The 55820-nt window shown below is 72.3% G+C and carries 48 protein-coding genes and 2 pseudogenes (2 of these 50 only partly in view); 29 read left to right on the top strand and 21 right to left on the bottom strand.

The window, feature by feature from the left end; translation table 11 throughout:
- Together QE401_RS03745 and QE401_RS03740 are read right to left on the bottom strand one after the other, a co-directional pair.
- Positions 1–612, bottom strand: the 5' portion of a protein-coding gene (locus QE401_RS03745; protein WP_307136924.1) for a polysaccharide deacetylase family protein. Its footprint begins 294 nt before the window's first position; only the first 612 of its 906 coding nucleotides appear in the window; the start codon lies at positions 610–612; its stop codon lies beyond the left edge, outside the window.
- Positions 609–1400 (bottom strand): SDR family NAD(P)-dependent oxidoreductase, encoded by a 792-nt coding sequence (locus QE401_RS03740; protein ID WP_307136923.1) that lies wholly within the window; start codon positions 1398–1400, stop codon positions 609–611. Before QE401_RS03740 ends, QE401_RS03745 begins: the two co-directional genes overlap by 4 nt.
- Positions 1401–1601: 201 nt before the next feature.
- On the opposite strand from QE401_RS03740, the gene QE401_RS03735 reads away from it, so the two are divergent.
- Positions 1602–2669, top strand: a complete 1068-nt coding sequence (locus tag QE401_RS03735; RefSeq protein ID WP_307136922.1) for an extracellular catalytic domain type 1 short-chain-length polyhydroxyalkanoate depolymerase — start codon at positions 1602–1604, stop codon at positions 2667–2669.
- 69 nt (positions 2670–2738) lie between these two features.
- On the opposite strand, the gene QE401_RS03730 is transcribed toward QE401_RS03735, so the two are convergent.
- Together QE401_RS03730 and QE401_RS03725 are read right to left on the bottom strand one after the other, a co-directional pair.
- Positions 2739–3902, bottom strand: coding sequence for a M20 aminoacylase family protein (locus QE401_RS03730; protein ID WP_307136921.1), 1164 nt, complete (start codon positions 3900–3902; stop codon positions 2739–2741).
- Positions 3903–3981: 79 nt separating this feature from the next.
- Entirely contained in the window at positions 3982–5565 is a 1584-nt protein-coding gene (locus QE401_RS03725; protein ID WP_307136920.1) for an ABC transporter substrate-binding protein, read from the bottom strand.
- A 172-nt stretch (positions 5566–5737) separates the two neighbouring features.
- Between QE401_RS03725 and QE401_RS03720 the strand changes: the two genes are divergently transcribed.
- The 5 genes from QE401_RS03720 (at position 5738) to QE401_RS03700 (ending at position 11071) form a co-directional block, all read left to right on the top strand.
- Entirely contained in the window at positions 5738–6943 is a 1206-nt protein-coding gene (locus QE401_RS03720) for an SGNH/GDSL hydrolase family protein (protein WP_307136919.1), read from the top strand.
- A gap of 84 nt (positions 6944–7027) precedes the next feature.
- Positions 7028–7645, top strand: a complete 618-nt coding sequence (locus QE401_RS03715; RefSeq protein WP_307136918.1) for a flavin reductase family protein — start codon at positions 7028–7030, stop codon at positions 7643–7645.
- Between the two features lie 147 nt (positions 7646–7792).
- A complete protein-coding gene (locus QE401_RS03710; RefSeq protein ID WP_307136917.1) occupies positions 7793–8452 on the top strand; it encodes an SGNH/GDSL hydrolase family protein in 660 nt (219 codons plus the stop codon).
- A gap of 68 nt (positions 8453–8520) precedes the next feature.
- On the top strand, positions 8521–9939 hold the full coding sequence (locus QE401_RS03705; protein ID WP_307136916.1) for an MBOAT family O-acyltransferase: 1419 nt from the start codon (positions 8521–8523) through the stop codon (positions 9937–9939).
- 7 nt (positions 9940–9946) lie between these two features.
- Positions 9947–11071, top strand: coding sequence for an alginate O-acetyltransferase AlgX-related protein (locus tag QE401_RS03700; protein WP_307136915.1), 1125 nt, complete (start codon positions 9947–9949; stop codon positions 11069–11071).
- A 36-nt stretch (positions 11072–11107) separates the two neighbouring features.
- On the opposite strand, the gene QE401_RS03695 is transcribed toward QE401_RS03700, so the two are convergent.
- Both QE401_RS03695 and QE401_RS03690 read right to left on the bottom strand, forming a co-directional pair.
- The gene (locus QE401_RS03695; protein ID WP_307136914.1) at positions 11108–12763 is read right to left on the bottom strand and encodes an alpha-amylase family glycosyl hydrolase; all 1656 of its coding nucleotides are present in this window, start codon (positions 12761–12763) and stop codon (positions 11108–11110) included.
- Between the two features lie 243 nt (positions 12764–13006).
- Positions 13007–13696, bottom strand: coding sequence for a CBS domain-containing protein (locus tag QE401_RS03690; protein WP_307136913.1), 690 nt, complete (start codon positions 13694–13696; stop codon positions 13007–13009).
- A gap of 233 nt (positions 13697–13929) precedes the next feature.
- Here QE401_RS03690 and QE401_RS03685 point away from each other — a divergent pair, with 233 nt between their 5' ends.
- A complete protein-coding gene (locus QE401_RS03685) occupies positions 13930–16128 on the top strand; it encodes an amylo-alpha-1,6-glucosidase (RefSeq protein WP_307136912.1) in 2199 nt (732 codons plus the stop codon).
- Positions 16129–16132: 4 nt separating this feature from the next.
- On the opposite strand, the gene QE401_RS03680 is transcribed toward QE401_RS03685, so the two are convergent.
- The 3 genes from QE401_RS03680 to QE401_RS03670 form a co-directional block, all read right to left on the bottom strand.
- Entirely contained in the window at positions 16133–17842 is a 1710-nt protein-coding gene (locus QE401_RS03680; RefSeq protein WP_307136911.1) for a putative bifunctional diguanylate cyclase/phosphodiesterase, read from the bottom strand.
- Between the two features lie 123 nt (positions 17843–17965).
- Positions 17966–18907: a 1-phosphofructokinase family hexose kinase gene (locus QE401_RS03675; RefSeq protein WP_307136910.1), complete on the bottom strand. Its 942-nt coding sequence runs from the start codon at positions 18905–18907 to the stop codon at positions 17966–17968.
- Between the two features lie 56 nt (positions 18908–18963).
- Positions 18964–19467 (bottom strand): cupin domain-containing protein, encoded by a 504-nt coding sequence (locus tag QE401_RS03670; RefSeq protein ID WP_307136909.1) that lies wholly within the window; start codon positions 19465–19467, stop codon positions 18964–18966.
- A gap of 201 nt (positions 19468–19668) precedes the next feature.
- Here QE401_RS03670 and QE401_RS03665 point away from each other — a divergent pair.
- From QE401_RS03665 to QE401_RS03635, 7 genes and pseudogenes are all read left to right on the top strand, one after another.
- Positions 19669–19968, top strand: a pseudogene (locus QE401_RS03665) (sulfatase-like hydrolase/transferase); the annotation flags it as partial.
- A 193-nt stretch (positions 19969–20161) separates the two neighbouring features.
- A complete protein-coding gene (locus tag QE401_RS03660; RefSeq protein WP_307136908.1) occupies positions 20162–21187 on the top strand; it encodes a sulfatase-like hydrolase/transferase in 1026 nt (341 codons plus the stop codon).
- Positions 21184–22821 (top strand): ABC transporter substrate-binding protein, encoded by a 1638-nt coding sequence (locus QE401_RS03655; RefSeq protein WP_307136907.1) that lies wholly within the window; start codon positions 21184–21186, stop codon positions 22819–22821. The genes QE401_RS03660 and QE401_RS03655 overlap by 4 nt, the downstream gene beginning before the upstream one ends.
- A 2-nt stretch (positions 22822–22823) precedes the next feature.
- On the top strand, positions 22824–23819 hold the full coding sequence (locus tag QE401_RS03650) for an ABC transporter ATP-binding protein (RefSeq protein ID WP_307136906.1): 996 nt from the start codon (positions 22824–22826) through the stop codon (positions 23817–23819).
- Complete coding sequence (locus tag QE401_RS03645) at positions 23816–24817, top strand: ABC transporter ATP-binding protein (protein ID WP_307136905.1); 1002 nt, start codon at positions 23816–23818, stop codon at positions 24815–24817. Before QE401_RS03650 ends, QE401_RS03645 begins: the two co-directional genes overlap by 4 nt.
- Before the next feature lie 3 nt (positions 24818–24820).
- A complete protein-coding gene (locus QE401_RS03640) occupies positions 24821–25753 on the top strand; it encodes an ABC transporter permease (RefSeq protein WP_271138663.1) in 933 nt (310 codons plus the stop codon).
- Between the two features lies 1 nt (position 25754).
- Entirely contained in the window at positions 25755–26645 is an 891-nt protein-coding gene (locus QE401_RS03635) for an ABC transporter permease (protein ID WP_040613864.1), read from the top strand.
- A gap of 64 nt (positions 26646–26709) precedes the next feature.
- Here QE401_RS03635 and QE401_RS03630 read toward each other — a convergent pair whose 3' ends face one another.
- The 7 genes and pseudogenes from QE401_RS03630 to QE401_RS03600 form a co-directional block, all read right to left on the bottom strand.
- Positions 26710–27660: an ABC transporter substrate-binding protein gene (locus QE401_RS03630; protein WP_307136904.1), complete on the bottom strand. Its 951-nt coding sequence runs from the start codon at positions 27658–27660 to the stop codon at positions 26710–26712.
- Entirely contained in the window at positions 27657–28757 is a 1101-nt protein-coding gene (locus tag QE401_RS03625) for an LLM class flavin-dependent oxidoreductase (RefSeq protein WP_307136903.1), read from the bottom strand. The genes QE401_RS03630 and QE401_RS03625 overlap by 4 nt, the downstream gene beginning before the upstream one ends.
- 10 nt (positions 28758–28767) lie before the next feature.
- On the bottom strand, positions 28768–29265 hold the full coding sequence (locus QE401_RS03620; protein WP_307136902.1) for an acyl-CoA dehydrogenase family protein: 498 nt from the start codon (positions 29263–29265) through the stop codon (positions 28768–28770).
- Positions 29266–29338: 73 nt separating this feature from the next.
- A pseudogene (locus tag QE401_RS03615) lies at positions 29339–29917 on the bottom strand (acyl-CoA dehydrogenase family protein); the annotation flags it as partial.
- Positions 29914–30642, bottom strand: a complete 729-nt coding sequence (locus tag QE401_RS03610) for an ABC transporter ATP-binding protein (RefSeq protein ID WP_307136901.1) — start codon at positions 30640–30642, stop codon at positions 29914–29916. The pseudogene QE401_RS03615 and the gene QE401_RS03610, both read right to left, overlap by 4 nt.
- A gap of 5 nt (positions 30643–30647) precedes the next feature.
- Positions 30648–31490, bottom strand: a complete 843-nt coding sequence (locus QE401_RS03605; RefSeq protein WP_307136900.1) for an ABC transporter permease subunit — start codon at positions 31488–31490, stop codon at positions 30648–30650.
- Between the two features lie 263 nt (positions 31491–31753).
- The gene (locus QE401_RS03600; protein WP_307136899.1) at positions 31754–32242 is read right to left on the bottom strand and encodes an Lrp/AsnC family transcriptional regulator; all 489 of its coding nucleotides are present in this window, start codon (positions 32240–32242) and stop codon (positions 31754–31756) included.
- 141 nt (positions 32243–32383) lie between these two features.
- Between QE401_RS03600 and QE401_RS03595 the strand changes: the two genes are divergently transcribed.
- Positions 32384–32515 (top strand): hypothetical protein, encoded by a 132-nt coding sequence (locus QE401_RS03595; protein WP_307136898.1) that lies wholly within the window; start codon positions 32384–32386, stop codon positions 32513–32515.
- Between the two features lie 110 nt (positions 32516–32625).
- Positions 32626–35046 carry a recombinase gene (locus QE401_RS03590; protein ID WP_307136897.1) on the top strand — a complete coding sequence of 807 codons (2421 nt, stop codon included), beginning with the start codon at positions 32626–32628 and terminating at the stop codon, positions 35044–35046.
- Between the two features lie 127 nt (positions 35047–35173).
- Here QE401_RS03590 and QE401_RS03585 read toward each other — a convergent pair whose 3' ends face one another.
- From QE401_RS03585 to QE401_RS03575, 3 genes are read right to left on the bottom strand one after another with little or no spacing between them, the layout of a single operon-like run.
- Positions 35174–37078 carry an ATP-dependent helicase gene (locus tag QE401_RS03585; protein ID WP_307136896.1) on the bottom strand — a complete coding sequence of 635 codons (1905 nt, stop codon included), beginning with the start codon at positions 37076–37078 and terminating at the stop codon, positions 35174–35176.
- A complete protein-coding gene (locus QE401_RS03580; protein WP_307136895.1) occupies positions 37075–37518 on the bottom strand; it encodes a SprT family zinc-dependent metalloprotease in 444 nt (147 codons plus the stop codon). Before QE401_RS03580 ends, QE401_RS03585 begins: the two co-directional genes overlap by 4 nt.
- Positions 37515–38237 carry a DUF7168 domain-containing protein gene (locus QE401_RS03575; protein WP_307136894.1) on the bottom strand — a complete coding sequence of 241 codons (723 nt, stop codon included), beginning with the start codon at positions 38235–38237 and terminating at the stop codon, positions 37515–37517. Before QE401_RS03575 ends, QE401_RS03580 begins: the two co-directional genes overlap by 4 nt.
- Positions 38238–38502: 265 nt before the next feature.
- On the opposite strand from QE401_RS03575, the gene QE401_RS03570 reads away from it, so the two are divergent.
- A complete protein-coding gene (locus tag QE401_RS03570; RefSeq protein WP_307136893.1) occupies positions 38503–39660 on the top strand; it encodes an AAA family ATPase in 1158 nt (385 codons plus the stop codon).
- Positions 39657–40751: a ParB/RepB/Spo0J family partition protein gene (locus QE401_RS03565; protein WP_307136891.1), complete on the top strand. Its 1095-nt coding sequence runs from the start codon at positions 39657–39659 to the stop codon at positions 40749–40751. Before QE401_RS03570 ends, QE401_RS03565 begins: the two co-directional genes overlap by 4 nt.
- Positions 40752–40924: 173 nt before the next feature.
- Here QE401_RS03565 and QE401_RS03560 read toward each other — a convergent pair whose 3' ends face one another.
- Positions 40925–41959 (bottom strand): replication protein RepA, encoded by a 1035-nt coding sequence (locus QE401_RS03560; RefSeq protein ID WP_307136890.1) that lies wholly within the window; start codon positions 41957–41959, stop codon positions 40925–40927.
- Between the two features lie 420 nt (positions 41960–42379).
- On the opposite strand from QE401_RS03560, the gene QE401_RS03555 reads away from it, so the two are divergent.
- From QE401_RS03555 to rpoD, 3 genes are all read left to right on the top strand, one after another.
- On the top strand, positions 42380–42661 hold the full coding sequence (locus tag QE401_RS03555) for a CopG family ribbon-helix-helix protein (RefSeq protein ID WP_307136889.1): 282 nt from the start codon (positions 42380–42382) through the stop codon (positions 42659–42661).
- Positions 42662–42672: 11 nt separating this feature from the next.
- On the top strand, positions 42673–42963 hold the full coding sequence (locus QE401_RS03550; RefSeq protein ID WP_307136888.1) for a type II toxin-antitoxin system RelE/ParE family toxin: 291 nt from the start codon (positions 42673–42675) through the stop codon (positions 42961–42963).
- 328 nt (positions 42964–43291) lie between these two features.
- Positions 43292–45133 carry an RNA polymerase sigma factor RpoD gene (gene rpoD / locus QE401_RS03545; RefSeq protein ID WP_307136887.1) on the top strand — a complete coding sequence of 614 codons (1842 nt, stop codon included), beginning with the start codon at positions 43292–43294 and terminating at the stop codon, positions 45131–45133.
- Between the two features lie 175 nt (positions 45134–45308).
- Here rpoD and QE401_RS03540 read toward each other — a convergent pair whose 3' ends face one another.
- Positions 45309–46064 carry a 2-keto-4-pentenoate hydratase gene (locus tag QE401_RS03540; RefSeq protein WP_307136886.1) on the bottom strand — a complete coding sequence of 252 codons (756 nt, stop codon included), beginning with the start codon at positions 46062–46064 and terminating at the stop codon, positions 45309–45311.
- Positions 46065–46185: 121 nt separating this feature from the next.
- On the opposite strand from QE401_RS03540, the gene QE401_RS03535 reads away from it, so the two are divergent.
- The 8 genes in view from QE401_RS03535 to QE401_RS03500 are tightly spaced (at most 26 nt apart) and all read left to right on the top strand, a layout consistent with a single transcriptional unit that may run on beyond the window.
- Positions 46186–46713: a chemotaxis protein CheW gene (locus QE401_RS03535; protein ID WP_307136885.1), complete on the top strand. Its 528-nt coding sequence runs from the start codon at positions 46186–46188 to the stop codon at positions 46711–46713.
- Complete coding sequence (locus tag QE401_RS03530) at positions 46710–48164, top strand: CheR family methyltransferase (protein WP_307136884.1); 1455 nt, start codon at positions 46710–46712, stop codon at positions 48162–48164. Before QE401_RS03535 ends, QE401_RS03530 begins: the two co-directional genes overlap by 4 nt.
- Entirely contained in the window at positions 48164–48826 is a 663-nt protein-coding gene (locus QE401_RS03525; RefSeq protein ID WP_307136883.1) for a chemotaxis protein CheW, read from the top strand. The genes QE401_RS03530 and QE401_RS03525 overlap by 1 nt, the downstream gene beginning before the upstream one ends.
- A gap of 4 nt (positions 48827–48830) precedes the next feature.
- Complete coding sequence (locus QE401_RS03520) at positions 48831–50498, top strand: methyl-accepting chemotaxis protein (RefSeq protein WP_307136882.1); 1668 nt, start codon at positions 48831–48833, stop codon at positions 50496–50498.
- Positions 50499–50516: 18 nt separating this feature from the next.
- Positions 50517–52784, top strand: coding sequence for a hybrid sensor histidine kinase/response regulator (locus QE401_RS03515; protein WP_307136881.1), 2268 nt, complete (start codon positions 50517–50519; stop codon positions 52782–52784).
- Between the two features lie 26 nt (positions 52785–52810).
- A complete protein-coding gene (gene cheB, locus QE401_RS03510) occupies positions 52811–53848 on the top strand; it encodes a chemotaxis-specific protein-glutamate methyltransferase CheB (protein ID WP_373461416.1) in 1038 nt (345 codons plus the stop codon).
- Positions 53845–55584, top strand: a complete 1740-nt coding sequence (locus QE401_RS03505; RefSeq protein ID WP_307136879.1) for a response regulator — start codon at positions 53845–53847, stop codon at positions 55582–55584. The genes cheB and QE401_RS03505 overlap by 4 nt, the downstream gene beginning before the upstream one ends.
- A 5-nt stretch (positions 55585–55589) precedes the next feature.
- Positions 55590–55820 carry the 5' end (the start) of a response regulator gene (locus QE401_RS03500; protein WP_307136878.1) on the top strand. Its footprint extends 1653 nt past the window's final position, so only the first 231 of its 1884 coding nucleotides appear in the window; it begins with the start codon at positions 55590–55592; its stop codon lies off the right edge, out of view.

Below are 55820 nucleotides of genomic sequence, written 5' to 3'. Positions count from 1 at the left end.
CGCGCCGCGATCGGCCGGCAGGGCGGAGAATTTGTAGAAGACCGCGTCGTCCAGCGCCCATTGCACCGGCAGCTCGACCACGCCTTCCACCTCATAGGGGTGGTCGAAGCCCATCAGCGAGCTGTCCCACAGGCCGTGGCGGCGCAGCTCGGCCAGCATGGGTTCGGTCATCTCCCAGGCGGGGGAGCGGAAGAGGCGCGGGCGCTGGCCGGTCTGGCGCCGGAACAGCGCGATCGAGGCGTCGAGGGCCTCGGCGAACTCGGCCTCGCTGCTCTGCCCGACGATCTCGTGGAACCAGCCATGCAGGCCGATCTCATGGCCGCGCGCCAGCAGGCCGGGCAGCAGGTCGGGATTGGCCTCGGCCACCGCGCCGGGGACGAAGAAGCTGCCGCGCACGCCGTAGCGGTCCAGCAGGTCGAGCATGCGCGGCAGGCCCTGGCGCAGGCCGAAGCGGCGGATCTCCAGCTGGCCCAGCCGACGCGCATCGCCCGGCTGCCGCTGGCCCCAGAGATAGGGCGCGTCCGAATCGACATCGACGCTGAAGCAGAAGGCGCTGCGCTTCCCCTCCGGCCAGACATAATCCGGCCGGGGGGCGAAGAGGGGCGTGCTCACAGCGCCGACTTCTTGTCCTGATAGACCGCCAGGCTGCCGATGGAATTGCCGCCATCGACGCTGAGCGTGGCGCCGGTGACATAGGCGGCGGCCGGGCTCGCCAGGTAGAACAGGGCGTTGGCGATGTCCTCGGCCGAGGTGCCGCGGCCGAGCGGGATATTGGCCGTGGTGGTCGCGACATGCGCGTCGGTCAGCGGGCTGGCGCTGCTGCCGGGAGCGAAGCCGGGCTCCAGCGCGTTCACGCGGATGCCGTATTCGGCCAGCTCGATGGCGAAGCCCTTGGTCAGCCGGTCCAGCGCCGTCTTGGAGACGCAATAGGGCGCGACCGAGCGGCGCATCTTGCGCGAGGCGCCGGAGGAGATGTTGACCACATTACCCTTCACGCCCTTCGCCACCATCTGCCGCGCCAGGGCGCGGGTCAGGATGAAGGGCGCGCGCAGATTGATGTCCATGATGCGGTCCCATTCGGCCGCGTCGATGTCGAGCAGGAAGCCGCTCGGGTAGATGCCGGCATTGTTGACCAGCACATCGGCCGCGCCCCAGCGGGTGCCGATCTGCTCCGCCAGCGCCTCGATCGCCGCGGCGTCGCGCAGATCGGCGGGTTGGGCGAAGCCGCCCTCGCCCAGCGCGGTCGCGGCGGCGAGCGCCTCGAGCGCCGTGGCATTGGCGTCGGTCAGGCAGAGGATGGCGCCGGCCTCGGCGAAGCTCTGCACGATCCAGCGGCCGATCACGCCGCAGGCCCCGGTGACCACGACACGCTTGCCGCGCAGCTGCTGAGCGAAATCCATCCTGCCATTCCTCCTGCCGAAACCGGCTTTCCTGCTATCCGAGGATGCGGGGGCTGCAAACCCTCCCCCGGCGGTTACCTTTTCTCCATGCGCGCCGAGGGCAAGGCTGCCGCCCGAAATCCCCTGTGACCTTTGCTGCGCCGCAGCGTTATGATGTTGCGGCGCAGCATGAGATGGTCTGCGCGATGGAAAGGGCCTGCCTTGGCTGACATCCTGAACGGGCTGGACGAGATGATCCGGCTGCGCCAGCGCTGGTCACGGCTGATGGGTGGCGAGGCGGCCGAGCTGCCCCCGCTGCCCGACCACCTGACCGAGCTGACGGATTTCGGCAGCAATCCCGGCCAGCTGCGCCTGCTGGAATACCGCCCCGCCGGGCTGCCGCAGGGCGCGCCGCTGGTGGTGGCGCTGCATGGCTGCACCCAGGATGCCGCCGGCTATGAGCGCGGCTGCGGCTGGTCCGCCATGGCGGAGCGGCTGGGCTTCGCGCTGCTGCTGCCGGAGCAGCGGCGGGAGAACAACAGCCATCTCTGCTTCAACTGGTTCGAGCTGGCCGATGTGACGCGCGGCGCGGGCGAGGTCGCCTCGATCCAGCAGGGGGTGGAGGCGATGCTGCAGCGCCACGCGCTGGACCGGCGGCGCGTCTACATCACCGGCCTGTCGGCGGGGGGCGCCATGAGTGTCGCCATGCTGGCGGCCTATCCGGAGGTGTTCGCCGGCGGGGCGGTGCTGGCCGGGCTGCCCTATGGCGCGGCGCGCAGCGCGGGCCAGGCGCTGGACGCCATGTTCCACCCGGCCAGCCGCCCGGCGGAGGAGCGGGCGGCGGCGGTGCGGGCGGCCTCGCCGCATCGCGGGGCCTGGCCGGTGCTGTCGGTCTGGCAGGGGCTGGCGGATGAGACGGTGGCCCCGGGCAATGCCGATGAGCTGGTGAAGCAATGGGCGGCGCTGCACGGGCTGGATCCGACCCAGCCGGATGAGCTGGCGCAGGAGGAGGTGTTCACCCGCCGCCGCTGGCGCGACGCGGCGGGCCGGCTGGCGCTGGAGTCGCATGCGGTGCCGGGGCTGGCGCATGGCGTGCCGCTGGATGCGGCGCGGCTGGGCGAGGCCGGGCCGCATCTGCTGGATGTCGGCCTGTCCTCCACCCATGCCATCCTGGAATTCTGGGGCCTGGAGGCGCCGCGCGACCGCGCCTTCGAGGTGAATGCGCAGGGCGAGGCGCAGGAGGTCTCCCCCTGGCGCCGCGCGCTGCGCCTGGCCGGGCTGCATCGGTAACGCAGGGCGGGGTCCGGGGGACCCTGTCCCCCCGGCGGGGTCCAGGGGCAGCGCCCCTGGATCCTTTGATTACTCCTTGGTCCCCAGCGCCTTCCGCGCCACCTGCACATAGAGCGCCGCGCCGTAGGGGATGGCCTCGTCATTGAAGTTGTAATGCGGGTTGTGCGCCGAGGCGCCCGGCCCGTTGCCGACATGGATATAGGCGCCGGGCACCTTCTCCAGCATGAAGGAGAAATCCTCCGAGCCCATCACCGGCTCGCGGTTGCGGTTCACCTTGTCCTCGCCCACGAGTTCGGCGGCGGCATCGGCCAGCGCGGTGGTGGCGCTCGGATCGTTGATGGTGGGCGCGAAGATCAGGCGGAAATCCAGCTCCGCCGTGGCGCCGAAGCCGGCGGCGATGCCCTCGGCCACGCGCTTCAGCCCTTCCTCGATCTGCTGCGCCACCTCCTTGCTGAAGAAGCGGGCGGTGCCGGACAGCGTCGCGCTTTGCGGGATGACGTTGTAGGCGTCGCCGCCGGTCACCTTGGTGACGCTGACCACCGCGGTCTCGCGCGGGGAGATGTTGCGCGAGACGATGGATTGCAGCGCGGCGGCGATATGGCAGGCGGTCAGCACCGGATCGATGCTGACTTCCGGCCGCGCGCCATGCGAGCCCTTGCCGTGCACGGTGATGTCGAAGAAGGCGCCGCCGGCCATGAAGGGCCCCGCGCCGATGGCGTATTGCCCGACATCGAGGCCGGTCGCGTTGTGCATGCCGAACAGCGTGTCGCAGGGGAAACGCTCCAGCAGCCCGTCCTCCAGCATGGCGAGCGCCCCGCCGACCCCTTCCTCGCCGGGCTGGAAGATCAGGTTCACGGTGCCGTCGAAATCGCGGGTCTCCGCCAGGCAGCGGGCGGCGCCCAGCAGCATGGCGGTGTGGCCGTCATGGCCGCAGGCATGCATCTTGCCCGACACGGTCGAGGCATAGGGCAGCCCCGTCATCTCCTGCATCGGCAGCGCGTCCATATCGGCGCGCAGGCCGACCGCGCGGTTGCCCGGCCGGCCGCGCACCACGCCGACGACGCCGGTGCGGCCGATGCCGCGATGCACCTCGATGCCCCAGCTTTCCAGCTTCTCGGCGACGATGGCGGCGGTGCGGTGCTCCTCCAGCCCCAGCTCCGGATGGGCGTGCAGATCCTGGCGCAGCGCGGTCAGCTCGTCATGGTAGCGGCGGATATGGTCGAGGGTGCTCATCGGTCTCGCATTCTCCAGTCGGGCGGGGGCGGGCGGGCCCGCCCCCCTTCGCGTCCTTGGCCGGCCAGTTAAGGGCGGTTCAGGCGCGGCGGATACCCCAGAAGACGAACATGCCGTCCGGCACCTGGGTCAGGCTGCGGCGATAGGCGGTCTTGTAGAAATACTGGCCGGTCGGGATGAAGGGCACTTCCTGCATCGCCACCTTCTGCAGCTCGGCCGCGATGCGCTGCTGGGCCGGCACGTCGGGCGCCTCCAGCCAGGCGTCGCGCAGCTCCTCGATGCGGGGGATGTCGGGCCAGCCGAAGAAGCCGCGCTCGCCATTGCAGCGCAGCACCTGGGTGACCACCGGGTTGATCATGTCGAGCCCGGCCCAGGTGGTGTTGAAGATGTTCCAGCCGCCCTGGTCGGGCGGCGCCTTGCTGGCGCGGCGCTGCACCAGCGTGCCCCAGTCGGACACCGCCGGCTCCACATTCATCCCCAGCCGCCGCAGCGTGTCGAGGCAGACCTCGCCGATGCCGGCCAGCGCCGCCTGGTCGGTCGGGATCATCAGCACCACACGCTCGCCCTTGTAGCCGGCCTCGACCAGGGCCCGCTTCAGCGTCTCGATGTCGCGACGGTTGGTGATGGGGCCGAGATCGGCCTCGCTCGCCATCGGCGTGCCGGGGGTGAAGAGGCCGACGCCGCTGCGGCGGAGCTGCGGGTCGGTGCCCGCCGCCGCCATCATGCAATCCTCCTGCGACATCGCCTCCATCACCACCCGCCGCACCGCCGCCTTGTCGAAGGGCGCGTGCAGATGGTTGAAGATGCCGGTGCCGATGGTGCCGAGCGGGGTGCCCAGCTGCGTCGCGATGTTGCGGCTGCGCTCCAGCACCGGCAGCAGGTCGTTGGGCGGGTTCTCCCACCAATCGACCTCGCCATTGGTCAGCGCCGCGGCGGCGGTCGCCGGGTCCGGCATGACATGCCATTCGACGCGGTCGAACTGCACCTGCTTGGGCCCCGAGGCCCAGGAGACGGCGCCGCCCTCGCGCGGGCGGTAGCGGTCGAATTTCTCATAGACGACGCGGGCGCCGACCACCCGCTCATCCGCCTTCCAGCGGAAGGGGCCGGAGCCGATGATCTCCGGGATCGGCCGCGTCGCCTCGGTGGCCGCCAGGCGCTCGGGCATGATGAACAGGGCGGAGGGGCCGATCTTGGCCAGGGTGTCCAGCATGGCGCCATAGGGGCGCTTCAGGCGGATGACGAAGCTGCGGTCATCCGGCGCGCTCATCTCGTCGAGGCGCGCCAGCAGCGCCTGGCCCAGCGCGTCGCGCTGCGCCCAGCGGCGGATGGAGGCGATGCAGTCGCGGCCGCGCACCGGCTCGCCATCATGGAAGACTAGGCCTTCGCGCAGGCGGAAGGTCCAGCGCTTGCCATCCTCCTCGACCGTGTGGCCCTCCACCATCTGCGGCTGCGCCCGCAGGTCGGAATCGAGGGCGTAGAGCTGGTCCCAGATCATCAGCCCATGGGTGCGGGTGATGTAGGCCGTGGTCATCACCGGGTCGGTGACGGTGAGGTCGGTCTGCGGCACGTATTTCAGCACCCGCGCGGCGGCGGGCTGCGCGAGCGAGGGCCGGGGCAGCATCGTGGCGGCGGCGGTGCCGGCCAGGAAGGAACGGCGAAGCATCGGGGCCTGTCTCCTCGAAGGGAACCAGGACTGGCGCGGGGCGTCTCGGCGCGCCCCTCGGCTGCAGCAAACACCGCGGCGGCGGCGGCGGCAAGCCGGCAGCGCGGGCGGCGCCGGCCCCGCTGCCGCCGGTTTGGCTTGACCGCGGGCCGCGACGCCGCAAAGTCGCCGCATGACCGCGCCCGACGCCCCGACGCCCGTGACCGACGCCCCCTCCCCCGCCGCCGCCACGGCCGCCGCCGCGCCGGCCGCGGAGGCCAGGCCGCGCATCGCCGTCATCGGCACCTCGAACAGCGTCGCCGCCGGCGGCTGGGCCCGGGTGCTGCAGCAGGCGGAGACGCTGCAGGCCGCCAACTACTCGCTGGGCTTCTGCTCCTCCGACCTGTTCGCCTTCCGGCAGGAGGAGATCGATTTTTCTGGCCTCGACCTGTGCCTGATCGATTTCGCCTGCAATGACGGCACGCTGCTGGCCAGCGGCGCGCATGGCGCGCGGCAGGTGGAGGCGGCGCTGACCGCCATGGTCTCGCGCATCACCCGCGAGGGCTGCCTGCCGGTGCTGGTGCTGCTGCCGGTCGAGTCCTTCCGCCCCGATGGCCGGCGCATCGCCGCCCTGTACCGCAGCCTCGCCGAGAAATACGCCCTGCCCTTCTTCGACGGCTATGCCTGGCTGGAGCGGCTGGCGGTCGACCCCGGTATGCAGGGGGTGCGGCTGTTCAAGGACAATATGCATCTGGACAACCCGGTCTCGGTGCAGCTCGGCCAGATGCTGTCGGACCTGCTGCCCGCCCTGGCGCGGCAGCGCGACCTCTCGGCCGGGACGCGCAGCCTGGCGGGGTTCGAGTATCGCTACATCCCGGCCGGCCCGGCCATCCGGCGGGAGTTCCGCCGCACCCGGCGGCAGACGGCGCTGATCGGCGTCGACCTGGTGGAGATCGACCGTGAGACGGGGGCGGATTTCCACCTGCCCGCCGGCTGGGAGGCGACCGGGATGGTGGCCGATTTCGGCCATAGCCACGCGCTGCTGACCGTCTCCGGCAGCCGCAGCGTGCGGCTGCATGTGGCCTCCAAGCATGATGGCGCGCCGGGCGACAAGCTGGTGCTGGGCATCTGGCCGCTGCCGCAGCCGGTGCCGGAGATGGGCGGCTTCCTGCGGCTGACCGTGGGCCGCGGCCGGCACTGGGACGTCACCACCGACCACAGCGTGGGCCCGCTGGCCGAGGATGCGGCGCCGCGCCTGGCGCTGGCCGGGCTGGTGGCGCGCCGGCGCGAGGCGAAGCTGCCCTGGCGCCGGCTGCTGCCGGCGGCGCTGGACCTGGCCGCGCGCATCCCGGAGGCGCGCATGGCCGCGGCCCGCCGGCTGCTGAGCGGCGAGGCCTGACGCCGCCCGGCCCGGGCCGCTCCCCCCTCGACAAGCGGCGGCGGCGCTGGCTTGCTGGCGCCTGAAACGCCCCAGGGGAAAGCCATGGACCAGGACACCTATTTCTACGACCCGCGCCAGGGCCATGGCCTGCCGCATGACCCGTTCAAGGCGATGCTGGCGCCGCGGCCGATCGGCTGGATCACCAGCATCGACGGGCAGGGCCGGGTCAACCTGGCGCCCTACTCCTTCTTCAACGGCTTCCACGGCAACCCGCCGATCGTCGGCTTCGCCAGCGAGGGCCGCAAGGACAGCGTGCTGAATGTCGAGGAGACGGGCGAATTCGTCTGCAACCTCGTCTCCCGCGAGCTGGCCGAGGCGATGAACGAGACCTGCGCGCCGCTGCCGCATGGCCAGAACGAGATGGAGCGCGCCGGGCTGGAAGCCGCGCCCTCCACCCTGGTGCGGCCGCCGCGGGTGGCGCGCGCCCCTGCCGCCTTCGAATGCAAGCTGACCCAGGTGGTGCGGCTGAAGAACATCGACGGCCAGGACCTGCCCGGCTGGCTGCTGCTCGGCCAGGTGATCGGCGTGCATATCCGTCGCGAATTCCTGCGCGACGGGCGGTTCGACACGCTGGCGGCGCGGCCCGTGGCGCGCTGCGGCTATCGCGGAGACTATGCCGAGGTGACCAGCCTGTTCGAGATGCTGCGCCCCACCGCCTGAGGGCGGCGCAGAAAGAGACGCTCCAGCACGGAAAAGCTGACGCTTGGCAAACAAACGCGGCTTTTTGAGCCAACCCGGAACGGTTACACTCGTTGCCCAGGGGGGCGGCGGACGCCCCTGCCCTCTCCACAGCGCATAGGTTTTCCGATGCAGTCCTTGCTCGCCGGCCTCTCCCTGCTGATCCTGGGCGACAGCCATTTCGCCTCGCAGGGCTATCTGATCACGACGCTGCAGGACCAGCTGGTGCAGCAGGGCGCGCGCGTCGCCACCTTCGCCGCCTGCGGCTCCCCCGCCAGCGTCTTCCTCAGCGCCCGCGTCGCCTCCTGCGGCACGGCGCAGCGCATCCAGTCCGGCCCGGTCGAGACCCATCGCGGCCCCGATGCCCGCACCACCCCGCTGCCGCAGCTGGTGCAGCAATACCGCCCGAACCTGATCATCGTCGCCATGGGCGACACCATGGCGGGCTATGTGCGGCGCGAGCTGCCGGCCGACAGCGTGCGGGAGGAGGTGACGGCGCTGACCGACCAGATCCGCGCCATGAACCTGCCCTGCGTCTGGATCGGCCCGAGCTGGGGCACCGAGGGCGGGCCCTTCATGAAGACCTATGCGCGGGTGCAGCAGATGTCGCAGCTGCTCTCGACCATCGTCGCGCCCTGCACCTATGTCGATTCGACCAAGCTGTCGCAGCCCGGCCAGTGGCCGACCTTCGACGGCCAGCACTACACGGTGGATGGCTACCGCGCCTATGGCCAGGCGCTGGCCACGACGCTGGCCCAGCTGCCGCAGCTGCGCGAGATCCGCCGCTGATCCGCGGCTGAGGCAACCGGGACGAGGGGGGTGGCGATGCAGCCTGCGCGCGGCGGGGTGAGGCAGGCATGATCTTCGCCTCCTTCGAGTTCCTTTGCCTGTTCCTGCCGCTGTTCTTCGCGGTCTATTTCGCCACCCCCACAGGCTGGCGCAACGCACCGGTGCTGGTGCTCTCCTGGGCCTTCTACGCTTGGTGGCGCATCGACTTCCTGGCGCTGCTGCTCGGCGTCACGCTGTTCACCTTCTTCACCGCCCGGGCGATGGAGCGCGTCGGCGCCCAGACGCTGCGCGGCAAGCGGCTGATGCAGTTCGGCCTGGTCGGCAATCTCGCCGTGCTGGGCTGGTTCAAATACGCCAATTTCGGCGTCGACAGCCTGAACGCGGTGCTGGACGGCATCGGCCTCGGCCGCATCGGCTGGGCCGAGATCGTGCTGCCGATCGGCCTCTCCTTCTACGTGCTGCAATCGGTCAGCTACCTGGTCGATGTGCGGCGCGGCACGGTGCCGGTCAGCCACAGCTTCCTGCGCTACGCCACCTACAAGGCGATCTTCTCCCAGCTCATCGCCGGCCCGATCGTGCGCTATGCCGAGATCGCCGACGATCTGAAGCACCGCACCCATTCCCTGGCGCAGTTCGGCATGGGCGCGCGGCGCTTCATGATCGGCTTCGCCATGAAGGTGATCATCGCCGACACGCTGAGCCCGATGGTGGATGCCATCTTCCGGCTGGAGGCGCCGACCCTGGCCGATGCCTGGGCGGGCGCCATCGCCTACACGCTGCAGCTCTATTTCGACTTCGCCGGCTATTCGGCGATGGCGATCGGGCTGGCGCTGATGATCGGCTTCCGCTTCCCGGAAAACTTCGACAATCCCTATCTCGCCGGCTCGATCCAGAATTTCTGGCAGCGCTGGCACATGACGCTGTCGCGCTTCCTGCGCGACTATCTCTACATCCCCTTCGGCGGCAGCCGGCGCGGCGCCGGGCGCACCTATCTCAACCTGTTCCTGACCATGCTGATCGGCGGCTTCTGGCATGGCGCCAACTGGACCTTCCTGATCTGGGGCGCCTGGCAGGGCGGGCTGCTGGCGCTGCACCGCTACTGGAGCCATGGCGGCCGCGCCATGCCCTGGATCGCCGGCCATGCGCTGACGCTGCTCGCCGTCATCCTGGGCTGGGTGGTGTTCCGGGCGGCCAATCTGGAGGAGGCGCTGCGCGTCTATGCCGGCATGCTGGGCGCCCATGGCACCGGGCTCAGCGACGCGCTGGCCTGGCAGGTAACGCCGGACCAGTGGGGCACCATCCTCATCGGCATCCTGCTGGTCTACCTGCCGCTGGCGCGCGACCGCCTGCCCTTCCTGCGCCCGGCGGCGGAGCTGTCGGCCTTCTGGCGCCCCTTCTGGGCGATCGGGCCGCTGTGCGCCTTCCTGCTCGGCATCGTGCTGCTCTACAGCCGCGCCGCCGTGCCCTTCCTGTATTTCCAGTTCTGAGGCCGCCATGACCGAGCCACGCTGGATGCATCGCGCCGCCCTGCTGCAGGGGGCGGCCGCCGTGCTGCTGCTGGGGCTCGGCGCCTGGCAGGGCATCGCCGCGCTGTCGACCCGCCAGGCCGAGGCGCGGCTGCGGTCGGTGATGACCTCCGAGGCCTTCCTCGATGGCCGGCTGACCGGCGCGGTGAACCATGTGCTGGCGCATCTGCTGCCGGCGGATGCCACGCTGCGCGCGGCCGGCGGGCTGTTCCGCTGGGGGCTGTTCGGCTCCGGCGGGCCGCAGCTGCGCGTCGGCTGCGATGACTGGCTCTATCTGACCGAGGAGCTGCGCCCCTGGCCGCAGCCCCAGGCCGACATGCAGGCCCGCGCCGAGGGGCTGGCGCGCGCCGCCCGCGCCCTGGCGCAGCGCGACATCACGCTGATGGTGGCCGTGGTGCCGGACAAGGCGCGGCGCCACCCGGAGCATCTCTGCGGCGCGCCCTGGTCGGGCCAGGCGCGCGGGCGGCATGACCGCTTCATGGCGCTGCTGCAGGCGCAGGGGCTGAACGCGCTGTCGCTGCTGCCGGCGCTGCGCGGCGTCGACCCCGCCTATTACCGCACCGACACGCATTGGAACCAGGAGGGCGCGGCGGCCGCGGCGGCGGCCATCGCCGCCAGCGTGCCGCCGCGCGCCGGCCTCACGCGCGAGCAGCGCTTCGCCACCACCCTGGCGGATAGCGACAGCAACGGACCGGGCGATCTGCTGCGGCTGATGAGCCTGGAGAACATGCCCGACCCCTTCCGCCCGCACCCCGATCGCGAGCGCCGCGCCACCACCACGCCGCTGGAGGGCAGCGCGCCCGCGGGCGGCGGCGGGCTGCTGGACGAGACGCCGGCGCCGGAAGTGGTGCTGCTCGGCTCCTCCTACTCGCTGAACGGCAATTTCCTGGGCGCGCTGCAGCAGGCGCTGGACAGCACGGTGATCAGCTTCGCCCAGGCCGGCGGCGGCTTCAGCGGCGCGGCGACCAACTACTTCGCCAGCGAGGCCTTCCGCGACACGCCGCCCAAGCTGATCATCTGGGAGATGCCGGAGCGGGTCATCGCCCAGCCGCTCTCCGAGGAGGAGCAGGCGCTGCTGCGCCGCTGGAACTAGCCCGCCGCGCCCCGCAGGGCGCGGCGGAGCGCCGCCTCACATCGCCGAATAGGCCGGCATGCGGGTATTCACCGGATCCAGCTCACCCATCAGCACGCCATAGGGCGGCAGCGTGGCCAGGCCGTTGCGCAGCTCCAGCCCCTCGCTGCTGCCATCGGCCAGCAGGGTCAGGCTGGAGACCGGGCAGCGCACCGGCGCATCCGACAGGTTGAACAGCGCGATCACCCGCTGCCCGGCATAGTCGCGCACCAGCCCGACCAGCGGCGCCGGCAGGTCCAGCACCTTCATGCCGCCGCGCAGCAGGGCGGGATGGGCGCGGCGCAGCGCCAGCAGCCGGCGCCAGGCATGCAGCAGGCTGTCGGAATCCTCCTCCTGCCGGTCCACCGCCAGGGCGTGGTGCGCGGCCGGCACCGGCAGCCAGGGCTCACCGCTGGAGAAGCCGGCCTGCGGCGCCCCGCCCGCCCAGGGCATCGGGGTGCGGCTGCCATCGCGGCCCTTGAATTCCGGCCAATAGGTCAGGCCGAAGGGGTCGCGCACCTGGGCCAGCGTCAGCTCGGCCTCGGGCAGGCCCAGCTCCTCCCCCTGGTAGAGGCAGACGCTGCCGCGCAGCGACAGCAGCAGCGACGCCAGCAGCCGGGCGAAGCGCGGATCGGCCGGTGCCTCCCGCCCGGCCGGGTTCCAGCGCGTCACCGCCCGCTCGACATCATGATTGGAGAAGGACCAGCAGGGCCAGCCCTCGCGCTCCGTGCCGCCTTCCGCCGCCTCCAGCAGGCTGCGCACCGCCGCATGGTCGAAGCCGCCGCGCAGCGGGCGCAGCGTATAGGCCATGTGCAGCAGCTCCTCGCCGCTGCTGTAGCGCAGCACGCGCTCGAAGGCGCCGTCCTGGCTGGAGACCTCGCCCAGCGTCACCGCGCCATAGCGGTCGGTCAGCGCGCGGATGCGACGCAGGATCTCGAGGATCTGCGGATGCATCATGTCGTGCTGGTGCCATTGCAGGCCGAACAGCTTGGCCGGCACCGCGCCCCCCGGCGCGGGGCGCGCGGCATTGCTGCGCAGCTCCGGGTCATGCGCCAGGAAATCCACCGCATCCAGGCGGAAGCCGTCGACGCCGCGCTTCAGCCAGAACTCGCCCACCGCCAGCAGCGCCTCCAGCGCCGCCGGGTTGGCCAGGTTCAGGCTGGGCTGGCTGGAGAGGAAATGGTGCAGGTAGTATTGCCGCCGGCGCGGCTCCCAGCTCCAGGCGGAGCCGCCGAAGACGCTCAGCCAGTTGTTGGGCGGGGTGCCATCCGGGCTCGGATCGGCCCAGACATACCAATCGGCCTCCGGCGCCTCATGCCCGGTGCGGCTGCGGCGGAACCAGGGATGCGCGTCCGAGGTATGGCCGCCCACCAGATCCACCAGCACCTTCAGCCCCAGCGCATGGGCGCGCTCCAGCAGCCGGTCGACATCCTCGAGGCTGCCGAAGAGCGGGTCCACCGCCAGATGGTCGGACACGTCATAGCCGAAATCGCGCCCCGGCGAGGCGTAGAAGGGGCAGATCCAGACCGCATCGACGCCAAGGCGGGCGATATGCTCGAGCCGCGCCTCGATCCCCTTCAGATCGCCGATGCCATCGCCGTCGCTATCGGCGAAACTGCGCGGATACACCTGGTACAACACCGCGCCACGCCACCAATCGGCCCCCGCTACCATCCGCTATTCCTCCTGCGGCTTTGCGCTTCCCCCCGCGAGATCTTTAGTCTCGCGTTTTCGTGATATCATTAGGCCAGCGAAAACGGGCGGGAATCTGGCAAGCCCGGGGTCTTTCCGCGACAGAGTGTCACGAAGAATCCACAGGCGCGGTTAACGGGCGCGGGGAATCCAGGCGGCCGCGGCACCCTTGCGGGCACCGCGGCAGAGTCTGAAAGCTTCAGAAACAGGTTCTTGCGCGCCGTTTCAATCGGCCGGCAGCAGGGCGGGGGACGGGCTCAGCTCCAGCTTCACCCCGCGCACCCCGGGCACGCCCTCGGCCAGCACGCGCAGCGCCCGCTCCACCGCCGGCGAGCGGCAGAAGCCGTGGAAGGTGACGATGCCGCGCTCCACCGTCGCGAAGACATAGAAGGCATCGACCCAGGGCTGCTGCCACAGCGCCTTGCTGATGCGGGCGCGGATCTCCTCATCCGGCGTGTCGGCCGCCGCACTGGCCGGCGGCGCCAGCATGGCGCGCATCAGGTCGGCGCGCGACAGCAGCCCGGCCAGCCGCCCGTCGCGCAGCACCGGCAGGCGGCGGATGCGGTGCCGCTCCAGCAGCGCGGCCGCCTCCTCCACCGGCATCTCCGGCGTGGCGGTGACCAGCTCCGTGCTCATCACATCCTGGGCGTGGCGGCCATGGATGCGGGCGAACTCCTCCGCCTGGCGCGGCGCGCTGTCCAGCAGGCGCTGGTACCAGGGGCGCGGCCGCCCGGCCGGCGCGGCCAGGCGGCGCAGCATGTCGCCCTCGGTGACCAGGCCGAGCAGCCGGCCCTCGCCATCCGTCACCGGCACGCCGGAGACCCCCCGCTCGGCGAAGAGCGCGGCCAGCGTGGCCACCGGGGTGGTGGGCGGCACGGTCAGCACCGCCCGGGTCATCACGTCCTGAACCTGCATGGCGTCCTCCTTCATCCCGGTTGATTCCAGGAGGGCCAGGATGCCGGCCGGGCCGGCCAGCGGCCTTGACCCAGATCAAATATATGAAGGCCATGTCATGTTTCGCAGGGTGGCGATACCATGCCGGCCCTTGACCAAGCGCTCACCCATGCCGAGGGATAAGCAAAGCCGGCCCCGTGCGACAGGCCGCTGCCTGCCCGCCCGGTGCCGCCCTGACAGGATCGGCCCGCCCCATGGACCTGCCTTCCACGCTTCCCGAGCATGACGAGCTGCCCGCCAGCGCCACCACGGCGCTGCAGCAGGGCCATTCGACCACCTTGAAGCATGGCGACAGCTTCGCCCTGGCCGACCATGCCGGCGAGCTGACCGGAGGCGCGGAGGGGCTGTATCACGGCGACACGCGGCATCTGTCGCGCTTCAGCCTGTGGCTGAACGGGCAGCGGCCGCTGCTGCTCTCCGCCGCGCTGCTGCAGAACAATGCCGCGCTGAGCTGCGACCTGACCAATGCGGCGCTGCCGCCGGCGGCCAGCGCGGCGCCGGAGCAGCGCCCGCCGGCCGACACCGTGCCGGAGGACATGCTGCATCTGCGCCGCAGCCGGTTCCTCTGGCAGGGCACCTGGTATGAGCGGCTGGCGATCCGCAATTTCGACGACAGGCCGCACCGTATCCGGTTGGAGCTGCGCTTCGCCGCCGATTTCGCCGATCTGTTCGAGGCGCGCGGCGCCCGCCGCGCCCGCCGCGGCACGCTGCACGCGCCCAGCCTCGGCGCCGATGCGGTGCAGCTGGCCTATACCGGGCTGGACGGCACGCTGCGCCGCACCCGGCTGCGCTTCGACCCGGCCCCGGCGCTGCTCGACGGGCATCGCGCGGTGTGGGAGCTGACCCTGCCGGCGCGCGGCCGCTGCGCCCTGTTCGTCGAGATCGCCTGCAACCCGCCGGCCGAGCCCGATTGCCGGCCGCGCCTGGGCTTCGGCCAGGCGCTGCGCGCCGGGCGGCGCTGGCTGCGGCAGCAGGCCTCGCGCCGGGCGCATGTCAGCAGCAGCAACGACATCTTCAACGAGGCGATGCGCCGCGCCGCCGCCGACCTGACCATGCTGCTGACCGAGACGCCGCACGGCCCCTACCCCTATGCCGGCATCCCCTGGTACAGCACCGCCTTCGGCCGCGACGCGCTGATCACCGCCTGGCACATGCTCTGGTACGACCCGGCCATCGCCCGCGGCGTGCTGGGCTTCCTGGCCGAGAACCAGGCGACGGCGCATGACCCGGCCACCGATGCCGAGCCGGGCAAGATCCTGCACGAGACCCGCCAGGGCGAGATGGCGCTGCTCGGCGAGGTGCCGTTCCGCCGCTACTATGGCAGCGCCGATGCCACGCCGCTCTTCGTCATGCTGGCCGGCGCCTATCTCGACCGCAGCGGCGACCTGGCCACGCTGCGCCGGCTCTGGCCGAATATCGAGGCGGCGCTGCGCTGGATCGAGACGGAGGGCGACGCCGATGGCGACGGCTTCCAGGAATATCGCCGCAAGCGCCCGGACGGGCTGCTGAACCAGGGCTGGAAGGACAGCCACGACGCCATCTTCCATGCCGATGGCACGATCGCCGAGGGGCCGATCGCGCTGGTCGAGCTGCAGGCCTATGCCTATGCCGCCTGGCAGGCCGCCGCGCGCATCCTGCGCGCCCTGGGCGAGCCGGCGCGCGCGGCGGAGTACGAGGCGCGCGCCGCCTCGCTGCGCCTGGCCTTCGACGCCGCCTTCTGGGACGAGGCGCTCGGCACCTATGTGCTGGCGCTGGACGGGCAGAAGCGGCCCTGCCGGGTGCGCGCCTCCAATGCCGGGCATGCGCTGTTCGCCGGCATCGCCCTGCCGGAGCGGGCGGCACAGCTGGCGCACACCCTGCTCGACCCTTCCTTCTTTACCGGCTGGGGCATCCGCACCATCGCCTCGGGCGAGGCGCGCTACAATCCGATGAGCTACCACAATGGCTCGGTCTGGCCGCACGACAACGCGCTGATCGCCGAGGGCTTCGCCCGCTACGGGCTGCGCGAGGCCGCGTCCCAGGTGTTCGGCGCCATCTTCGACGCCGCCACGGCCTCCGACCAGCGCCGCCTGCCGGAGCTGTTCTGCGGCTTCCCGCGCCGCCGCGGCCAGGGGCCGGTGCTCTACCCGGTGGCCTGCTCGCCCCAGGCCTGGGCCGCCTCCACCCCCTTCGCCCTGCTGCGCGCCTGCATCGGCCTCGGCTTCGACCCGGCGCGCGGCCGGGTGGAGTTCGACCAGCCGGTGCTGCCGCGCTTCCTGCACGGGCTGAGCCTGCACAATCTGCGGCTGGGCGAAGGGCATCTCGACATCGCCTTCCAGCGCGTCGATGGCGAGGTGGCGATGCATGTGCTCGGCCGCTCCGGCGGGGTGCAGGCGGTGCTGCAGATCGGCTGAGCGCTCAGCCCGGCGGCACCTCCGCGGCGGCCGTGTCCTGCTCCTCCTGGCAGCCCAGCGCGTGCAGCGCGGCGCGCTGCGGCGCGCCGAGCGTGCCCAGCGCTGTCACCCGCGCGCCGAGCCGCCCGGCCAGCAGCAGGATGGCGGCGACCATGCCGGCCTCCGGCTCGCGCGGCAGCGCCTCGGTCAGGGCGGGGGCCAGGCGCAGCCGGTCGAAGCGGAAGCGCTGCAGCAGGCCGAGCGACACCGCGCCCTCGCCGAAGCGGTCCAGCGCCAGGCCGATGCCGAGTTCGCGCAGCTTGCGCAGGGCGCGCGGCAGCGGGCCGGCCCCCTGGCCGAGCGAGGCCTCGCTCACCGCCATCTCCAGCCGCGCCGGCGGCAGGCCGGTCTCCTGCAGCACCTGCTGCACCAGGGCGGGGAAGCTCGGGTCGCGCAGCTGCACGGCGGTCACCGGCAGGGTCAGGCGCCACTCCGCCGGCCAGTCGCGGGCGGCGCGGCAGGCGCGGCGCAGCAGCTGGGCGCCGAGCGGCAGCACCAGCCCGGTGCGGTCGGCCAGGCCCAGAAAGGCCTCGGCGGGCATGGCGCCCTGCACCGGGTGCCACCAGCCGGGCTCGGCGAAGCAGCCCCGCACCCGGCCATCGGCCAGATCGCGCAGCGGCCGGTAGCAGAGGGAGATGTCCTCCTGCGCGATGGCGCGGCGCAGCGCCGCCTCCAGCCCCTCATCGGTGCGCTGCCGCGCCTCCAGCTGCGGGCCGTAGAGGCAGACATGGCCGCGCCCTTCCTGCTTGGCCTGGTACAGCGCCAGGTCGGCGCAGCGCAGCAGGGCGGAGACGGCGCCGGCATGGCGCGGCGCCAGGGCCAGGCCGCAGCTGACGCCGATCACCGCGCTGCGCCCCTCGAGCTGGTAAGGTTCACACAGCGCCCCGGACAGATGCTGCGCCAGGGCCTGGGCCTGCTCCGGCCCCGCCGCCAGCAGCGCCGCGAATTCATCGCCGCCGAGCCGCGCGCCCAGGCTCCCCTCCGGCAGCAGCCGGTCGAGCCGCTGCGCCACCTGGCGCAGCAGCACGTCGCCGCTGGCATGGCCGAGCTGGTCGTTCACCTCCTTGAAGAAGTCGAGGTCGAGCAGCAGCAGCCCGGTGGCCTCCCCCTGGGCCAGCCTTTCCTCCAGCCGCGCCTGGAACTCGGTGCGGTTGGCCAGGCCGGTCAGCGAATCATGCCGCGCCGCCCAGGCGATCTGCGCCGTGCGCGCCTCGCGCTCGGTGACGTCGCGGTCGACGCCGCGATAGCCGAGCAGCCTGCCATCCTCGGCCAGCAGCGGCACGCCGCTGGTCTCCAGCACGATGATGCGGCCATCGGCGTGGCGGTTGCGGTTCAGCAGGCCGGAAAAGGGCGCCTTGCGCGCGGCGATGCCGGCGAAGATGGTGCCGATGCGCGCCGCCTCCTCCGGCGGCATCAGGTCGAAGGGGGTGCGGCCCAGCACCTCCTCGGGGCGGTAGCCCAGCAGCGCCTCGATATGGGCGGAGGCGAAGGTGTAGCGGCCCTCGGCATCCACCTCCCAGATCCAGTCGGAATTGGTGTCGAGCATGGCGCGCAGCCGGTCGCGCTCGGCGATGGCCGCGACGGCGTCGCCGGCCAGGGCCGGATCCGGCGCCGCCGCCCCGGCCGCTGGCGGCAAGGCGGTGTTGCGCCGCAGCAAGGCGTTGAGAAACCGCACGGAACGGTCCTGGGGGGAAAGGGGGAGGGGATGGTCGGGCCGCCGGCGCGGTTCTCCGCGCCGGCGGGACAGGCTGATTACACGAAACCGTGTGCGCTGCGAAGCAAGCTTTGCCAATCCCCCTCAGCCGAGCCGGCCCGGCTCCAGCCGGGACCGCAGCTGCTCCACCTCGGCCCGGGTCGGGTGGGCGGTGCCGGCATTGGAGACAGCGGCCGCACCCGCCGCCATGCCCCAGGCAAAGGCGTCCTCGTCGCTGGCGCCGCGCGCCAGGGCGAGGGTCATGGCGGCGACGAAGCTGTCGCCGGCGCCGACCGCGCCGCGCACCTCGACCGGCAGGGCCGGCAGGCGCAGCGTGCCCGCCGCCGTCGCCAGCAGCGCCCCCTCATGCCCCAGCGTCACCGCCAGGCGCTTCGCCAGGCCCTGGGCGACGGCCTCGCGCGCCGCCGCCTCCAGCGCGCCGGGGGCGCGCAGCGAGCGGCCGACCAGCGCCTCGAACTCGCCCTGGCTGGGCTTGATCAGCTCGGCGCCATGGCCGGCGCCGGCGGCAAGGGCGGGGCCGGAACTGTCCAGCACCCAGTGCAGCCCGCGCGCCTGGGCGACGCTGGCGACACGGGCGTAAAAATCCTCCGGCACGCCGCGCGGCAGGCTGCCGCTGGCCACCAGCCAGCTGCCCGCGGGCAGCGTCTCCAGCAGGGAAAGGGCCGAATGCCACTCGGCCTCGCTCACCTCGGGGCCCTCGGCGACGAAGCGGAACTCCTCGCCGCGGCTGCGATCGAGCACGGTCTGGCTGATGCGGGTGCGGCCGGCGATCGGCACGCTGCGCCGCTTCAGGCCGATCTCGTCCAGCAGCTCCTCGAGGAAATGGCCGGTGACGCCGCCGGCCAGGATCACCGCCTCGACCTCGCCGCCCAGCTCCTGCACCACGCGGGCGACGTTGACGCCGCCGCCGCCGGGATCGGCGCGCTCCCCGGTGGTGCGGATCTTGCGGACGGGACGCACCTCCGGGGCCTCGCAGGCCAGGTCGATGGTCGGGTTCAGGGTCAGGGTGGTGATCTTGGGCGTCATGATCCGAATGTGTGGCGCCGCGCCGGGCGCGGCAACCACAACACCGCGCCGGCCCCTCAGGGCGCCTTGTGGATCGGGTCGACCCAGGCGACGTCCTCCGGCTTCTCCACCGGCTCGATGTCGAGATTCACCACCACCGCCTCATTGTCGCTGCGCACGAGCACGCATTCCAGCGTCTCGTCGGAGGAGGCGTTGATCTCCTGGTGCGGCACATAGGGCGGCACGTAGATGAAATCGCCCGGCCCGGCCTCGGCCACGAATTCCAGCTTCTCGCCCCAGCGCATGCGGGCGCGGCCGCGCACGACATAGATCACGCTTTCCAGCGGGCCGTGGTGATGCGCCCCGGTCTTGGCATTGGCATGGATGTGAACCGTGCCAGCCCAGATCTTCTGCGCGCCGACGCGGGCGGCGTTGATCGCCGCGGCGCGGTTCATGCCGGGGGTGCTGGCGGTGTTGGGGTCCAGGCTGCCGGCCGGGATGACCCGCACGCCGCTGTGCTTCCAGCCATCCTCCGGGATGGAGGGCGGCAGCGTCTCGTGATGGTGGCCGTCATGCGGCATGGCAATCCTCCCGCTGGCTGCGTGCAATCTCTTATTGTGTCGTCCCCGCGCGTGCATTCGTCAAGCGCCCGGGGCCGCACCGGTTCCGGGCCCGGTGTCACGGCAAGGCAACAGATCCGTCATCGCCCTGTCCCGGGCCGGGTCTAAGCGGTCGCGCCATCATCGCCCATCCGGACAAGGCTGACATGGCGCGCCGCAAGAATGTTCTTCTCATCGTTGTCGATCAATGGCGGGCGGATTTCGTCCCCGCCCCTGGGCGCCGGCTTCCTGCGCACGCCGAATCTGGACCGGCTGTGCCGCGAGGGCGTGACCTTCCGCAACCATGTCACCACCACCGTGCCCTGCGGCCCGGCGCGCGCCAGCCTGCTGACCGGGCTGTATCTGATGAACCACCGGGCGGTGCAGAACACCGTGCCGCTGGATGCGCGCCACATGAATCTCGGCAAGGCGCTGCGGCAGATCGGCTATGACCCGGCGCTGATCGGCTACACCACCTCGACGCCCGATCCGCGCACCACCTCTTCCCGCGACCCGCGCTTCACCACGCTGGGCGATCTGATGGAGGGCTTCCGCGCCGTCGGCGCCTTCGAGCCCAGCATGGACGGCTATTTCGGCTGGCTGGCCCAGAAGGGCTACGCACTGCCGGAGAAGCGGGAAAACATCTGGCTGCCGGAGGGCGAGGATTCGGTGCCGGGTGCCACCGACCGCCCCAGCCGGATCCCCGCCGAGTTGTCGGACACCGCCTATTTCACCCGAGCGGGCGCTCACCTATCTCAAGGGCAAGGGCGACAAGCCCTGGTTCCTGCATCTGGGCTATTGGCGGCCGCACCCGCCCTTCATCGCCTCCGAGCCCTACAACACCATGTATTCGCCGGCCGAGATGCCGGCGATCCAGCGCCGCCCGAGCTGGCAGGAGGAGGCGGCGCAGCACCCGCTGCTGGATTTCTACCTGCGCGGCATCAGCCAGGGCTCCTTCTTCCACGGCGCCGGCGGTGCCGCGACCGAGATGGACGAGGCCGCCATCCGCCAGATGCGCGCCACCTATTCCGGCCTGATCACCGAGGTCGATGACGCACTCGGCAAGGTCTTCGAGCATCTCGACGAGACCGGGCAGTGGGATGACACGCTGATCATCTTCACCTCCGACCATGGCGAGCAGCTGGGCGACCATTATCTGCTCGGCAAGATCGGCTATCATGATGAGAGCTTCCGCATCCCGCTGGTGGTGAAGGACCCGGAGCGGCGCGAGGGCGCCGGGCGGATCGAGAGCGCCTTCACCGAAAGCGTCGATGTGCTGCCGACCATCCTGGAATGGCTGGGCGGCGAGGCGCCGCGCGCCTGCGATGGCCGCTCCGTCCTGCCGCTGGTGAACGGCGAAAAACCCGCCGATTGGCGCGAGCATCTCTTCTACGAATACGATTTCCGCGACATCCATTACTCGCAGCCGGAGAGTGCGCTCGGCCTCGGCATGGACGATGCCTCGCTCTGCGTCGTGCAGGATGAGGAGTGGAAATACGTCCATTTCTCCGGCCTGCCGGCGCTGCTCTTCGACCTGCGGCGCGACCCCAACCAGTTCGAGAACCTCGCGCAGGACCAGGCCCATGCCGAGGTGCTGGCGCGCTACGCGCAGAAGGCGCTGTCGCACCGCATGCGCCATGCCGAACGCACCCTGACCCATTTCCGCGCCACCCCCGGTGGCCTTGAGGAGCGCAGCCGATGATTGCCAACCGTCGTTCCCTGCTGCTCGGCGCCGGTGGGGCGCTGGGTGCCGCCGCCCTGCCCCGCTTCGCCATCGCGCAGGCGGACAACCGGCCTTCCATCACTATCGCGGTGCAGAAGGTCAGCAACTCCAACACGCTGGAGGTGCTGCGTGAGCAGTCCAATGTCGGCGAGCGCGTGCTGTTCTCCTCCCTCTGGGAGGGGCTGATCGGCCGCGACTGGCTGGGCGGGCTGAAGGCGGTGCCGGAGCTGGCGACCGAATGGCGCCGCCTCAGCGACAGCGCCATCGAGATGACGCTGCGCCGCGGCGTGAAGTTCCACAATGGCGATGAGATGACGGCCGAGGATGTGGCCTTCACCTTCGGGCCGGAGCGCATGTTCGGCGACACCGCGCCGACCGCGCAGGGGCGCACCATCCAGGTCAGCGGCGAGCGCATCCCGACGCGTGCCGGCCGCGATCTGCCGCCCGAGGTGCCGGCGGTGGCCCGCCGTTCCTTCCCGGCGCTGGAGCGGGTCGAGATCGTCGACCGCTACACGGTGCGCTTCCACAACGCCACGCCGGATGTGACGCTGGAGGGCCGCCTGTCGCGCTATGGCGCGCAGATCATCAGCAAGCGCGGCTATATCGAGAGCGAGACCTGGTTCGACTGGGCGCGCAAGCCGATCCTGACCGGACCCTACAAGGTGGCCGAGTTCCGCCCCGACCAGTCGCTGCGCCTGGTGGCGCATGATGAATACTGGGGCGGCCGCCCGCCGCTGAAGGAAATCCGCTTCATCGAGGTGCCGGAGGTCTCGGCGCGCATCAACATGCTGCGCTCGGGCGAGGTGCAGTTCGCCTGCGACATCCCGCCCGACCAGATCGCCGATATCGAGCGCGACCGGCGCTATGAGGTGCAGGGCGGCACCATCCTGAACCATCGCCTGACCTGCTTCGACAAGAACCACCCGCAGCTGGTCGATCCGCGCGTGCGCCGCGCCTTCACCCATGCGATCGACCGCCAGGCGATCGTGGAGAGCCTCTGGGCCGGCCGCACCGTCGTGCCGAAGGGGCTGCAATGGGACTACTATGGCGACATGTTCGTCAGCGACTGGGACGTGCCGAAATACGATCCGGCGGAGGCGCAGCGCCTGCTGCGCGAGGCGAACTACAAGGGCGACCCGATCCCCTATCGCCTGCTGAACAACTACTACACCAACCAGACGCCGACGGCGCAGATCCTGGTCGAGATGTGGAAGCAGGTCGGGCTGAATGTGCAGATCGAGATGAAGGAGAACTGGTCGCAGATCCTCTCCCGCGAGCCGGGCCGAGCGGTGCGCGACTGGTCGAACAGCGCGCCCTTCAACGATCCCGTCTCCTCCATCGTCAACCAGCACGGGCCGAACGGCCAGCAGCAGCAGGTGGGCGAGTGGAGCAATGAGGAGATGAACCGCCTCTCGGTGGAGCTGGAGACCTCGACCGACCGCGCGCGCCGCAAGCAGGCCTTCCGCCGCATGCTGGAGATCTGCGAGCGCGAGGACCCCGCCTACACCGTGCTGCACCAGAACGCGACCTTCACCGCGATGCGCCGCGGCACACCGTGGAAGGCGGCCCCCGCCTTCGCCATGGAGTTCCGCGCGAACAACTGGAAGGGCTGAGCATGACGGAGACCCTGGTCGAGCTGCGCGACCTGCGCGTCGCCTTCGACGGCGTGCCGGCGCTGCGCGGCGTGGATCTGGCCATCCGCCCGGGCGAGAGCCTGGCGCTGGTGGGCGAATCCGGCTGCGGCAAGTCGGTCACCTGGCTGGCGGCGCTCGGCCTGCTGCCCGGCAAGGCCAGGGTCACCGGCAGCGTGACGCTCGGGGGCGAGGAGCTGCTCGGCGCCCCCGCCTCCCGGCTGGATGCGGTGCGCGGCGGGCGCATCGCCATGATCTTCCAGGATCCGGCCAGCAGCCTGAACCCGGTGCACCGCATCGGCCGCCAGATCACCGAGGCGCTGGCGCTGCATCGCGGCCTGACCGGTGCCGCGGCCCGGGAGGAGGCGCGGCGCCTGCTGGACCGCGTCGGCATGCCGGATGCGAAGCGGCGGCTGGAGGCCTATCCGCATGAGCTCTCCGGCGGGCAGAACCAGCGCGTGATGATCGCCATGGCGCTGGCCGGCCAGCCCGAGCTGCTGGTGGCGGACGAGCCCACCACCGCGCTCGACGTCACCATCCAGGCGCAGATCCTCGAGCTTCTGGCAGAAATCCGCCGCGACACCGGCATGGCGCTGGTCCTCGTCAGCCATGATCTCGGCGTCGTTGCCGAGACCTGCGAGCGGGTCTGCGTCATGTATGCCGGCCGCATCGTCGAGGAGACGCGGGCCGAGCTGCTGTTCGCGCAGCCGGCGCATCCCTATGCCCAAGGCCTGCTCTCGGCCTTGCCGCCGATGCATGGGCCCCGCCGGAAACTTGCCGCCATTCCGGGCGGCGTGCCGGAGCCCTGGGCGATGCCGCCGGGCTGCGCCTTCGCCCCCCGCTGCCCGCGCGCCAGCGCCGCCTGCGAGGCCGCGACCCCGGCGCTGGAGGACCTCGCGCCCCATCACCGCGCCGCCTGTTTCCAGCCCAGCCGCCCGGTGCCGGCCACCGCCCCCCGCCCGGAGCTGCTGCCGGCATGACCGCCCCCCTGTTGCAGGCCGAGGGCCTGGTGCGCCGCTACCACCAGCGGCGCGGCTGGCTCGGCCATTCCGTCGAGCTGCGCGCCGTCGATGGTGTCTCCCTCACCCTGGAGCGCGGCCGCACCCTGGGCCTGGTGGGCGAATCCGGCTGCGGCAAATCCACCACAGGCCGCATGGTGCTGGGGCTGGAGATGCCCGACGAGGGCAGCGTGCGCTTCGGGGGCGCGCCGATGCCGACCCCCGCCAGCCGGCCCTGGCGGGCGCAGCGGGCCCGCATGCAGATGGTCTATCAGGACCCGCTGGGCGCGCTGGACCGCCGCCTGACCATCGGCGCCCAGGTGGCCGAGCCGCTGGCGATCCACAACCTTCCCGCCGGCGCCGAGCGCGTGGCGGAGCTGCTGCGCGGCGTCGGCCTGCGCCCCGACCAGGGCGATCGCTATCCGCATGAGCTCTCCGGCGGCCAGCGCCAGCGCGCCGTGCTGGCCCGCGCCCTGGCCACCGACCCCGCGCTGCTGGTCTGCGACGAGCCGATCAGCGCCCTCGACGTCTCGATCCAGGCGCAGGTGATGAACCTGCTCTCCGAGATCCAGGAAAGCCGCGGCGTCGCGCTGCTGTTCATCAGCCACGACCTTCGCGCCGTGCGGCAGATGAGCCACCGCGTCGCGGTGATGTATCTCGGCCGCATCGTCGAGGAAGGCGAGCCCGACGCGGTGCTGCACGACCCGGCGCACCCTTACGCCCAGGCCCTGGTCTCGGCCATTCCGGATCCCGCGCGGCGGGGACGGCGCATCGTGCTGCAGGGCGACCCGCCCAACCCGGCCTCCCGCCCCGCCGGCTGCGCCTTCCACCCGCGCTGCCCCGTCGCCGGGCCGCGCTGCGCCGCCGAGAGCCCGGCGCTGAAGCCGCGCGGCGATGGCCGGCTGGTCGCCTGCCATGTGGCGCAGGGCGAGATGGCACCGGGCAGCGGCCTCCCCTCCCCCGTGCAGAAAGCGGCCTGAGCCATGCTGCGTTTCCTGGGCCTGCGCCTCTCCCGCGCGCTGCTGACGCTGGTGCTGGTGGTCAGCTTCGCCTTTGTCGTGCTGCGCCTCTCCGGCGACCCGGCGCTGCTGATCATGTCGGCCGACGCGCCGCCCGAGGCCATCGCCGCCTTCCGCCGCGCCTGGGGCCTCGATGACCCGATCTGGGTGCAGTATCTGCGCTACTTCACCGCCATCCTGCAGGGCGATCTCGGCATGTCGATGCGCAGCGGCCGCAGCGCCATCAGCCTGGTGGCCGAGCGCATCCCGGCGACGCTGGCCCTCACCCTGCCGGCGCTGGCCATCAAGATCGGCCTCGGCGTGCCGGCCGGCATCTATGCCGCCCTGCACCGGAATTCGGCGATCGACCGCGCGGTGATGCTGCTGGCGGTCGCCGGCTTCACCGTGCCCTCCTTCGTGCTCGGCCTGCTGCTGGTGCTGCTCTTCGCCGTGCAGCTGGGCTGGCTGCCCTCGGGCGGGCAGGATAGCTGGCGCCACGCCATCCTGCCCATCGTCACCATGGGCTTCGGGGGTGCTGCGGTGCTCGCGCGCTTCACCCGCTCCGCCATGCTGGAGGTGCTGGGCCAGCCCTATATGCGCACCGCACTCGCCAAGGGCGTGCCCTGGCACGCCGCGGTGCGCCGCCATGCCCTGCCCAACGCCGCCATCCCCACCGTCACCATCATCGGCTTCATGATCGGCAGCGTGCTGGCCGGCGCCGTGGTGGTGGAAAGCGTCTTCTCCTGGCCCGGCGTCGGCCGGCTGCTGGTGGTCGCCGTCGCCAATCGCGACCTGGCCGTCGTGCAATGCATCCTGCTGCTGGTGGCCGCGACCATGATCGTCTCCAACCTCATGGTTGATCTGCTCTATGGCGTGCTCGACCCGCGCCTGCGCTCCGCCGCCAAGGGAGGCGCCTGACATGTCGGCCACCGCCGAACGGCCCGCCGAGCTGCCGGCCACCCCCATCGCCGCCCCGAAGCGGAAAGGCCAGGGCCTGCCGCCGCTGGTGATCTTCGCGCTCGGCTGGATCCTGCTGATGCTGGCCATCGCCCTGCTGGCCGACTGGATCACGCCCTATTCCATCACCGCGCTCGATCTGCGCAGCCGCCTCTCCCCGCCGGTCTTCATGGGCGGCAGCTGGGCGCACCCGCTCGGCACCGACGAGCTCGGCCGCGACGTGCTCAGCCGGCTGATCTGGTCGATCCGCATGTCGCTGCTGATCGCCTTCGGCGCCGCCATCATCGCCGCCGTGCTGGGCGTGGTGCTGGGCTTCCTCGCCGCGCATTTCCGCGGGCTGGTGGAACAGGCGGTCCTCGCTTTGGTCGACTTCCAGGCCGCCATGCCCTTCATGATCCTGGCGCTGTCGGTGCTGGCCTTCTTCGGCAATTCGCTGGTGCTGTTCGTCTGCCTGCTCGGCCTGCATGGCTGGGAACGCTACGCCCGCATCGCCCGTGGCCTCGCCATCAGCGCCGGCGCGCAGGGCTATGCGGCGGCGGTGCAGCAGCTCGGCGCCTCGCCCTGGCGGGTCTATGCGCGCCACGTCCTGCCCAACATCGCGGCGACGCTGATCGTCTCCATGACGCTGGCCTTCCCCGAGATCATCCTGCTGGAAAGCGGCCTGTCCTTCCTCGGCCTCGGCGTGCAGCCGCCCATGACCTCGCTCGGCAACATGGTGGGCTATGGGCGGGAATACCTGACGCGCGCGCCCTGGATCCTGCTCTCGCCCTCCTGCGTCATCGTGCTGACCACCCTCTCCGTCAGCCTGCTGGGCGACTGGCTGCGCGATAGGCTGGATCCGACGCTGCGCTGAACAGAAAAAAGTCCGGGGGAAGAAGGAATTCTTCCCCCGGGCCCCCATCATCTTTTTCTGTCAGTTAGGCGCCCTGGATGACGGGCGTGAAGCTACGATCAAGAATATCCTCGGCCTGGATGCGGCGGCGCACCAGCCCGGCTCGGCTGTACAGATCGATATTGCCCTGCTCGTCGCGCACAACGGCATCGTCGATCGGCACCACCCGCGTGCGGGCGCGCGTGAACCACTGCACGGCCACCGGCTCCGGCACATTCATCAGCGCCGACCAGCTCTTGGCATAGGCCGGGATGTTCTCGTTGGCCCAGCGCCGCGCCACGGTCAAACGACGCACGAAATCCTCCAGCTCCGGCCGGCGCGAGGCGATCGCATCATCCCGCGCCGCCTGGAAGCTCAGGCCCGGCGTGATACCATTGCCATCGACGATGCGCCGCGAGCCGGCGAGAACCTCCTCCTGCGACACATAGGGTTCCCAGGTGGACCAGGCCTCGACCGCGCCGCTGCTATAGGCCGCCTTGGCATCGGCCGGCAGCAGGAAGACCAGCCGCACCGCATCATGCGGCAGCTTCGCCGCCTCCAGCGCCGCCAGCACCAGCTGGTGCCCGATCGAGCCGCGCCCCGTGGCGATGCGCTTGCCCGCCAGATCCTGCAGGCTGCGCACCGCGCTGTCCTTCGGCACCAGAATCGCGAGCCCATCCTGGTTCTGCCGCGTCGCAGCAATCGCCTTAGCCGGCACGCCGGCGGCGGCGCCGAAGGTGAAGGGCGCATCCCCCACCAGACCCGTGTCGATGGCGCCCGCATTCAACGCCTCCACCAGCGGCGCGGCGGCGGGGAATTCGCTCCAGGCGTAGCGGCCCTCGACGCCGTCGAGCACGCCGGCGGCCTGCATCACCGCCCGCGCATTGCCGCGCTGGTCGCCCACCCGCAGCGGCGCCTGGGCGCGCAGGATGCGCGGCATGGCGAGGGCCGCCCCCGCCGCCAGCAGCAGCGCGCGGCGTTGCAGGATCACGCTCATGCCGGCACGCCCTGGCGCGCGGCCAGCTTCCCGGCCAGCAGCCGGCGCGTCGCCGGCAGCAGGCTCTGGCCGTACTCCACCGCATCCTCCAGCGGGTCGAAGCCGCGGATCAGGAAGGTGCTGACGCCCAGCGCGTGATACTCGAGGAAGGCCTCCGCCACCTGCTCCGGCGTGCCGACCAGGGCGGTGGTGTTGCCGCGCGCCCCCGTCTCCCGCGCGATGGCGGTGTAGAGGCGGCCCTCCGGCCGGTCGCCCAGCGCGGCGGCCTGCAGCAGGCGCTGCGAACCGGCATTCTGCGGCGCGGCGCTGTTCGGGCCGAGCGCCGCCTGGCCACGCACGGCGCGGATACGGTGCAGGATGCGCTCCGCCTTCTCCCAGGCGGCGCTTTCGGTCGCGGCCAGGATCGGGCGGAAGGACAGGCTGAAGCGCACCTCCCGCCCATGCCGCGCCGCCTCGGTGCGCACCCGCGCCACGATCTCGCGCACCTGCGCCTGGGTCTCGCCCCACAGCGCATAGACATCGGCATGCCGCCCGGCGACGCGCAGCGCCGCCTCCGACGCGCCGCCGAAATAGATCGGGATGCGCGGCGCCTGCACCGCGCGCACCTCGGGCGAGGCGCCGCGGATCCGGTAATAGACGCCCTCATGGTCCACCGGCCGGTCGGCCGACCACACCGCCTTCAGCACGTCGAGATATTCGTCGGTGCGGGCGTAGCGGTCATCCTTGCCCAGCCAGTCGCCATCGCGCGCCTGGTCGGTGTCGTCGCCGCCGGAGATCACATGGATGGCGGCGCGGCCATGGCTGAGCTGGTCCAGCGTGTTGAAGGCCCGCGCCGCCGTGGTCGGCGCCTGGAAGCCGGGGCGGTGCGCGACGAGGAAGCCGACGCGCTCGGTATAGGCGGCGGCGTGGGCCGCCAGCTGCAGCCCATCCGGCCCGTTGCTGTGCCAGCCGATCAGGATGCGGTCGAAGCCGCCGCGATCATGCGCCTGGGCGGAATCGCGCAGATAGCCGGGATCGATGGCGGGGCCGCGCGCCGGATGGATTTCCGACTGCTCGCGCGGCTGGATCATGCCGATGAATTCGAGGTCCTGGGACATGGAAATCTCCTCAGCCAAGCCCGAGCGCGCGGCGCCCGGCCTGCAGATGGGCGGCGTCCTGTTGCGGGGTGTGGATGCGGGCGCAGAGCACGTCGCGCAGATGCCGCTCCAGCGGGTTGCTGCGCGCCAGCGCATGGTTGCCGCAGAGCGCCACGGCCTCCTGCACCACGGTGATGGCGTTCTCGGCGGCCAGCGCCTTCAGCAGGGCGGATTCCGTCGCCGAGGGCGGCGTGCCGGCATCCTCGGCGGCGGCGGCGGAGGCGATCAGGCGCTGATTGGCCAGCAGCAGCCCCTCGATGCGGCCGACCGCCTCCTGCATGCGCGGCAAAGTGGCCAGCGGCGCGCCGAGGCTGGCCGGCACCCGGCGATGCAGGAAGCCCAGCAGCCAGTCCCGCGCGGCGCGCGCCACGCCGGTGTAGAGTGCTGCGATCAGCAGCGTGTTCCAGGCATTCGCCCCGGCATCCTGGCCGCGCCCAATCCGACGGCGCGCGCAGATCGGGCGCGGCATCCGACGGCAGCGCCACCTCCTCGAACACCACGTCATGGCTGCCGGAGGCGCGCAGCCCCGCCTGGTCCCAGCTTTCCTCGATACGGATGCCGGGGCTGCGGGCATCGACCAGCACGGCGCCGATGCGCGGGCTGGCTTCCTCGGTGCGGGCCCAGACCAGGTACCAGCGCAGCCCGGGCGCGCCGGTCGAATAGATCTTGCGCCCCGACAGCGACCAGCCCGATTCCGTGCGGCGCAGCACCGTGGCCGGCAGCCCGCCGCGCGCGGGCGAGCCCAGCTCCGGCTCGACACGCAGCGCATTGACCAGCTCGCCCCGCTCGACGGCGCCCAGCGCCAGCCGGGCGCGCAGCGCCTCCGGCCAGGCCGGGTCCTGCGTCATCTGGCGCAGCTGGATGAACTGCATGGCCAGCACCAGGGCGGTGGCCGGGCAGCCCTCGGCGATGCGGCCGACCAGCGCGGCGCAGCGCGCCAGCCCCGCCGCCTCGCCGCCCCATTCCACCGGCGCGGTCAGCCCGAGCAGCCCCGCCTGGTGCAACCGGGCAAAATTCTCATGCGGGAAGCTGCCCGCGCGGTCATGCGCGGCGGCGCCCTCGGCGAAGCCGCGCACCAGGGCGGCGACCGGGTCCTGGTGCAGGATCAGCCCGTCGATCATGCCGCTTCCTCCAGCGCGACGCCGAGTTCGCCCAGCAGCCGCCGGCGCAGCGCGGCGAAACCGGGGTCGGCGTGGCGGCGCGGACGCGGCAACTCGACCGCGATGTCGGCGGCGATGCGGCCGCCCTCCAGCACCAGCACGCGGTCGGCCAGCAGCACCGCCTCGTCCACATCATGGGTGACGATCAGCGTGGTGGGGCCGTGATGGCGCCACAGCTCCAGCACCAGGCTGTGCATGCGGATCCGCGTCAGCGCGTCCAGCGCGGCGAAGGGCTCATCCAGCAGCAGCAGCCGCGGCTCGCGCACCAGGGCACGCGCCAAAGCGGCGCGCTGCGCCTCGCCGCCGGAGAGGGTGGCGGGAAAGGCCTCCAGATGCCGCCCCAGCCCCACCTCCTGCAGCGCCGCCGCCGCGCGCTCGCGCGCGCCACGGCCGGAGAGGCCAAGGGCGACATTCTGCCAGACCTGCTTCCAGGGCAGCAGGCGCGGCTCCTGGAACACGACGGAGACCGGGCGCGGCAGATCCAGCACCGCATCCGCGGGAACCGGGTCGAGGCCCGCCAGGGTGCGCAGCAGCGTGCTCTTGCCGGAGCCGCTGCGGCCCAGCAGGGCGGTGAAGCTGCCCGGCGCCAGATCGAGATCCAGGCCGTGCAGCACGGTGTTCTCGCCGAAGCGGCGGGTCAGGTTGCGGACGCGCAGCGGCGCGGCGGCGGGTGCGATATCGGCCATGGCGTTCACCCCTTCACCAGGCTCGGCCGCCAGGCCAGCGCCCGGCGCTCGACCAGCCGCACCAGCGCATCGGCGCCGAGGCCGAGCAGCGCATAGACCAGCAGGCCGACGACGATGATGTCGGTGCGCAGGAATTCCCGCGCGTCATTGATCAGGAAGCCGATGCCGGCGCTGGCATTGATCTGCTCGGCGATCACCAGGCTGAGCCAGGCGCTGCCGAGGGCGTAGCGCAGCCCGACCAGGGCGGAGGGCAGCGCGCCGGGCAGGATGACGTGGCGCACCAGCCCGCGCCGGTCCAGGCCGAAGACCCGGCCCGCCTCGGCCAGCTTGGGGTCGACGCCGCGGATGCCGGCGAACAGCGTCAGATAGACCGGGAAGGCGGCGCCCAGCGCCACCAGCGCGATCTTCGGCGTCTCGCCAATGCCGAACCACAGGATGAAAAGCGGCACCAGCGCCAGGAAGGGCAGGGTGCGCAGCATCTGCATCGGCGCGTCGACGATCTCCTCCCCCAGCCGCGACAGGCCGGCCACCAGCGCCAGGGTGACGCCGGCCGAGAGCCCGATGCCGAGCCCGGCCAGCACCCGCCCCAGCGAGACCGCCAGATGCGAGGGCAGCTCGCCCGAGAGCGTCAGCTCCCAGGCGGCGACCAGGATGGTGCTGGGCGCGGCCAAGGTGCGCGGCGAGATCAGCCCGGCCATGCTGGCCGCCTGCCACAGCAGCACCAGCACCAGGGGCGAGAGGAAGCGGCGCAGCTTCGGCGGCAGGGCCAGGCGGGGCGGCTGCCAGCCCTGTGCTGCGGGTCGCTCGATCAGGGCGCGCGGCGCGAGTGCCGCCTGGGTGTCGGGCATGCTTGTCCTTCCCGGCCCAAAGCGGGCCGGCTGCAACGGGGCGGAGGAGCGGAAGGGGCCCGCGCGGCGGGCTCAGGGCGTCAGGCGCGCCGACAACAGCCGCGCGGCGGGGCGCGGGTGCCAGGAGGCGAAGCAGGGGGGCCGGGCATCATCATGGTCCGCCAAAGCTATGAAGCGGCGGGGGCCGGCGAAAGAGTTGTGTTTCCCAAACTTTTCCCGCGACGCAGCATGGTCATCCTGCGCGGCGCCGGGGATGGGGGAGATTATTCCCGCCCCTCGCCGCGCTCCCGGAAGGCCGGGCTGTTCAGCGGCAGGGCGGTGCTGTGCTTCATCCGCTCCATGGCGAAGCGGGAGGTGACGTTGCGCGGCTGCACCGCGGCGATCAGCCTTTTGTAGAAGCGGTCATAGGCCGCCATGTCGGTCACCGCGACGCGCAGCATGTAGTCGACCTCGCCGGCCATGCGGTAGGCCTCCATCACCTCCGGCATGGCGGCGACCGCCTGGGCGAAGCGCTCCATCCAGGCCTGGCTGTGGTCGCCCGCCTCGATGGCGACGAAGACGGACAGGCCGAGCCCGACCGCCTCGGGCGAGACCAGGGCGACGCGGCCGGTGATGACGCCGCCGGCCTCCAGCTTCTGCACCCGCTTCCAGCAGGGGGTGGTGGACAGCCCCACCCGGTCGGCCAGCTGGGCGACGGAGAGCGTCGCATCCTGCTGCAGCAGCGCCAGGATCTTGCGGTCGATCTCGTCCATGCCCCCTCCCCTGCCCTGCCTGGCCCGACCCGGCCGCGCCGGTAACACGGCCAGAGTAGCAGCGCCGCCCGGCGCGGCCAGCCCGGGCAACCCTGCCCCCTGCCCCCGGTTCTCCCCCAACAAGAGGAAGGAGCCAAGCCGATGTGGATGAGCGTGGGGCTGCCGCTGCTGGTCCTGCTGGCGGCCGGGGGCCTGCTTCTGGTGCTCAACCGGTCCGAGTTCAGGGCGGTCTTCAAGCGCCGCAGCGAGTCGCGAGGGATTCGCAAATCGTGATCGGCGCACAGCATATTGGGTAGGTGACAGGCGGCCGGGATACCATATCTTGTGTCGGGCCGGCGGCGATTCGCGTCGCCGGCAGTTCGAGACAAGCCGGAGCTTATCCCATGGACGGCTATCGCCAGCCCTTCCCCCTGTCGCCGATGACCGGCCGCCTGCCTGGGGAAGGCTTCGGCGAGAAACCCCTGCCGGGGCGCCGGCTGGACCTCGGCATGGGGGTCGCGGTCGGCCGCCGCACCGTGTTCCGCCCCGAGGACCAGGAGGATTTCGGCCGCGTCGCCGACCGGGTGGCGGCGGGCAATGTCGGGCTGCTCGGCGCCAGTCCGGAGCTGGCGCGCGAGGAGGCGCGGCTGCGCAACGCCATCGCGACCGGCGCGCTGCTGACCTCGGGCCGGCACCTTCAGCATGGCGATGCCGGCCAGGCCGGGCGCAACATGGAGGTGTTCACCAATTGCGCCACGGCGATCGCCTCCTTCGCCGAATTCTACCTGCTGCTGAACGGCTCGGGCGTCGGCCGCGCCTATGACGACGCGCTGACGCCCGTCGAATGGGGCGATGCGCCCGAGCTGGTGCTGCACCTTTCCCCCAGCCATGCCGACTATCCGCGCGATGCCGAGGCGCTGCGCCGTTTCGGCACCGAGATGGGGCTGCTGCCCTGGGGCGCGACCGCGCTGGACGAGGCCTCCGAGCGCGCCATCCATGATTTCCTGGCGACCGAGCTGCGCGCCGATCTCGAGAACCTGCCGGCGAATGCCGTGCTGCACCGGGTCGAGGACAGCCGCGAGGGCTGGGCCAAGGCGATCGAGGTGCTGGAGGCGATGGCCTTCCAGGGCGCGCGCGACCGGGTGCTGGTGCTCGACCTCTCGGCGATCCGCCCGGCCGGCAGCCCGATCCGCGGCATGCAGGGGCGCCCCTCCTCCGGCCCGATCTCGTTGCTGCGCGGGCTGCTGAACATCCGCCGGCATGTGATCCAGCCCGCCCGCGCGCGCGACCGCGCCGCCGAGGCGCTGCAGCCCTGGGAGCAGGCGCTGCTGGTCGACCATCACCTCTCGGTCGAGGTGCAGGTGGGCGGCGCCCGCCGCGCCGCGCGCATGGCGACGAAGTCGTGGCGCGACCCGGCGATCCGCCGCTTCATCCGCGCCAAGTCGGAGGGCGGGCTGTGGACCGCGAACCACTCCGTCATGGTCGACCGCGAATTCTGGCAGCGCGTGCAGTCGGGCGACGCGTCCGAGCCGCTGACCGCGCATGCCCGCATGGTGTTCGAGGAAGTCACCGCATGCGCCTACATCAATGGCGAGCCGGGCTTCATCAATGGCGATCTGCTGGAGGACCAGCGCACCGGCAGCGCCTGGAGCAAGCCGGTGCATGAGGATGGCCGCGATTTCCGCAGCGCCCGCTACCAGGTGGATGCGGCGGCCGGGCTGCTGGCCGAATGCTCGCGCCGCGCCGCCACGGCGCGATTCCCGGTGACGACCAATCCCTGCGGCGAGATCACGCTGCATGTCACCGGCGGCTATTGCGTCATCGCCGATTTCGCGCCGCTGCTGGCCTGCCCCGCGCCGCTGGAGGCGCTGACGCCCGGCGAGATCGACCCCGAGCTGGCGGCGCTGTGGGATGAGCGGGTGGAGGATGCGGTGCGCCTTGGCGTGCGGTTCCTGATCCGCGCCAACCGGATGGACGCGCTCTATGCCGAGGAGGTGGCGCGCACCAACCGCATCGGCATCGGCCCCACCGGCCTGCATGAATGGGCCTGGATGCGCTTCGGCCTGGGCTTCGAGGATCTGCTGGACGAGGCGCGCTCCGCCCCGTTCTGGGACATGCTGGGAAGGCTGTCCGAGAGCGCCAAGCATGAGGCGGCGGTCTATGCCGATCAGCTCGGCATGACGCGCCCGGTGACGGTGACGACGGTGAAGCCCGCCGGCACCACCAGCAAGCTGTTCGGCCTGACCGAGGGCGCCCATCTGCCGGCCCGCCGCCAGTATCTGCGCTGGGTGCAGTTCAAGGGCACGCGGGATGCCGCGACCGGCGAGTGGCACACCGGTTCCGACCCGCTGCTGGCCGATTACCAGAAGCGCGGCTATCCGCTGCGCGAGCTGCGCAGCTTCCCGGGCATGACCATTGTGGGCTTCCCGACGGTGCCGCTGGCCTCGCGCCTCGGCCTTGGCGAGAAGCTGGTGACGGCGCCGGAGGCGAGCCCGGAGCAGCAATACCAGTGGCTGCGGCTGCTGGAGCGGCACTGGATCGGCGCCGAGCGCGGCAACCAGGTCAGCTACACGCTGAAGGTCTACACCAACCGGCACGATCTGGCGGCCTTCCGCGCCATCGTCGCCGCCGAGCAGCCGAAGGTGCGCTGCTGCTCCGTGCTGCCCAGCAAGCCGGATGCCGAGCTGGGCTATGAGTATCTGCCGGAGGAAGAGGTCTCGGCCGGCCGTTTCGCCGCGATCGTCGAGGGCATTGCGGATGAGGCGGTGCAGGAGGCGGTGGACTGGGCGCATCTGCAATGCGCCAGCGGCGTCTGCCCCATTTAGTTTTCAGGGCCAGCCTCCGGTGTCGGCTGGCGGGGAGCGCCCCGCTATGCCGGGTTCCCGCGGCAGCCTGACAGAAAAAAGAAGGGGTCCAGGGGAATTCATTCCCCTGGCCTTTTTCTTTGTTGTGTCAGGCAGCGTGAAAGAGCTGCGCCGGGATGTCATCCAGGAAGCGTGACGGCCTCGCGTTCCATTCCCGCCGCCGCTTCACCCAGCTGAGCCAGAGGCTCTGCTTGGCCCGGGTCAGTCCCACATAGAAAAGGCGCCTTTCCTCGGCCAGCGCGCCCTGGGCCTCGGCCTTGAAGTGCGGAAAGACGCCTTCCTCCAGCCCCGGCATCAGCACATGGGTGAATTCGAGGCCCTTGGCGCGGTGCAGGGTCATCAGCAGCACGGCGTCGGGCGCCGTGCCATCGCCCGTGGCGGTGCCGAGCGCCAGGGCGTCGAGATAGGCGGGCAGGCTTGGGCTCTGCGCGGCGGCGGCGAAGGCGGCTTCCCAGGCGGCGATCAGGGCGGGCGGGGCCTCGCGCAGACCGGCGGCGAGGCCGGCGCGGGCAGCGGCCAGTTGCAGCGCATCGGCGGGGCGCGGCCGGCGCTTCGCCATGTCGCCGGCGATGGATTGGGCGGTCTGCACCACCCCTTCCAGCAGAGCGCGTTCCTCGGGCGTGGCCGGCAAATCGGGCACGGCGGCGGCGAGCGCCCTGCCCTGCCCTGCCGCGTGCTCGCGCAGCCGGGCGAAGAGGGCGCCGGAGATGCCGCGCTTCGGATAGGCGCAGGCGCGGCGGAAGGCGTCGTCGGCCGTGGCGTCCCAGGCGCCGTCGCGGAAGGAGAGGCCGAGGCGCAGCCAGGCCTGGGCGGCCAGGATGTCTCGCGGCGGGTCGGGCTCGCGCTCGCCGAGCTGCCGCGCCGGGATGCCGGCCTGGCGAAGGGCGGCCAGGATGGGCTCGGCCAGGAAGCCGGCGCGCAGCAGCACGGCGTGTTCCGACCAGGGCAGATCCGGGGCGGCGCGGCGCAGGGTGGCGATGCGGGCGGCCGCGGCCTGGCCTTCCTCCTCCGCCGTCTCGGCGGGGGAGAGGATGATGGGCGGGCCGGCGGGCGCCTGGGCTTCGGCCGGGCGCAGGGTCTTGCGCAGCGCCTGGCGGTCCTGGGCGGCCACGGCATTGGCGGCGAGCAGGATGCGGCGGGTGGAGCGGTAATTGACCTCGAGCCGCAGCGGCTCCGGCGCGGCGGGGTAGAAGCGGTTGAAGTTGCGCAGCTGCGCCACCTCCGCCCCGCGCCAGCCATAGATGGACTGGGTGTCGTCGCCGACGGCGAAGACGCGGCCGTGCGGCCGGGCCAGGAGCTGCACCAGGCGGTGCTGGGCGACATTGGTGTCCTGGTATTCGTCGACCAGGATCTCCGACCAGCGGGAGGCCCAGCGGGCGGCGAGGGCCGGATCCTCCTGCATGGCGCGCACCGGAAGGGCGATGAGATCGTCGAAATCCACGGCGCCGCGGGCGGCGAGGGCCTGCTGGTAGTCCGGCAGCAGGGCGGCGGCCTGGGCGAGCAGCGCCGGCTCGAAGCGGGCAAAGGCCGGGCCGTGCGGGGTGCGGGCCAGGCGGCCCTTCATCAGCGAGACGATTTCCGCGAGTGCGGCGCCTTCCTGGGCGTCGCTGGTGCCGGAGAGCTGCATCAGCGTGGCGCGTGCCTCGGCCGCCGAGAGGATGGCGAAGCCGGGCGGCAGGCCGGGCACGCCGCCGCCCTGCTCCACCAGCAGCCGCGCCATGACGGCGTGGAAGGTGCCGACCCAGCGCGGCACGGCATCCGGCCCCAGCCTTGCGGCGAGGCGCGCGCGCATCTCGGCCGCCGCCTTGGTGGTGAAGGTGATGCAGAGCAGCCGGTCCGGTGCCTCGCCGCGGCGGAGGATGAGGTCGGCGACGCGGCGGGTCAGCGTCTCGGTCTTGCCGGAGCCGGCGCCGGCCAGCACCAGCACCGGCGCGTCGGCCAGCACGGCGGCGCGCTGGGCCGGGTTCAGCCCGTCCAGATGCGGCTCGCTCATGCTGCGTCCAGGAAGAGCGGGCGGGCATCGCGCCGCAGGGCGATGCCGGCCTCCGCCAGGCTGGCCAGGAGCGTGTCCTCCGGCAGGCGGAGATAGCGGGTCAGCAGCTGCAGATAGAGGCCCATGAAGAGCGGCCCATGGCCGTCGGAGCGGCCCTCGGCCGTGCTGCTCAGCGCATGGGCCAGCTCATGCAGCAGCACCCAGGCGGGGCAGCTTGGCGGCAGGCGCAGGCGCAGCCGGTCGGCATCGGCGATGCGGCGGCGCGCCTGGGGCGGCAGCGGCTCGACGCGTGGCGGGTAGCGCAGGCCGAGCTCGGCCCAGATGGCATCGACCATGCCCTGGGCGGCGCCGAAACCGATGGTGGCGGGGCCGGCCAGCGGGGCGACCACGCGGTCCTCCCAATCATAGACACGCTGGCGCTGCCGGTCGGGCGGGCTCATTCGATGGCCCCCTGCCCTGCCCCGCGCAGGGGGCGGTTCAGGTTGACGCGGTCGCCGGCGGCATAGCCCTGGCGATAGGCGCCATTGGCGCGCAGCCGGGCGCGGCGGGCGCCGACCAGCCGGATGGAGGTTTCCTTGAAAGCATCCTCGACCACCCGATGCTTCACCAGGACCAGGGCGGTGCCGGTGCTGCGCTGGCTGGCCAGCTCGGTCTCCCGCTGCGCCAGCAGGGTTTCCAGCCGTTCGGCGATACGGCTGGCCATGCCCTGCTGGTAGGAGGTGGAGGCCAGGCGCAGCCGGGTGGCGCGGAGAAGCGGCTGCTGGTCGCGGAAGCGCTGCAGCTCGGTCGCCATGCCGCGCTCGATGATGGCGAAGAGGTAGGCGGCCAGCGCCGTGTCTTCCTCGAAGCCGAAGAAGATGTAGCGGCCACCGGCCTCGTCGCGGGAGAGCCAGACCTTGCAGTCGCAGAAGCGGGCGACGGCGGGCACGCAGCCATCGATCGGGCGGCGCTGCTTGCCGCGCAGCGGGATCTCCACCTGCACGCAGCGGGCGCGGCGGATGTCGATCTCCTCCATGCTCAGCGCGTAGCGTTCCAGCAGCCGGCCTACCATCTCGGCGGCGGCCATGGCCTCGGCCTCGGTGCAGCCATTGGAGACGGTCTTTTCGGTCAGCGCCTTGATGCGGGCCTTGACCTTGGTCAGTTCCTCCGCCTGCTGCATGCTGCCTCCTGCTGCTGCGGCGCGGTATAGCATGGGGCGGCCCGCGGGGCAGCCGGGGGACGGTTGGATGCATCCAAGCCGCCCGCCTTGGATGCATCCAATGCCGGAAGAATGCCGCGACACAGCTGTCGCCCGTATCACGCCAAGCCGCCGATTGGATGCATCCAAGCCACACTCGCGCCCAAAGGAGACCCTCCGGTCATCACCAAGCTTGGCTGCCTGGGCTGGCTCTTCTAGACAGAAACCCTGCGCGCGGGAGGAGTCGATGGACCAGGCCGAGAGTTTCCGGCAGATCGCCGAGGTGCTGCGCGCCGCGCAGCGCACCGCCATCGAGGTGGAGAACGCACCCGAAAAGCGCAAGCGGCTGCGCAGCTTCTCGGTGCAGGAGGCCGCCGCGCTGCTGGGCGTCACGCCACGGCAGTTGCGGCAGGCGGCCGGGCTGGCGCCGGAGGGGCGCGGCATCGCGCCGCGCGCGCGGCTGGATTTCGCCGAGCTGCAGGCGGCGCGGCAGAGCCTGGGCCGCATGCCGCAACGCGACGCGGCGAAGGGCGAGGCGCTGGCCAGCATCGTCTTCACCAATTTCAAGGGCGGTTCGGCCAAGACCACCAGCAGCGTGCATTTCGCCCAGCATCTGGCGCTGCAGGGCTATCGGGTGCTGCTGGTCGACCTCGACAGTCAGGCCAGCAGCACCTCCCAGTTCGGCCTGGACCCGGCACAGGAGGTGGGCGCGGCCAATTGCTTCACCGCCTGGGTGATGCGCGGGCCGGATGCGGCGCCGGATCTGGCGCAGCGCCTCTGCCAGCCCAGCTACTGGCCGAATATCGACCTGCTGCCCGCCGGCGCCGCTTTGGCGGAAGCCGAGGAGGCGCTCGCCCGCCGCGCCGCCATCGGCGAACCCGAGGAAATCCTCTATTTCGACGAGCTGGCCGCCTTCCTTTCCGCCGTCGCGCCGCGCTACGACGTGGCGGTGGTCGACACCCGGCCCGATGTGAACATGCTGATGACGGCCGCGCTGCATGCGGCGACGGGGCTGGTCATTCCGACGCGGGCCACCATGACCGACCTTGCCTCCACCGCCGAATTCTTCGCGCATCTGGCAGGCTACACGGCGGAGTATCGCGCGGCCTTCGGGCATGGGCTGGATTTCGCCTTCGCGCGCATCCTGGTCACCGCCTATGACCCGACCGACCGCAGCCAGGAGGCGCTGCTGGCGCTGCTGCGCGAACGCTTCGGCGAGCGCGTGCTGCCCGAGCCCTTCCTGCATTCGCGCATCATGGGCACGGCGGGCTTCGGCAAGGAGACGCTGTACGAATATGAGCCCAGCACCGACCGCGCCGCCTATAACCGAATCATCGCCAGCGCCAATGCGGTGAACCGGGCGATCGAGGCCGAGCTCTCGCGGCATTGGGGGAGGGGAGCATGAAATCGCCCGGATCGCGCTTCGGCGCCCTGGCCCAGGCGGTGCGCGACCGCACCGCCGAAGCCGCGCTGCAACCCGCCGCGCCCGCCCCGGCCGAGGCGCCGAAGCCGGCGCAGCATCGGCCGGCCGCAGCGCTCGGCATGGCGGCGGAGGGGTTGCGCGAACGCATCGCCCGGCTGGAGGCGGCGCTGGCCAGCGCGACCACGCAGAATGCCGGGCTGGAACGGCTGCTGGCCCAGGCGAAGGGCGCGGCCGAGCGGGCCGGGGAGGCGGCAGAGGAATTCCTGTTCGTCGAGCCCGGGCTGATCGACGACCCGCTGCCGCGCGACCGGCTGCCCGGCGCCTTCGACGGCGCCGAGTTCGAGGAGCTGCTGGAGGATATCCGCGCCAACGGCCAGAACGACGCCATCACGCTGCGTCGGCGCGAGGGCGGCCGGTTCGAGATCGCGGCGGGGCGGCGGCGGCTGGAGGCCTGCCGCCGGCTGGGCCAGGCGGTGCTGGCGCGCATCCGGGCGCTGGACGATGCGGCGATGCTGCGGGTGCAGTTCTCGGAGAATGAGCGGCGCGAGGATATCTCGGCGCTGGAGCGGGCGCGCTGGTTCGCCGAGGTGCGGGCGCGGCTGCCGGGGCCGGGGCGCGACATCGCGGCGCAATTCGGCATCGATCCCTCGACCTTCAGCCTCTATCTGCGGCTGGCAAGGTTCCCGACCGAGATCATCGAGCGGCTGCGCGAGCCGCGGCGGCTGGCCATGCTGCGGGCCCGCCGGGTGATGGAGGCGGTGGAAGCCGACGAGGCCGCGCTGCCGCGCATCCTGGCCGCGCTGGATGGCCAGCGCCGGGCCGGGGAGGCCGAGCCCGAGGAGCAGATCGCGCTGCTGATGCGCGCCGCCGAGGGGCGCGAGGCGCGGCCCAGCGCCGGCCCGGCCACGGCGCCGGAGCGGCGGCACATCGTGCATGAGGGGCAGCGGCTGGGAACCCTCACACGCAATGGCGGGCAGTGGGTGTTCCGCTTCGCCACCTCGCTGAGCGACGAGGCGGTGCAGCAGATGGTCGAGGCGCTGCCCGAGCTGCTGCGCCGCGCCAAGGCCCACTGAAGCGGTGTGAACCTTGCCATCCGGCCGGATGGCGGGGGCTTGCAAGGTTCACATTCTGGCCCGGCAAGCCGCCCCCGCCACCATGCATCGCCCCAGGATCCGGACAAGAAAAAAGGCGGGCGCTGCCAGTACAGCGTCCCGCCTCACCACCCGGCGGCGGCAGCCCGAAAGAATCAAGGGCGGATGGGGGGAGGGGAGGGCTCCAGCAGAAGGCCGCGATCGGTGACGCGGACCTTGGCGTTCTTGTAGGCCGAGAGCGCCAGGTGCAGCGGGCCTTCGAACTGGGTCTTGAAGTTCTTCAGCGCGCCGACCTTGGACCCGAATTGCCGCCAGAGGCGATCCCAGCCGATCGGCGTCTCCTTGGGCAGGGAATGCAGCCGGTAGGCGAGCCAGAGATAGATGTCGATGGCCAGCGGCGAGGTGGTCAGGTCGCGCACCGCGGCGCGGTCGACCAGCACGGGGTGGCGGCGCAGCTCGTCGAAGAAGGCCTGGGAGAGCATGACGCGCTCCACCAGCCGGTTGGTGCGGGTCGAGCGCGGGTCGGGCTCGCCCACATAGCTGAAGGCCTCGACCAGGCGCTGGTTGACGATGACGCCCTTCTTGTCGCTGCCGAAGCTGAAATCGACGGCGCAGCTGGCCAGGCGCTCCAGCTGCTCGGCCACCTTGGCGTTGCTTGGGCCACCGCGGTTGATGCCGAGCCGCGCCACCACGGCGCTGGCCGAGCGGCCCATATGGATCTCGCGCGAGCCGCGCTCCAGCGCCTCGGTCTGCCAGTCGATCAGCAGCAGGCGGGCATAGGAGCCGAAGGGAACACCGATATATTCCTGGCTGTTGTCGTCGCGCAGTCGCACCCCGGGGCGGACCAGCAGCCGGGCGAAATCGGTCTCGATCAGCCAGTTCTGGTCCTTGGGCTGGTCGCGATGCGGCAGGCCGGCCAGGCACCAGGCGGAGTAGGAATAGCCGATCTCGCTGCTGCCCTCGAATTCGCGCACGATGGCGGTCGAGGCGGTGTCGGCGATCTGCCGTCCCATGCGGCCGGCCAGCGCCCGCGACAGGCTGGGCGGCTTCGGCTCCAGCACGGCGATCTGGGCGGCCTTCACGGCCCCCTTGGCGCCGCGGGCCTCGACCAGCTGGTGCACGCTGGCACCAGCGCCGAACAGGTCGCCCTGTTCGTCTCGGGGTTCGGGATTCGGGGTCCGCTGCACCATGGACGGCAAACTGCAACGGCCGGGTGGGGGTCGTCGATGCGAACCTTGCCAGCGTGCCGCCTCCTGGCCTGCGAACCTTGCCAGCCCAGGGCAATCCTTCAGCAGAAAGCGAGATTGTCATTGTCTATGCGCTGGCAGGGTTCGCGTGGATAAGCCCGTAGGCTGCTGTTTCTGAAAGTGAAACCGGCGAATCGGCGCTGCTGGCAGGGTTCACAGCCGGCCCGCCGCACGGGCTTGCAAGGTTCACTTGCACGGTCCGGCGCCGGGCCGGGCCAGGGCTGGCAAGGATCACAGCCCCGCGCCGAATCGCGCCCGGCGCGCCGAGCCCGGGCTGGCAGGGTTCACAGCGGCGCGCCGAGTCTTGTCGCGGCGAGGGACGAGGTATAGATAGGTAATACCCGATCCCACCGGAGCCGAACCATGTCAGGCAGCCTCGCCCTGAAGCTGGATGAGGAGACGCGCCAGCGCCTGCAGGCGCTCGGCCAGCTGCGCGACCGCTCGCCGCACTGGCTGATGAAGAAGGCCGTGCTGGAATATCTGGAGCGCGAGGAGCGCTACGAGCAGGAGAAGAGCGAGGATCTGGCCCGCTGGGAGCGCTACCGGCTGGAGGGCGCCGCCGTGCCCCAGGCCGAGCTGCGGCACTGGCTGGAGGGCTTCGCGCGGGGTGAGGCGGCGCCGCCGCCTGTGGCGGGGAAGGGCTAGGCGCGCCCCGCATGGCCGGGCTGCTCTGGTTGCCGGAGGCGGTCGAGGATCTCGACCGCCTGCTACACTTCCTGCTCGACAAGAACCCGGCCGCCGCCCGGCGCGCCGCCGGCAGCATCGCCGAGGCGGCGGAGCTGCTGGCGCTGAACACCGGTCTCGGCCGGCCGATGGCCGATGGCACGGGGCGGCGCGAGCTGACCATACCCTTCGCCAGCGGCGCCTATGTGCTGCGCTACCGGCTGGACGAGCAGGACAGGGCCGTCGTCATTCGCGTCTGGCATGGAAGGGAAGCGCGGGCGTGAGGGCAGAGCGGCGCTTTTTTCACCCTGTTTCTGAAGACCATGCTAAAGACGCGACCCCGCGCGCAGGGCCGAAAAGGGCCTGTTGATCGCGCAGGGGTGTTGGGAGCCGGTCAACCTTCCTAAATAAGGGCGCAGCCACCCTGGATGTGGCGCCCGACCCCGATCTCGTTTCTGCCGTCCCGGCACGCTCCCTTGGCGTGACGCCGGGCTGCGGCCCGTCCCGGCCAGGCGCCGGGGCAATTGGGTTTGGTCCGCCATGGGCGGAAGCGTTGGAATTGTTGTTGGGACCCCTCCGGGGGTCTCCAAGCACGAAAAGCAGGTGAATTCGATGGACGGAATGTTTACCTACGGCGCGGCGGATCAGGGCGAGACCGAGGGCGGCGCGCCGCTCAAGGCGCGGACGGCGGCGTTTGGGGACATTCTGGCGCGTGAAGCCCCCGAGGCGGAGCGGCCCCCCGGCCTGACCCCCGGCCGCAACTGGCGCGCCGATTACGGCGACGAGTTCGAGAGCCCCGAAACGCTCGACGTGCGCAACGAGGAGACCGAGGAAGCCGAGGAGGCCTCCGAGGAGGATGCGGAGACGCGCGGCGAGGCCGAGGCGGAAGGCGAGGAGGGCTCCGAAGGCGGCAATGTGAACGAGGCCAGCCTGGCCCGTTCCGACGACCCGGTGCGCATGTTCCTGCGTGAGATGAGCGGCACCGACCTGCTCTCCCGCGAGGAGGAGATCGCCCTCGCGCAGCGCATCGAGGCCGGGCGTGACGCCATGCTGGCCGGGCTGTGCGAGAGCCCGGTGACCTTCACGCATATCGCCGCCTGGAAGGCCGCGCTGGAGCAGGGGCAGATGCCGCTGCGCGACGTGGTCGAGCTGGAGGCGATGGCCGCCGATGCCGCCGCCCCGGCCGCCGCCGGCGCCGAGACGGAGGAGCCCGAGGAGGGCGAGGTCGTCCCGCACGCCACGCTGGACGAGAAGATGAAGCCCGAGGTGCTGGCCGCCTTCGGCGCCGCGATCGAGGCGCATGCGGCGCTGCGCGCGCTTCCCGCCCGCAGCGAGGCGGCGCAGGCCCGCCGGCTGGAGATGGTCGGGCTGTTCGGCGCGCTGCGCCTGCGCCCGGCGCGTCTCGACATGCTGGTGGGCGAGGTGCGTGACATCCAGCGCCGGCTGCTGGCGCTGGACGGCAAGGCGCTGCGCCTGGCCGTCGCCGCCCGCGTCGAGCATGAGGTGGTGCTGCGCCTGTGGGATGGCAGCGACGCCGCCGTGCAGGCGCTGATCGAGGCCGCGCAGAAGGTGCGCAGCAGCGCCGCGCGCCACGCCCAGGCGGTGCGCGACCTGCGCGACACCCTGCCGCAGATCCGCGCCGCCATCGTCATGCTGGAGCAGTCGAGCGGGCTGCCGGCGGCCGAGCTGCGCCGCGTCTGCGCCGAGGTCGGCCGTGGCGAGCGCGACATGCGCAAGGCGAAGGAGGAGCTGACGCGGGCCAATCTCCGCCTCGTCGTGCACATCGCCAAGCGCTACCGCAATCGCGGGCTGATGTTCGGCGACCTGATCCAGGAGGGCAACATCGGCCTGATGCGCGCGGTCGACAAGTTCGACTGGCGCCGCGGCTTCAAGTTCGCGACCTATGCCACCTGGTGGGTGCGGCAGGCGATCACCCGCTCGCTGGCCGACCAGGCGCGCACCATCCGCGTGCCCGTCCATATGACGGAGACGGTGGGCAAGGTCGCGCGCATGAGCCGCCGCTTCGCCCAGAAGGCGGGGCGCGAGCCGACGCCGGAGGAGCTGGCGGGCGAGCTCGGCATGTCGGTCGACAAGGTGCGCGCCGTGCAGCGCCTGGCGCGCGAGCCGGTCAGCCTGGAGAACCCGATCGGCGAGGATGATGATGGCCGCCTCGGCGACTTCATCGAGGACGAGAACGCGGTGATGCCGTTCGACGCCGCCTCGCGCTCGGCGATGCGCGACGCGACGATGCGCATCCTCTCCGACCTGACGCCGCGCGAGGAGCGCATCCTGCGCATGCGCTTCGGCATTGGCGGCGAGAACGACCACACGCTGGAGGAGGTCGGCAAGACCTTCAACGTGACGCGTGAGCGCATCCGCCAGATCGAGGCGAAGGCGCTGAAGAAGCTGCAGGTGTCGAAGCGCGGCAAGTCGCTGCGCAGCTTCCTGGCCTGAAGGCTGGGGAGGCTCCGCCTCCCCAGGCAGAACGGAAAGACATCAGGGGAGGCTCCGCCTCCCCAGGCCCCTCCGCCGGGGGGACAGGGTCCCCCCGGACCCCGCCAACAGATCGCGGGGTCCGGGGTGGCCGTGCCACCCCGGCGGGGTTCCAGGGGCAGCGCCCCTGGCCTTTTTATGCGATCGTGGTCTCGACGCTGCCGAAGCCGTCGAACACCGCCTGCACCACGGTCCCGGCCGGGACGGTCAGCAGCCCCGTGCAGCTGCCGGTGGTCACCACCATCCCAGCCTTCAGCCCGCCATAGCGATGGGCGCCGCCATTGGCCAGCCACAGCAGCAGCCGCACCGGGTCGCCCGCCGTGTTGCCGCCGACATGCTGCACCGCGACCTCACCATTGAAGCGCAGCGTCACCGGCAGCTTGGTGGGCTCGATCCTGCGCCAGTCCTCCACCGCCGGCCCCACCACCAGCGCGCCGTGATTGGCCTGGTCGGCCGTGTGGCTCAGCGGGTCGGTCACATGCAGCGCGGTGAAGCGCGTGTCGACGATCTCGATCGTCGCATGCATGGTCTCGACCGCGGCCAGCACCGCCTCGCGCGTGTAGGGAGTCTCGCGCGGCGGCAGGTCGGCGCCCAGGCGATAGCCCACCTCCGCCTCGATGGCGGTGACGTTGAAATCGGCCGCCGCATAGGGCGTCGCGTCGAAGCGCAGGTTGCGCGCATGCAGCGGCACGCCGGAGGGCTCGGCGGTGGGGGAGGCGGCGCCCACCTTCCAGCCGGCGATCGGCCCGAGCTGGGCCGCGACCAGCGCCTGGATCTCCACCACCTCCGCGGCGTTCTGCGGCCTGGCCCCTTCGGGCAGGGCGCTCAGCCATTGCCGCGTGCGGCGGGCCTCCAGCAGGGCATGCGCGGCGGCGGTGACATCGGTGGGCATGGGCGGGTCTCTCTCCGGATCGGTCGCCGCCATCCTGGCCGATCCCGCGCGAAGCGGGGAGGGGGGCATGGCCGCGCCGCGCCGGGAATGGTAACGAGAGGCGCCGCAGGGAGCTCGACGCGTGAGACTGGCCGCCGCCGGAGAGAAGGGACCGGAAGCCTATCTGCTGTTCCGCCTGGGCAGCCGGCGCTGCGCCCTGCCGCGCGCCGCGGTGCAGGAGGTGCTGCCGCTGCCGCGGCTGTGGCGCCCGCCCGGCCTGCCGCGGGTGATGGCCGGTTTCCTCAATCTGGGCGGGGTGGCGCTGCCGGTGCTCGACCTGGCGCGGCTGTTCGGCCTGCAGGATGGCGCGGCGGCCGAGCAGGCGCTGTACCGCCACATCCTGCTGCTGCCCGGATCGGCGAATGGCCCGCTCGGCCTGCTGGTGGACCGGGTGCTGGATCTGCAGCGCGTGGCGCAGGACCGGATGCGCGCCGTGCCGCCCGAGGCCACGCTGAATGGCTGCGCCGTGGCCGAGATCGAGACGCCGGAGGGTTTCATCCATCTGCTCGACCCGGCGCGCATCCTGCTGGAGCAGGAGGCGGCCGCCCTGGCCGCGCTGCGCGATTCGGCGGAGGCCCGCCTGGCCGAATGGTCCGGCCCGCCGGCATGAGCGCCGTGCCGCATTTCCTGCCCGATGTGGATTTCGCCCGGCTGAAGGCCGAGGTGATCGCCCGCACCGGGCATTTCTACTACGAGGACAAGGACGCGCTGCTGTGGGAGCGGCTGCGCCGAAGGCTGCGCGAGACCGGCCTGTCCGGCCCCGCCGCCTATCTGGAGCGGCTGCGCGACCCGGCGCGCGGCGAGGCCGAATGGGCCGCGCTGGAAGCCGAGATCACCATCGGCGAGACCTTCTTCTTCCGCTATGCCGAGCAGTTCGCGGCGCTGCAGCAGACCATCCTGCCCGACATCCTGGCGCGGCGGCGGGAGGAGCGGCGGCTGCGCGCCTGGAGCGCCGGCTGCGCCAGCGGCGCCGAGCCCTATTCGCTGGGCATCCTGCTGCGCCGCATGCTGGGCGAGGCGGTGCCGGACTGGCGGCTGTCGCTGCTGGGCACCGACCTGAACGAGGCGGCGCTGGCCATGGCGCGGCGCGGCCAGTACAGCCGCTGGGCGCTGCGCAGCCTGCCGGCGGAGGAGCTGGAGCGCGACTTCCTGCCCGGCGCCGATGGCCGCTCCTGGCTGCTGCGGCCGCAGCACCGCGCCATGGTGCGGTTCGAGCGGCAGAACCTGCTCGGCCTGCTGGACGGCACCGCGCCGCTGCAGATGACCGGCTTCGACCTGATCCTCTGCCGCAACGTGCTGATCTATTTCCACCCGGAGATGGTGGAGCGGCTGGTGCGCGCGCTGGCCGACCGGCTGGCCGAGGGCGGCTGGCTGCTGCTCGGCCATGCCGAGCCCAACCCGGCCTTCGCCGAGTTTCTGGAGGTGGTGAACCTGCCGGGCACGGTGGCCTATCGCCGCGGCGGCGCGACGCTGCCGGCGCCGCGTGCCCTGCCGCCGCCGCCCGCCCCCGCGGCGCCGTCGCCCGCCTGGCTGCCGCCGGCGCTGCATCTGGTGCCGGCGCCCCGCCCACTGCCGCCCGCCCCCGCCGCGATGCCCGCCGCGATGTCCCCGCCGGCGCCGCCGGCCGGGGAGGCCGCGGCGGCGCTGCTGGGCCTGGCCCGCCACCATGCCGATGCCGGCGACCTGGCCCGGGCGCGCGAGGCCTGCGCCGAGGGGCTGCGCCTGGCGCCGACCGACCCGGCGCTGCACTATTACGACGGGCTGGTGCAGCGCGGGCTGGGCCGGCCGGAGGCGGCGGAGCGCGCCCTCCGCCGTGCCCTCTATCTGCGCGGGGATTTCGCCATGGCGCATTACCAGCTCGGCCTGCTGCTGCTGGATGAGGGCTCGGCCCCCGCCGGGCGCCGCGCGCTGGCCGTCGCCGGCCGGCTGGCCCAGTCGCTGCCCGAGACCGCCGAACTGCCCGAGGGCGACGGCATGACCGCGCAGGCGCTGCGCGAGGCGGTGCGGCTGCATCTCGACACCGCCCGACCCGACACCGCCGGCAGCGAGGGCCGCGCCTGATGCCGCATCGCGACCGCATGGGGGCGCCGCTGCCCACCAGCCTGCCCAGCATGGCCGCCCAGGCCGAGCGGCTGCTGGAGCTGCGCACCCGCCAGCTGGCCGCCCGGCGCGGCCAGCGCCAGGCGACGCCGCGCCTGCCCCCCGTGCTGGCCTGCGCGGTGGGGGAGGAGCTGTATGGCGTGCCGCTCTCCGCCGTGGCGCAGGTGCTGCCGCTTGGGCCCCTGGCGCCGCTGCCGGGCAGCCCGCCGGCGCTGCTCGGCCTGCATGGCCATGCCGGGCAGGTGCATGCGGTGATCGATCTCGGCCTGGCGCTGGGCAGCGCGCCGCGCCCGCCGGGCCAGGAAGGCGGCGCGCATCTGCTGCTGCTGCGCGAGGCGCCGCGCCGCTTCGCCCTGCGCGCCGATCGCGTGCTGGTGGTGGCCGAGCCGCTGCCGCTCTCCGGCCCCGACGCGGCCGAGGCGGCGCAGCGCGCCGGCGCCGCCGCCCCCGGCCGCGCCCTGTCCGGCCACGCCCTGCTGCCGGGCGAGCGCGGCGCGGCGCCCCGGCTGATGGGGCTGGTGGCGCTGGACCGCCTGCTGCTGCCCTTCCGCGCCGCCGCGCCCGGCGCCGGGCCCGACCCCGCCGCCCCCCCCAATTCCGCCGACCAGCCCATCGGAGCGTGACGCCTTGTCCATCGCCAACCGCATCCTCCTCGGCTTCACCGCCGTCACGCTGCTGCTGATCGGCCTCGGTCTGTACGGGCTGAACCAGATCAGCGTGGTGAACCAGTCCACCGACACCATCGTCACCCGCGACCTGGCGATGCTGCGCCAGCTGATGGAGCTGCGCGACGCCGAGACGGACATGCAGGACGCCCGCGCCCGCAGCGTCTCGCGCTTCCTGCTGCGCAGCATGGGGCGCGAGCTGCAGGGCGAGGACCCGGCGCAGCAATGGCCGGCGCATGTCGCCCGCGCCGAGGGGCTGCTGGCACAGATGCAGGGCGAGGCGACGCAGAACGGCGCCGGCGCCGTCTCCCCCGACCGCCGCGCCGGCTGGCAGCAGATCAGCCAGCTGCTGGGCCAGTCGGCGGTGCCGCTGCGGCAGCTTCGCGAGAACGGCCAGGCGCAGCTGCAGGCGGTGCGCGCCGGCGATCTGGACACAGTGCAGCGCCTGGGCGAGAGCATCGTCGGCAGCCGCGCCGAATTCGCCCGCCTGGGCGAGCGGCTGCAGCAGGCGGTGGACGCGCTGATCGCCGCCGGCCAGAAGCGCGGCGGCGAGATCTATGAGGAGAGCCGCTGGTCGGTGATCCTGGTGCTGGCCGCCGCCGTGCTGCTCGGCATCCTGATCACCGCGCTGATCCGCCGCTCGATCACCCAGCCGCTCTCGACCTTCATGGAGTTCGTCGAGCGGGTCGGGCGCGGCGAGCTGGGCGGCGCCCCGGCGGCCACCGGGCGGGACGAACTCGGCCGGCTCGGCGTCACGCTGAACGCCATGGTCGAGGGGCTGCGCCAGCTTGCGCGGCAGAGCCGCGACGCGACCGAGAACCTGAACGCCGCCGCCGCCGAGATCCGCGCCTCCACCCAGGAACAGGCGGCGAGCGTCGAGGAGCAGCTGGCGGCGGTGCAGGAGACCGCGGCGACGGTCGACGAGATCACCCATTCCGGCGTGCAGATCGGCAAGCGGGCGCAGGAGGTGATCGCCTCCGCCCAGGCCACCGCGCAGACCTCGACCGCCGGCCTGCGCGCGGTGGACGAGACGGTGCGCGCCATGGATTCGATCCGCGAGCAGGCCGAGGCCGTGGCCTCCAACATCGTGGCGCTGTCGGAGAAGACCCAGGCGATCGGCGAGATCATCACCACGGTGAACGACATCTCCGAGCGCAGCCACCTGCTGGCGCTGAACGCGGCGATCGAGGCGGCGGCGGCCGGCGAGCAGGGCCGCAGCTTCGCGGTGGTCGCGGCCGAGATGAAGACCCTGGCCGACCAGGCCAAGGACGCGACCGCCCAGGTGCGCTCGATCCTGGGCGACATCCAGCGCGGCATCAACGCCTCGGTCATGCTGACCGAGGAGGCGGTGAAGCGCGTCGCCGCCGGGCGCGAGCGCACCGACACCACGCATGGCACCATCACCGAGATCAGCGGCCGCATCCAGGAGAGCGTGCAGACCTTCCAGCAGATCGTCGCCTCGACCAACCAGCAGCAGCTGGGCATCGAGCAGGTGATGAGCGCGCTGCAGAATATCCGCCAGGCCAGCCAGCAGACGGCGGCCGGCACCAGGCAGCTGGACACGGCGGCGGCCAATCTGGCGCAGCTCTCGCAGCAGCTGGTCGGGCTGTCCGACCGCTACCGCCTGTAAGAGCGGGCAGCGCGCGGCATGAGCGACCTGCGCCAGGAGCTGCTGGCCGCCTTCGGCGTCGAGCACCAGGAGCATCTGGCGGCGATCCGCGCCGCGCTGGACGCGGCCGCGCAGGGCCAGCCCTACGATCTGCGCGACATCTTTCGCCGCGCCCACAGCCTGAAGGGGGCGGCGCGCGCCGTCGACCTGCCGGTGGTGGAGGATATGGCGCACCGGCTGGAGGCGGTGTTCAGCCGGGTGGGGGAGGGCAGCCTGGCGCTGGACGCCACCACCTCCGCCGCCGTGCAGCAGGGGCTGGACGGGATCGAGGGCTATGTCGCGGCGCTCTCCGCCAGCGCCGCGCCGCCGCCGCCGCAGGCCGCCCGCCAGGCGCTGGACACGCTGCTGGCCGGCGAGGCGCCGCCCGCCCCGGCCGAGCCCGCGGCCGCGCCGGCGCCGGCCTCCGCCGCCGCGCCGCCCGCCACGCCCCTCGTCACCCCCTCGGCCGCGCCCGAGCCCGCCGCCCCGGCCGAGGCCGCCGCGGCGGTCGAGTATTTGCGGGTGCCGGCGGCGCAGATCGAGGCGCTGTCGGGCGCCGTCTACGCCCTGTCCGACAGCCTGGGCCGGCAGGAGCCGGTGGAGGCGCTGCTGCGCGCGCTGGAGGGCGAGATGCGCAGCCTGCGCCGCGACTGGGAGACGCTGTCGCGCCAGGCGGCGCTGCCCGGCGCCGCCGCCGGCCGGGGCCAGGGCCGCGTCCGCGATTTCGAGCGCGACCTGGCGCGGCTGTCGCGCCGCCTGTCCCAGGCGCTGCGCGACCAGCGCGCCGCCGCCTGGAGCGCCGAGGCCGCCGCCGCCGCGCTGCGCCGCCAGGCCGAGCGCATCTCCCTGGTGCCGGCCGAGACGGTGCTGGGCTCGCTCGGCCGCATGGTGCGCGAGCTGGCGCGCGAGGCCGGCCGCCAGGTCGCGGTGCGCATGGAGGGGCTGGAGCTGCAGGCCGATCGCCGCGTGCTGCAGGCGCTGAAGGACCCGGTGACGCATCTGCTGCGCAACGCCATCAGCCACGGGCTGGAAAGCGCCGAGCAGCGCGCCCGCCTCGGCAAGCCGGCCGAGGCCGAGGTGGCGCTGGTGCTGCGCGCCCGTGGCGGGCTGCTGCGGCTCTCGGTGCTGGATGATGGGCGCGGCCCGGATCTGGAGCGGATCGAGGCGATCGCGGTGCAGCGCGGCCTGCTGCCGCCGCGCCCGGCGGACCAGCCGCCGCCGCCGCCCGAACGGCTGCTGGCGCTGGTCTTCGAGCCGGGCTTCTCCACCGCGCCGGAGGTCGACCGGCTGTCCGGCCGCGGCATGGGGCTGTCGGTGGTGGCCGAGGTCGCGCGCTCGCTGCGTGGCGGCGCCACGCTGCGCCCGCGCCGCCCGGCCGGGACCGAGGTGGAGATCGCCGTGCCCTTCTCCGCCGCCCGCCAGCCGGTGCTGCTGGTCGAGGCGGGCGGCCAGCTCTACGGCCTGCCCAGCCATGGGGTGGAGCGGCTGCTGCGCCTGCCGGTGGCCGCCGTGGAATCCGTCGAGTCCCAGCCGGTGCTGCGCATCGAAAGCGGCGGGCGCGACGTTATTGCCCCTGTGATCGCCCTGCCTGCCCTGCTCGGAAACCCCGCCGCGCCGATTCCGGTCGAGGCGGGGCATGTGAAGGCCGTGCTGCTGCGCAGCGGCGACCGGCGCTGCGCGCTGGCCATCGAGGCGATGCAGGATGTCCGCACCCTGATGGTCGAGCCGGTGGAGGCGCCGGGTGTCGATCCCGGCCTGGTGGTCGGCGTCGCCCTGCAGGAGGGCGAGGTGCCGGCCCTGGTGCTGAGCCCGGAGGGGCTGGTCGGCCGCTGGCTGCGCGAGGAGGGGCGGCTGGCCGGCGCCGGCCTCGGCCTCGCCCCGGCCGAGGCGGCGAAGCCCGCCGCAACCATCCTGGTCGTCGACGATTCCATCACGACCCGGACGCTGGAGAAGAGCATCTTGGAGGCACAGGGCTTCCGCGTGCTGCTCAGCGTCGACGGGCTGGACGCGCTGAACCTGCTGCGCGGCGGCGAGGCGGTGGTCGACCTGGTGGTGGCCGATGTCGAGATGCCGCGGATGGACGGCTTCGGCCTGCTGCAGGCGCTGAAGACCGATCCGCGGCTGGCCGCCATCCCGGTGATCCTGATGACCTCGCGCGCCGATCCGGAGGATGTGCGGCGGGGTCTGGATCTCGGCGCGGGCGCCTATATCACGAAGCAGAAATTCGACCAGCGCGAGCTGCTGGCCACCATCGGGCAGATGCTGTGACTGTTGCGACCAAACCCGTGCGCGTGATGATCGTCGAGGATTCGCTGGTGGTGCGCCGGCTGCTCGCGCATATCGTCTCGCGCGATCCGCGGCTGACGCTGGCCGCCGCCGTGGCCTCGGCCGAGGAGGCGCTGCAGGAGCTGCCGCGCATCCGCCCCGACGTCATCTCGATGGATATCCGCCTGCCCGGCATGGATGGGCTGGAGGCGACGCGGCGCATCATGGCCGAGCAGCCGACGCCGATCGTGGTCATCGCCGACAGTGTCGAGGATGCCTCGCTGCGCATCTCGATGAACGCGCTGCGCGCCGGCGCGCTGTCGGTCGTCGAGAAGCCGGTCGGCATGGAGACTGGCGGGCATGAGCGCATCGCCGAGACGATCTGCACCCAGCTCTACATCATGAGCCAGGTGCCGGTGATCCGGCGGCGCGGCGCCGGCCTGCCGCGCCCGGCCGCGCGGCCCGCAGCCACCCCGCGCGCCGAGGCGCCGGCGCAGCGCCCGGCGGTGCTGGCGATCGCCGCCTCCACCGGCGGCCCGCCGGCGCTGGCCCAGGTGCTGGGCGCGCTGCCGGCCGATTTCCCGCTGCCGGTGCTGCTGGTGCAGCATATGGGCGGCGCCTTCATGGAGGGCTTCGCCGCCTGGCTGGACGGGCTGGTGCCGCCGCGCGTGCGCATCGCCCAGGAGGGCGAGGCGCCGCTGCCCGGCCAGGTCTATGTCGCCCCCGGCGACCGGCATCTGCTGCTGAGCCCGCAGCGCCGGCTGCGCATCAGTGCCGAGCGGCCGCTGGGCAGCCAGCGCCCGGCGGCGACGCTGCTGTTCCGCTCGGTGGCCGAGGCCTGCGGCGCCCAGGCGCTGGGCGTGCTGCTGACCGGCATGGGCGAGGATGGCGCGCAGGGCCTGCTGGAGATGCGCGAGGCCGGCGGCTTCACCATCACCGAGCATGAGAGCACGGCGGTGGTCTATGGCATGCCGGCCGCCGCGGTGCGGCTGGGCGGGTCCAGCGTCAGCCTGCCGCTGCCGATGATCGGGCCGCGCCTGCTGCAGCTGGCAAAGGTCGCAGGATGAGCAGCACCGAGGCGCAGGCCGCGCCGCCCGTGGCGGGCGAGACGCTGCTGCTGGTCGAGGATTCCGACACCCAGGCGCTGCAGATGCGCCGGCTGCTGGAGGCGGAGGGCTTCGCCGTCACCCGCGCCGCGACGGCGGAGCTGGCGCTGGAGGCGCTGAACCAGGCGCTGCCGGCCCTTGTCATCGTCGACTACCACCTGCCGGGCATGAATGGCGACGAGCTGGCGCGGCAGATCCGCCTCAACAGCCGCTCCCGCGCCCTGCCGGTGCTGATGCTGACCGAGGCGCGCGAGGGCGATGTCGAGCGCCAGGGGCTGGAGAGCGGCGCCGACGCCTATGTGCCGAAATCGGCTGACCAGGCGCTGCTGCTGCTGCGCATCCGCGCCCTGCTGCGCCGCCGCGCCGCCGGCGCCACGCCCGGCCAGGGCGGCGTGTTCCGCCGCGCCCGCATGCTGGTGGTCGATGACGGCGCCACCTACCGCACCTATCTCTCCGGCCTGCTGACGCGCGAGGGCTATGCGGTGGAAAGCGCCGCCAGCGCGGAAGCCGCGCTGGAAGCCATCGCCGCCAGCCCGGCCGAATGGGATTGCGTGGTGATGAACGCCTTCTCGGCGGGCTTCGACGGCGTGCTGCTCTGCGCCCGGCTGAACGCGCTGCGCGCCGCGGCGCTGGGCGATGGCGAGGGGCCGGGCTTCCAGATCGTGGCGCTGGGCCCCGAGAGCATGGCCGGGCGCGAGATGCTGACCGGGCTGTTCGAGGCCGGCGCCGATGAGCTGGTGCCGGCCACCGCCGAGGCGCGCGTGCTGTCCTTGCGCATCCGCGCCGCGCTGCGCCGCAAGCTGCTGCAGGAGGAGGACCGGCGCAGCGCCGCCGAGCTGCGCGAGCGCGAGCTCTCCGTGCAGCGCGCCCAGGCCGAGGCCGCCGCCGCCCAGGCCAAGGCGGCGCTGGCCGAGGCGCTGGCACGCGCCAATGACGAGCTGGCGGATGCCAACCGCCAGCTGAAGGACACCCAGACCAAGCTGGTGCAGGCCGCCAAGATGGCCTCGCTGGGCGAGCTGGTGGCCGGCATCGCGCATGAGATCAACAACCCGCTCGCCTTCATCCTGGCGCATCAGGGCACGGTGGAGCGGCTGCTCGGCCAGATCCAGCCGATGCTGGCCGAGGATGCGGCCGCGCGGCCGCTGCTGGAGCGCTGCCGCGACCGCTCGCGCTCGATGACGCTGGGGCTGAAGCGCATCCAGGACCTGGTGCTGAACCTGCGCAAATTCTCCCGCCAGGACGATGCCTTCCAGCGCGTCAACGTGCCCGACGCGCTGGACACGGTGCTGGCGCTGCTGGCGCACAAGCTGGGCGAGCGCATCGAGGTGCGGCGCGACTACCGCGCCGCGCCCGATCTGCGCTGCTCGCCGGCCCTGCTGAACCAGGTGGTGATGAACATCGTCGCCAATGCCGCCGACGCCATCGCCGAGCGCGGCCATATCACCATCGCGACCGAGAGCGATGGGGAGACCTACCGCATCGCCATCTCCGACAGCGGGCCGGGCGTGCCCGAGGATCTGCGCGAGCGCATCTTCGAACCCTTCTTCACCACCAAGCCGGTGGGCGCGGGCACTGGGCTTGGGCTCGCCATCGCCTATAACGTCATCCAGGCGCATGATGGCACGATCAGCGTCGGCACCGGGCCCGAGGGCGGGGCCTCCTTCGTCATCAGCGTGCCGATGCAGCAGGGACGGTGAAGACGATGAGCCCGCTTCTGGAGGAACCGCCGGCCACCCTGCTGCTGGTGGATGACGAGCCGGAGATCCTCGTCGCCCTCTCCGATCTGTTCGAGGACGAGTTCCGCGTGCTGACCGCCGCCTCCGGCCCGGCGGGGCTGGAGATCCTGGCGCGCGAGCCGGATGTGCATGTCATCCTCTCCGACCAGCGCATGCCGGAGATGACGGGCGACGCCTTCCTCGCCCGCGCCCGCCGC

The organism is Pseudoroseomonas cervicalis, assembly GCF_030818485.1.
Taxonomy (GTDB): Bacteria; Pseudomonadota; Alphaproteobacteria; order Acetobacterales; family Acetobacteraceae; genus Pseudoroseomonas; species Pseudoroseomonas cervicalis_A.
The sequence above is the reverse complement of the archived record's forward strand: the minus strand, read 5'-3'. Positions and strand labels throughout refer to the sequence as shown.

What these genes read in the sequence shown, in the direction of transcription:
- QE401_RS03670 (WP_307136909.1), bottom strand. Translation starts at nt 19,467, where the DNA reads ATGCCGCATGACGGCCACCATCACGAGACGCTGCCGCCCTCCATCCCG.
- QE401_RS03690 (WP_307136913.1), bottom strand. Translation starts at nt 13,696, where the DNA reads ATGCAGGTTCAGGACGTGATGACCCGGGCGGTGCTGACCGTGCCGCCC.
- QE401_RS03590 (WP_307136897.1), top strand. Translation starts at nt 32,626, where the DNA reads ATGGACGGCTATCGCCAGCCCTTCCCCCTGTCGCCGATGACCGGCCGC.
- QE401_RS03685 (WP_307136912.1), top strand. Translation starts at nt 13,930, where the DNA reads ATGGACCTGCCTTCCACGCTTCCCGAGCATGACGAGCTGCCCGCCAGC.
- cheB (WP_373461416.1), top strand. Translation starts at nt 52,811, where the DNA reads ATGATCGTCGAGGATTCGCTGGTGGTGCGCCGGCTGCTCGCGCATATC.
- QE401_RS03630 (WP_307136904.1), bottom strand. Translation starts at nt 27,660, where the DNA reads ATGAGCGTGATCCTGCAACGCCGCGCGCTGCTGCTGGCGGCGGGGGCG.
- QE401_RS03585 (WP_307136896.1), bottom strand. Translation starts at nt 37,078, where the DNA reads ATGAGCGAGCCGCATCTGGACGGGCTGAACCCGGCCCAGCGCGCCGCC.
- QE401_RS03705 (WP_307136916.1), top strand. Translation starts at nt 8,521, where the DNA reads ATGATCTTCGCCTCCTTCGAGTTCCTTTGCCTGTTCCTGCCGCTGTTC.
- QE401_RS03610 (WP_307136901.1), bottom strand. Translation starts at nt 30,642, where the DNA reads ATGGCCGATATCGCACCCGCCGCCGCGCCGCTGCGCGTCCGCAACCTG.
- QE401_RS03675 (WP_307136910.1), bottom strand. Translation starts at nt 18,907, where the DNA reads ATGACGCCCAAGATCACCACCCTGACCCTGAACCCGACCATCGACCTG.
- QE401_RS03505 (WP_307136879.1), top strand. Translation starts at nt 53,845, where the DNA reads ATGAGCAGCACCGAGGCGCAGGCCGCGCCGCCCGTGGCGGGCGAGACG.
- QE401_RS03625 (WP_307136903.1), bottom strand. Translation starts at nt 28,757, where the DNA reads ATGTCCCAGGACCTCGAATTCATCGGCATGATCCAGCCGCGCGAGCAG.
- QE401_RS03525 (WP_307136883.1), top strand. Translation starts at nt 48,164, where the DNA reads ATGCCGCATCGCGACCGCATGGGGGCGCCGCTGCCCACCAGCCTGCCC.
- QE401_RS03640 (WP_271138663.1), top strand. Translation starts at nt 24,821, where the DNA reads ATGCTGCGTTTCCTGGGCCTGCGCCTCTCCCGCGCGCTGCTGACGCTG.
- QE401_RS03600 (WP_307136899.1), bottom strand. Translation starts at nt 32,242, where the DNA reads ATGGACGAGATCGACCGCAAGATCCTGGCGCTGCTGCAGCAGGATGCG.
- QE401_RS03740 (WP_307136923.1), bottom strand. Translation starts at nt 1,400, where the DNA reads ATGGATTTCGCTCAGCAGCTGCGCGGCAAGCGTGTCGTGGTCACCGGG.
- QE401_RS03645 (WP_307136905.1), top strand. Translation starts at nt 23,816, where the DNA reads ATGACCGCCCCCCTGTTGCAGGCCGAGGGCCTGGTGCGCCGCTACCAC.
- QE401_RS03710 (WP_307136917.1), top strand. Translation starts at nt 7,793, where the DNA reads ATGCAGTCCTTGCTCGCCGGCCTCTCCCTGCTGATCCTGGGCGACAGC.
- QE401_RS03565 (WP_307136891.1), top strand. Translation starts at nt 39,657, where the DNA reads ATGAAATCGCCCGGATCGCGCTTCGGCGCCCTGGCCCAGGCGGTGCGC.
- QE401_RS03550 (WP_307136888.1), top strand. Translation starts at nt 42,673, where the DNA reads ATGGCCGGGCTGCTCTGGTTGCCGGAGGCGGTCGAGGATCTCGACCGC.
- QE401_RS03595 (WP_307136898.1), top strand. Translation starts at nt 32,384, where the DNA reads ATGTGGATGAGCGTGGGGCTGCCGCTGCTGGTCCTGCTGGCGGCCGGG.
- QE401_RS03730 (WP_307136921.1), bottom strand. Translation starts at nt 3,902, where the DNA reads ATGAGCACCCTCGACCATATCCGCCGCTACCATGACGAGCTGACCGCG.
- QE401_RS03515 (WP_307136881.1), top strand. Translation starts at nt 50,517, where the DNA reads ATGAGCGACCTGCGCCAGGAGCTGCTGGCCGCCTTCGGCGTCGAGCAC.
- QE401_RS03700 (WP_307136915.1), top strand. Translation starts at nt 9,947, where the DNA reads ATGACCGAGCCACGCTGGATGCATCGCGCCGCCCTGCTGCAGGGGGCG.
- QE401_RS03580 (WP_307136895.1), bottom strand. Translation starts at nt 37,518, where the DNA reads ATGAGCCCGCCCGACCGGCAGCGCCAGCGTGTCTATGATTGGGAGGAC.
- QE401_RS03575 (WP_307136894.1), bottom strand. Translation starts at nt 38,237, where the DNA reads ATGCAGCAGGCGGAGGAACTGACCAAGGTCAAGGCCCGCATCAAGGCG.
- rpoD (WP_307136887.1), top strand. Translation starts at nt 43,292, where the DNA reads ATGGACGGAATGTTTACCTACGGCGCGGCGGATCAGGGCGAGACCGAG.
- QE401_RS03620 (WP_307136902.1), bottom strand. Translation starts at nt 29,265, where the DNA reads ATGCCGCGCCCGATCTGCGCGCGCCGTCGGATTGGGCGCGGCCAGGAT.
- QE401_RS03570 (WP_307136893.1), top strand. Translation starts at nt 38,503, where the DNA reads ATGGACCAGGCCGAGAGTTTCCGGCAGATCGCCGAGGTGCTGCGCGCC.
- QE401_RS03605 (WP_307136900.1), bottom strand. Translation starts at nt 31,490, where the DNA reads ATGCCCGACACCCAGGCGGCACTCGCGCCGCGCGCCCTGATCGAGCGA.
- QE401_RS03650 (WP_307136906.1), top strand. Translation starts at nt 22,824, where the DNA reads ATGACGGAGACCCTGGTCGAGCTGCGCGACCTGCGCGTCGCCTTCGAC.
- QE401_RS03555 (WP_307136889.1), top strand. Translation starts at nt 42,380, where the DNA reads ATGTCAGGCAGCCTCGCCCTGAAGCTGGATGAGGAGACGCGCCAGCGC.
- QE401_RS03540 (WP_307136886.1), bottom strand. Translation starts at nt 46,064, where the DNA reads ATGCCCACCGATGTCACCGCCGCCGCGCATGCCCTGCTGGAGGCCCGC.
- QE401_RS03720 (WP_307136919.1), top strand. Translation starts at nt 5,738, where the DNA reads ATGACCGCGCCCGACGCCCCGACGCCCGTGACCGACGCCCCCTCCCCC.
- QE401_RS03655 (WP_307136907.1), top strand. Translation starts at nt 21,184, where the DNA reads ATGATTGCCAACCGTCGTTCCCTGCTGCTCGGCGCCGGTGGGGCGCTG.
- QE401_RS03530 (WP_307136884.1), top strand. Translation starts at nt 46,710, where the DNA reads ATGAGCGCCGTGCCGCATTTCCTGCCCGATGTGGATTTCGCCCGGCTG.
- QE401_RS03715 (WP_307136918.1), top strand. Translation starts at nt 7,028, where the DNA reads ATGGACCAGGACACCTATTTCTACGACCCGCGCCAGGGCCATGGCCTG.
- QE401_RS03560 (WP_307136890.1), bottom strand. Translation starts at nt 41,959, where the DNA reads ATGGTGCAGCGGACCCCGAATCCCGAACCCCGAGACGAACAGGGCGAC.
- QE401_RS03725 (WP_307136920.1), bottom strand. Translation starts at nt 5,565, where the DNA reads ATGCTTCGCCGTTCCTTCCTGGCCGGCACCGCCGCCGCCACGATGCTG.
- QE401_RS03695 (WP_307136914.1), bottom strand. Translation starts at nt 12,763, where the DNA reads ATGGTAGCGGGGGCCGATTGGTGGCGTGGCGCGGTGTTGTACCAGGTG.
- QE401_RS03635 (WP_040613864.1), top strand. Translation starts at nt 25,755, where the DNA reads ATGTCGGCCACCGCCGAACGGCCCGCCGAGCTGCCGGCCACCCCCATC.